Source organism: Pseudoflavonifractor sp., from assembly GCF_050943825.1.
Taxonomy (GTDB): domain Bacteria; phylum Bacillota; class Clostridia; order Oscillospirales; family Oscillospiraceae; genus Pseudoflavonifractor.
This window is the reverse complement of record NZ_JBMNPX010000005.1, coordinates 114980-171941: the sequence shown is the minus strand read 5'-3', so window position 1 is coordinate 171941 and position 56962 is coordinate 114980. Positions and strand designations below refer to the sequence as shown.

Sequence of the window (56962 nt, the reverse complement as noted above, 5' to 3'; positions counted from 1 at the left end):
CCCGCATGTTGATCTCGTCGCCGCCCATGAAGGGGCGCATCTCCTCCCGCACGGCGTCGAAGTCCACGGGGGGCAGCAGCTCGCCGGGCCGGCAGGTGATGGGCTCCTCGCCCTTGAGCACCACCCGCTGCAGGTCCTCGGGGAAGCCCCAGGCAGGCTGACCCATCATGCCCTTGAAGTAGCTCACCACGCTGTCGGGGAAGGTGAGAGCCTCGCCCCGCTCCACAATGTTCTCCGGCGTCAGGTTGTTCTGCACCATGAAGATGGCCAGGTCGCCCACCATCTTGGAGGAGGGGGTCACCTTCACGATGTCGCCCAGCATGTCGTTGACGGTCTTGTACATCTCCTTGACCTCTTCGAACCGGTGGCCAAGGCCCAGGGAGATGACCTGGGGATACAGGTTGGTGTACTGGCCGCCGGGGATCTCGTAGCGGTAGATGTCGGTGGTGGGGTTCTTCAGGCCGTGGTCAAAGCTGTCGTACCGCAGCCGCACGTCGGCCCAGTAGTCGTCCAGCTTCTGCAGCCGCTGCAGGTCCAGGCCGGTGTCCCGCTCCGTGCCCTGGAGGGCGGCTACCACCGCGTTCATGGAGGGCTGGCTGGTCAGGCTGGACATGGAGGCGATGGCGCAGTCCACGATGTCCACGCCAGCCTCGGCGGCCATGAGGTAGGCGGCCACCTGGTTGGCGGTGGTGTCGTGGGTGTGGAGGTGGATGGGCAGGCCCACCTCCTGCTTCAGGATGGACACCAGCTTCTTGGCCGCGTAGGGCTTGAGCAGGCCGGACATGTCCTTGATGGCCAGCAGGTGGGCGCCCCGGCGCTCCAGCTCCTTGGCCAGATTCACATAGTACTGCAGGGTGTATTTGTCCCGCTTAGGGTCCAGAATGTCGCCGGTGTAGCAGATGGAGGCCTCGCAGAGCTTGTTCTCCTTGAGCACCTCCTCCATGGCAACCTCCATGCCGGGCACCCAGTTGAGGGAGTCAAAGATACGGAACACGTCGATGCCGCTGCGGGCGGCCTCCTTCACGAACTCCCGGATCAGGTTGTCGGGGTAGTTGGTGTAGCCCACCGCGTTGGCGCCCCGGAGGAGCATCTGGAAGGGGATGTTGGGGATCTTCTTCCGCAGGGAATCCAGCCGCTCCCAGGGGGACTCGTGGAGGAACCGGTAGGCCACGTCGAAGGTGGCGCCGCCCCACATCTCCAGGGAGAAGCAGTCGGCCAGGATTTCGCTGGTGCCGTCGGCGGCCAGACGCAGGTCACGGGTGCGCACCCGGGTGGACAGCAGAGACTGGTGGGCGTCCCGCATGGTGGTGTCGGTGATGAGCAGCTTCTTCTGTTCCAGCACCCACTTCTTCACCGCCTCGGGGCCCTCCCGGTCCAGCAGCTGCTTGAGGCCCTCGGGCCGGTTGCCGGTGACGGGCGGGAACCGGGGGATGTCGTACTGCTTGCGCTCGGCGGAGGGATTGTCCACCTGAATCTGGGCGATGTACTTGAGCACCTTGGTGGCACGGTCACGGCCGGTGTTGATGTCAAAGAGCTCGGGGGTCTCGTCGATGAACTTGGTGTGGCACTTGCCCGCCTGGAAGGCAGGGTGGGTGAGGATGTTGGTGACAAAGGGAATGTTGGTCTTCACGCCCCGGACGTGCTCCTCGCTGACGGCGCGCACCGCCTTGTGGCAGGTGCCCACAAAGGTGTTGTCCCAGGCGGTGACCTTGACTAGCAGGGAGTCGTAATAGGGGGAGATGACCGCGCCGGTGTAGGCGTTGCCGCCGTCCAGACGGACGCCGAAGCCGCCGCTGGAGCGGTAGGCGGTGATCTTGCCGGTGTCAGGGGCGAAATTGTTGGCCGGGTCCTCGGTGGTGACACGGCACTGGATGGCGTAGCCGCTGATGTGCACATCCTCCTGCTTGGTCAGGCCGATGCGGGGGTCGGACAGGGGGCAGCCCTCGGAGATGAGGATCTGAGCCCGCACCAGGTCCACGCCGGTGACCATCTCGGTGACGGTGTGCTCCACCTGAATCCGGGGGTTCATCTCAATGAAGTAGTGGTTGCCGTCCTTGTCCACCAGGAACTCCACGGTGCCCGCGTTGACGTAGCCCACGTGCTTGGCCACCTTCACCGCGTCGGCGTGGAGCTTGTCCCGGATCTCCTGGGGCACGCTCCAGGCGGGGGCGTACTCCACCACCTTCTGGTAACGGCGCTGGAGGGAGCAGTCGCGCTCACCCAGGTGCATCACGTTGCCATACTGGTCGCCCAGAATCTGCACCTCGATGTGCTTGGGCTCCACCAGATATTTCTCAATAAAGATGTCCTCGCTGCCGAAGGCCTTCCGGGCCTCGTTGCGCACCAGCTCAAAGGCGGGGGCAACCTCCTCCGGCGTGTCGCACCGGCGCATGCCGCGGCCGCCGCCGCCGGCAGCCGCCTTGAGGATGATGGGGAAGCCGTAGGAAATGGCCTTCTCCAGGGCCTCGTCCGCGTCCTTCAGGGGGCGGTCGGAGCCGGGAATGGTGGGCACGCCGCAGGCGATGGCTGTGGCCTTGGCGGCCAGCTTGTCGCCCATGCGGGCCAATACCTCGGAGGAAGGACCGATGAACTTGATGCCCTCCGCCTCACAGGCACGGGCGAAGTCCGGGTTCTCGGACAGGAAGCCGTAGCCCGGATGGATGGCATCCACCTTCCGCCGCTTGGCCAGGTCGATGATGGCGGGAATGTCCAGATAGGCCCCAAGGGGGGACTTGTTGTGGCCGATGAGGTAGGCCTCGTCGGCCCGGGTGCGGAACAGGCTGTTGATGTCCTCGTGGGAGTACATGGCCACGGTGTGGAGCCCCAGGTCGTAGCAGGCGCGGAACACCCGGATGGCGATTTCGCCTCGGTTGGCTACCAGTACCTTGTTGAATACACGCTCTGTCACTTGATTCATCCTTTCTTCCCGCTGCGGCGGATGCGGTCCGGAGGGGACGGGAGCCGTCCTGCTTCCGGTCAAACTGATGTGTTAAAGTACATTATACAGACTGCAATCTGATTTTGCAATAAATTTTATTGGACTCTGCAAAAAAGAGATAAAAATACAAAAGGAATTAGAAAAAGAAGAGGAAAATGAAAGAAAAGGGAAAAGGTTCTGCAAAATAAGTTAAGAAAAACTGTAAATAGAAATGGACAAATGACAAAAAGAGAAGAAGGAACTTAGTAGGGCTGGAAGCGGAAAAGTGGGTGCGAAAGGGGAAGGAGAGGAGCGGAAAAAAGGTTAAGTTGGTTCTTAACACCGGGCGACAGGGAGTGCTTGTTTGCCCGCCGGTTTTATGGTAGACTAGGCCACAAAGACTGCGAAAGGGGGGCGTACCGTGGCACTGACACTGGAGAGCGGCCTGAAAGAGCTGCCGGGGATTGGTGACGCCAGGGCTGCCAAGCTGGCCAAGCTGGGCCTGGGCACTGTGGAGCAGCTGCTGGGGTACTATCCCCGCAGCTACGAGGATCGGAGCAAAATTTCCACCATTGACGGCGCACCGGAGGAACAGCCGGTGTGCGTGGAGGCGTTTGTGGCGGAGACGCCCCGGGTGTCCTATATCCGCAAGGGCCTGGAGCTGGTGAAGGTGAAGGTAGCCGATGACAAGTCGGTGATGACCGTCACCTTTTTCAACCAGGCCTACGTGCGGGACGCCCTGCGCCTGGGGGAGAGCTACATTTTCTATGGTAAAGTGGAGCGGCAGGGCAGGGGGCGGCAGATGACCAACCCGGTGTTCGAGCGGGAGGGCGCTGCCCGGTTCACCGGCTGCATCATGCCGGTCTACCCCCTGACGGCGGGCATCTCCAACAACCTGCTGGCCGGGCTGGCCCGGCGGTGCGTGGACGAGTGCGCCGGGCAGGTGCCCGAGCTGCTGCCCGAGGAGGTGCGCCTGGCCCACAGCCTGGCCCAGGTGGAGTTCTCCTGCCGGAACATCCACTTCCCCGAGAGCTGGGAGGCGCTGGAGATTGCACGGCGGCGGCTGATTTTTGAGGAGTTTTTCCTCCTCTCCTGCGGTATGTCCCTGCTGCGCACGGGACGGGACCGGGGCGCCGGTCCGGGGGTGGAGAGGCGGGATTTGGCGCCGTTTTTGTCCCTGCTGCCCTTCTCCTTCACCGGCGCCCAGCGCCGTACCGTGGACGAGGCGGCGGCGGACATGGCCTCGGGCCGGCCCATGAACCGGCTGGTCCAGGGCGACGTGGGCTCAGGCAAGACGGCGGTGGCCGCCGCCTGTGCCTGGCTGGCCTGGCAGAGCGGCTGGCAGAGCGCCATGATGGCCCCCACCGAGATCCTGGCCGAGCAGCATTTCCGCTCCCTGTCCGCCCTGCTGTCCCCCGCCGGAATGCGGGTGGGGCTGCTCACCGGCAGCATGAAGGCCGCTGAAAAGCGGAAGGCAAAAGCGGCCCTGGCGGAGGGCGAGGTGGACCTGATGGTGGGCACCCACGCCCTGTTGAGCGAGGGCGTGGAATTTCAAAAGCTGGGGCTGGTCATCACCGACGAGCAGCACCGCTTCGGCGTGGCCCAGCGTGCGGCCCTGGCGGCCAAGGCAGACAGGGGAGTGCGTCCCCATGTGCTGGTCATGTCCGCCACCCCCATTCCCCGCACCCTGGCCCTCATCGTGTACGGTGACCTGGATGTGTCGGTCATCGACGAACTGCCCCCCGGCCGCACGCCGGTGGAGACCTTTGTGGTGGGGGAGGACAAGCGGCAGAGGATGTACGGCTTTGTGCGCAAGCTGGTGGCTGAGGGCCGACAGGCCTATATCGTCTGCCCCGCTGTGGAGGAAAACCCGGACGGAGAGGGCGCTTTCGGCGGTTTGGCTGACCTGAAGGCGGTGACCACCTATGCCGAGACCCTGAAAACCCAGGTGTTTCCCGACTTGCGGGTGGCCTTTGTCCACGGCAAGATGAAGCCCAGGGACAAGGACGCGGTCATGTCCGCCTTTTCCGCCGGTGACATTGACGTGCTGGTGTCTACCACCGTCATTGAGGTGGGCGTGGACGTACCCAACGCGGCGCTGATGATTGTGGAGAATGCGGAGCGCTTCGGTCTGAGCCAGCTCCACCAGCTCCGGGGCCGGGTGGGCCGCGGCAAGCACAAGTCCTACTGCGTGCTCATGACCGCCACCCACAGCCAGGACAGCCGGGCACGGCTGAAGGTGCTGGCCTCCACCACCGACGGCTTTAAAATTGCCGAGGAAGACCTGAAGCTCCGGGGTCCCGGCGACTTCTTCGGCTCCCGGCAGCACGGCCTGCCCCAGCTCCACATTGCGGACCTGGCGGGAGATGTGCGGCTGCTCAAGGAGGCCCAGCAGGCCGCCCGTGACCTGTTGGAGGCCGACCCGGGGCTGGAGAAGCGGAAGCACCGCCCCCTGCTGGAGCGGGTGAAGCGGATGTTCAGCGACAACCCGGATATTTTCAATTAATATATATAATGGAAAGGAAGAATAAGATGCTTACAATGAGACCCATGGTGTCCGGAGACCGGGACGCGGTCATGGGCATGGTGACAGACTTCTACCACAGCCCGGCCGTGGAGCATGAGGTGGACTTTTCCACCCTGGAGCAGGCCTTCCGGGACGCGGCAGACCCGGCGCAGCCCCTGATTGAGGGCCTGCTGCTGCTGGAGGACGGCGAGCCGGTGGGATACTGCTACCTGTCCTGGAACTACGCCTCTGAGGTGGGCGGAAAGGTGCTCATTTTCGATGAGCTGTACCTCAAGGACAGCTGCCGGGGCAAGGGCTACGGCAGTCAGGTGTTCAACCAGGTGATGGCGGCCCACCCCGAATGCCGCCGCTTCCGGCTGGAGGTCACCCCGGCCAACGCAAATGCCGCACGGCTCTATGAGCGGCTGGGCTTTCGTTTCCTGCAGTACAACCAGATGGTGCTGGATGCGGAGTAAACCAGAGAGAAAACGAGGAAAAACCAATGACGAAACAGGAACATGTAAACGCCCTTCGGGCAGACACTACGGTACACTACAACTGCTGCCAGTCGGTGCTCATCCCCTTTGCACAGGAGTGCGGCCTGAGCCCCGAGGCGGCCAACGCCCTGGGCAGCAACTTTGGCTCCGGCATGCGCCGGGGCGCCACCTGCGGCGCCGTTACCGGCGCGCTGATGGTGCTGGGCATGACCGGCAAGGACTCTGCCGCCGCCAAGGAGCTGACCGACGCCTTCAAGGAGAAGAACGGCTGTCTGGACTGCGCCCAGCTTCTCGCCGAGGCCGCCAAGCGGGGAGAGGCCCGCAAGCCCCACTGCGACCGCATGGTCCGTGAGGCAGTGGAGCTGCTGGAAAAGCTGCACAAGTAAATTTTGTCCACAAAAATCCCGCCGGGTGTGGAAAACTCCACGCCCGGCGGGATTTTTTGCGTTCTATTTTAGGGTTACGGAGATGGGAGTGTCCAGGTCCTTGCGCTGGGTGAAGTGGAGGGAGAGCTCCACGGTGGGCGCATCGTACCCCACCAGCGGATAGAGCTCCACGAAGTACCCCTCGGGCACGGTGAACGCGGCGTCCGTGCCGTACCACAGCTCACCTACATGCAGGGAGCTGTGGGTGTTGAAATAGCAGGTCTCGCCGCCGGGGGCGCGGTAGCTGCCGCCGCACACCTGATAGCTCACCATGTGATACTCGTCGCTCTCCGGCGGCTCCGGGGCCAGGAAGGCCAGCTCGGTGACGGAGTCCTCTGTCCGGTTCACCGCCAGCTCCACGCCGTCGGGCAGGGGATCCAGGGCCACGCCCTGCTCCAGATCCACCGTCACCCACGCCCTGTCCGGATCCAGCCACTCCAGACGGGTGATGTGGAGCGTCAGGTGGGCGGGATCTGCAAAGAAGGTGGTGTCGCACATGTGGGCGTTGCCCAGAGCGCTTAACGAGCCGGAGGGATTGTCCTCGTACTTGTTGCCTGTCTCATCTTCCAGATAGAAGTCCAGACCGGCCAAAGAGGCGGTATTATCGGGGTGCTCCTCCACGGTCAGGCGGCCGTAAGTGGGGTAACTGTCCAGGGCGAAGCGGAGCAGCTGGCCGTCCACCTCCACCCAGTCCCCCATGGGGATGGACACCACGTCGTTGAGGTGGGAGGCGTCCAGAGGAATCTCGAAGAAGAAATCCCCCTCATAGGCGGGAGTGGTCTCCTCTCCATCGCCCAGCGCGGGTCTGGGAACATCCACGGCGCCGCCGTCCTCGCCCTCCAGATGGAGGGTGAGTCGCAGCACCTCGGGGAAGCGGAAGGTATCGTCCGAGACGTGGACGGACACCGCCCCGGTCAGTTCGCCGGGGTCAAAGGCGGAGGAGGAGATGGCACAGCCCTCCAGAGGGACGCCATCCCCGTCAGCCAGGTCGGCGGAGGCCATGTAGTGGCCATGGGGGCCGTCCACCTTCAGGAAGAAGCGGAGCTGGCCCTGGTCCAGAATCAGGTATTCCAGGCGCAGCTTGACGCCGTTTTGTATTTGTTCCTCGCCGATATACTGGGCGTAATTGTGTTCCACCGCCAGCTTCAGGCTGGGGGAGAAGGCCACGGCAGCCATCAGCTCCCGCAGCACAGGGACAGTGGAACAGGCCTGGGCAAAGGGCATGGAGTAGTTGACCAGCAGCACAAAGGCCGCGGCCACGCCTGCCAGACTGGCAGCCGGAATGCCGCACCAGCGGCCGGCACGCCTGCGGCGGAGCCTGGCTCTGGCCCGGTCCACCGTGCCGTCCAGCGCAGGGGGAACCTGCTCCAGCTCCCGGAGCAGGGCGTTGTATTCCTCATTTCGGTTCATGGTCACACCTCCTCGGTGTCGCTTAATTCCAGTTTCAAAAGGGCCAGTGCCCGGCGCTGCCGGGTGACCACCGTGCCCTGGGGAATGTCCAGAGCCTGGGCGGTCTCGGCCAGGGTCAGACCGGTGAAGTACCGCAGAATGACCACCGCCCGCAGGTCCCTGGGCAGCCGGGCAATGGCCTCCTTCAGGGGCAGGTTGTCGAAGGCCTCGGCCGCCGTCTCAGGCAGCTCGTCCATACCGGTCTCCCGGGCGCGGCGGCGCAGCTCGTCGTTGCAGACGTTGATGAGAATCCGGGTCAGCCAGGTGTGGAAGAACTGGGGCTGGCGCAGCTTGCGGCAGGCGGTCAGACCCTTGTACACAGCCTCGTCCACCGCGTCCAGGGCCATGGACGGACTGTGGAGGTAGAGCAGCGCCGTGCGGTACAGGGCGGTGCGGTATTCATGTGCCTTGTGGGCGTACTCGTTGGCGTCCAGAGGGGATCCCTCCTCTCAGTTGAATTGGAGCTCCTTTTCACCCATTAGACGGACTTGGGCATGGGTTTGATTGGCCTGTTGAAAAAAGTTTTTCTTCATTATATAATGTCTGCTGGACAAGCCGCAACGCGGTTTGTCCGCCCATTTTCTGAGAGAAAATATATCTGCGGAGGTCACCCTTGAGAGAACTGGAACAACTGCCCATCCCCCTGCTGGCCTGGTACCACGAGAACGCCCGGGTGCTGCCCTGGCGGAGCGATCCCACCCCCTATCACGTCTGGGTCAGCGAGATTATGCTCCAGCAGACCCGGGTGGCCGCTGTGATGAGCTACTACAGCCGCTTCATGGCGGCCCTGCCCGACGTGGCAGCCCTGGCGGCAGCGGAGGACGATACCCTGATGAAGCTCTGGCAGGGGCTGGGGTATTACAGTCGTGCCCGCAACCTGAAAAAGGCGGCCGGGCAGGTGATGGAGCGGTACGGCGGGGCCCTGCCCGCCAGCTATGAGGAGCTGCTCACTCTGGCCGGAGTGGGGGAGTACACGGCAGGGGCTATCTCCTCCATCGCCTTCGGCATCCCGGTCCCGGCGGTGGACGGCAACGTGCTCCGGGTGGTGGCCCGTATTGCCGGGGACGAGGGGGACATTACCCTCCCCGCCACCAAGAAGCGGATGGGACAGGCGCTGCAGGAGATCATCCCCACCGCCATGCCGGGCGCCTTCAACCAGGCCATGATGGAGCTGGGGGCAACCGTGTGCCTGCCCAACGGCGCGCCCCTGTGCGACAGGTGCCCGGCGGCGGGCTTCTGCGCCGCCCTGGCTCAGGACAAAATCAATTCCCTCCCCGTCAAGGCCCCCAAGAAGGCCCGCCGGGTGGAGGAGCGGACGGTGTACCTCATCTTCCATGAGGGCCGGGTGGCCCTCCGCCGCAGGCCGGAGAAGGGCCTGCTGGCCGGGCTGTGGGAATATCCCAACGAACCGGCGGAAAAAACGGGCATACTGGAATCGTGGGGCATCGTCCCGGCGTCTCAGCGGTGGGGCGGCGCGGGGAAGCACATCTTCACCCACATTGAATGGCACATGACCGCCCGGCTGGTACAGGCGGAGACGGAGGAGCTGCCCGAGGGCTGGGTGTGGGCCGACGGCCCCGCCCTGCGGCAGATTTACGCTGTGCCCAACGCCTTCCAGTCCTTCACGCCCCTGGTGGAGGAGGGACTGGCCGGAGCGGACAATACACAGGAGGTAATGGATGGAATTTGAGGCCATGGTGTCCCGGCAGCGGGCATTTTGGAATACCGGAGCCACCCGCAGCGTGGAGTGGCGGCTGACTCAGCTGAAAAAGCTGGAACAGGCCCTGGAGGAGCGGGAGGAGGCATTGTGCGCCGCCCTGAAGGCCGACCTGGGCAAGGCGGCCTATGAGTCCTGGCTCAGCGAGATCGGCATGACCCTGGGGGAGCTGCGCTTTGCTCGCAAACACTTGAAGAAGTGGGCAGCAGTCAAACGGCGGCCCTCGGCCATGCCCCTGTTCCCGGCCAGCAGCCGAGTGGTGCCCCAGCCCTACGGCATCGTCCTCATCATGTCCCCCTGGAACTACCCGGTGCAGCTCACCCTGGTGCCCCTTGTCTCCGCCCTGGCAGCGGGCAACTGCGCCGTGGTGAAGCCGTCGGCCTACGCGCCCAATGTGGCCCGGGTGGTGGCGGAGCTGCTGGGGGACATTTTCCCGCCTGAATATGTGTCCGTGGTCCAGGGCGGCAGGGCAGAGAACGCCGCCCTGCTGGAGCAGGACTTTGACTATATCTTCTTTACCGGTTCCCCTGCCGTGGGCAAGACGGTGATGGCCGCGGCGGCACAGCACCTGACCCCCGTCACCCTGGAGCTGGGCGGCAAGTCCCCGGTGATCATCGCCCCCGACGCCAACATCCCCCTGGCCGCCCGGCGCATCGCCTGGGGCAAGTTCCTCAACGCGGGCCAGACCTGCGTGGCTCCCGACCACGTGTATATTCCCCAAAACCTGCGGGACACCTTTGTGAAGGAGCTGGCCGGACAGATCCATCAGCTCTACGGCGCTGACCCTCTGACCGGACCCGACCTGCCCAAAATCATCAACGAAAAACACTTCAACCGGGTTGCCGGTCTGATGGGGAGCGGAAAGACCGCCGTGGGCGGCCGCACTGACCCGGCTGCCCGGCGCATTGAGCCCACGGTGCTGGTGGACGTGGCGGAAAGCGACGCAGTGATGCAGGAGGAGATCTTTGGCCCAGTGCTGCCCGTGCTTACCTACGACAGCCTGGACGACCTCATCGCCCGGCAGCAGAAGAAGGCCCGCCCCCTGGCGCTCTATATCTTTACGGGGGACAGGGCGCTGGAGAAGCGCATCGTCTCCGCCCTGCCCTCGGGCGGCGTGTGCGTCAACGACACGGTGATCCACCTGGCCAATCCCCACGTGCCCTTCGGCGGCGTGGGCAACAGCGGCATGGGTGCCTGCCACGGCAGGACCGGCTTCGACACCTTCACCCACTACCGCACAGTGGTGCGCCGGGGCGCCCTGGACCTGCCCATGCGGTACGCCCCCTACGGGGACAAAAACCTGAATACGGTGAAAAAGCTCATGTAATATGGGTTCAATTGAGAGAGAAAGAGGAGAGACGGATGGCAAAGCTCTATTTCCGATACGGGGTCATGGGCTCCAGCAAGACGGCTAACGCCCTGATGGTGCGCTACAATTACGAGGAGCGGGGCCAGGAGGCCCTGCTGGTGAAGCCCGCCATTGACCAGCGGGACGGTGCCCGTTTTGTGGCCTCCCGGGCTGGGCTGAGCAACCCCTGCATCTACTTTTCCGATTTGCGGGCCATGTCCCCCGAGGAACTGAAGCCCTACGCCTGCGTCATCGTGGACGAAGCCCAGTTCCTCAGCAAGGAGGAGGTACAGTACCTGACCTACCTGGTGGACGACCTGAATCTGCCTGTGATCTGCTACGGCCTGCGCTCCGACTTCCGGGGGGACCTGTTCCCCGGCTCCCAGGAGCTGCTCTCCTGCGCCGACATCATCGAGGAGATCAAGACCATCTGCTGGTGCGGCAAGAAGGCCACCTGCAACGCCCGCTTCGATGCCCAGGGCCACGTCCTCAAGGAGGGTGAGCAGGTGGTGCTGGGTGCCAACGACCAGTATATCGGCCTGTGCCGCAAGCACTGGAAGGAGGGCAACCTGGGACCCGACTGGCGCAAGACCCTGCCCGGTGTGGCGGAGTGAGCGCCATGAAGTGCAGCATCTGTCCACGCAAGTGCGGCGCTGAGCGGACGGAGACTGTTGGTAACGGCGTGTGCGCCATGCCGGAACCGCCGGTGCTGGCCCGTGCCGCCCTCCACATGTGGGAGGAGCCCCCTATCTCGGGTACCCGTGGCTCCGGCACGGTCTTTTTCTCCGGCTGCTCTCTCAAATGTGTGTTCTGCCAGAACGATGAGATTAGCCACGGCAACTTCGGCAAACCCATCACGGTGGAGCGGCTGAGGGAGATCTTCTTCGAGCTCATCGCCCAGGGGGCCCACAACATCAACCTGGTCAACCCCACCCACTTCTCCCACGCCATCGCAAAGGCGCTGGCGGAGCCTCTGCCAGTGCCGGTGGTGTGGAACTCGGGGGGCTACGACGAGGTGAACACCCTCCGTGCTCTGGAGGGCAAGGTACAGATCTACATGCCCGACCTGAAGTACCTGGATTCCGCCGCTGCGGAGCGGTACTCCGGCGCCCCCGACTACCCGGAGAAGGCGGCGGCGGCCATCAAGGAGATGGTGCGCCAGACAGGCCCCTATGAGCTGGACGGGGAGGGGCTGCTGAAGAAGGGGGTGCTCATCCGACACCTGATTCTCCCCGGCCGGGTGAAGGAGGCCAAGGCGGTGATGGACTTTGTGGCGGAGCAGTTCCCGCCCCACACTGTCCTCTTCTCCCTCATGAGCCAGTATGTGCCCTGCGGACGGGCGTCGGAGTACCCGGAGATCAACCGCCGGGCCAGAAACTCGGAGATTCGGGCGGCGGAAGCGTACTTTTCCGCCCTGAACCTGGACGGCTTCACCCAGGAGCTGCTCTCGGCCACCGAGGGCTTTATCCCCGATTTTGACCTGACCGGCGTATAGGCGTGTCCGCCCCGAAGGAAAGGAAGATATCATTGAAATGGAAGCAACGGGCCGGGAGCCACCGCATGGGCACCATGTGGCGGCTGTCCTGGCCCGCGATTATGGAACAGATTCTGGCCACCATGGTCAGCTACGTGGACACCGCCATGGTGGGCGCTCTGGGCGCGGGGGGCACGGCGGCGGTGTCGGTGAACGCGGCGTCCATCTGGCTCATCAACGGCATTCTGGCCGGTGTGGGCGTGGGCTTCTCGGTGCAGATCTCCCACGCGGTGGGCGCACGGGAGGACGGCCAGGTGCGGAAGGTGCTGCGGCAGAGCGTGCTGGGTGCCTTCGCCTGCGGACTCATCGCCCTGGCGGTGTACCAGCTGCTGGCCGGGTTCATCCCTCTGTGGCTGGGAGCCAAGCCCGACGTGTACTCCGCCGCTGTGGCCTACCTGCGGTGCTACACCGCCGCCCTGCCCTTCGCCTCGGCGGGTATCGTGTTCTCCGCTGTGCTGCGGTGCATGGGCAACAGCAAGGCGCCCCTCATCCTCAACACAGCGGCCAACCTGCTCAACATTGTGCTCAACTTCTTCCTCATCTACCCAACCCGCCCGGCAAACATTCTTGGCTGGGCGGTTACCATCCCGGGGGCCGGGCTGGGAGCAGCAGGCGCGGCCATCGCCTCCGCCATCGCCCTCACCTTCTCGGGCGTGGCCATGGTGTGGGTGGCCCTGCGGCAGGGGGACCGGTACCAGGTGAAGCTGCGGGAGGGCCTGCGGCCTGACGGACCCGTTCTCCGCCGGGCGGCCATGCTGGGTCTGCCCTCCGCCGCCGAGCGGGCCACCGTGAACCTGGGCCAGATCGCCATGACCGCCCTGGTGGCACACCTGGGCACCGTGGCCCTGGCGGCCAACCAGATCGCCACCACCGCCGAGGGACTGTGCTACTTACCTGCCTACGGCATCTCCTACGCCGCCACCGCTCTGGTGGGCCAGTCGGTGGGAGAGGGCAGCCGGGAGGACGCCGAGGCCTACGGCACCCTGTCCGGCCTGCTGGGCTTCGGTCTGTGCGTGGGCACCGGCGTGCTCCTCTTCCTGCTGGCTGAGCCGCTGGCCGGGCTGTTCAACACCGACCAGGCCGTGGTGGCCCAGGCCGCCATGGTGCTGCGCATCGTGTCGGTGGCCGAGCCCTTCTTTGCCGCCTCTATCGTGTTCACCGGCGCGCTCCGGGGCGGACAGGACGTCCGTTTCCCCATGGTGGTCAGCCTGGTGTGCATGTGGGGCGTGCGTATCGCTCTGGCGCCCCTGCTGGTGTTCCGGTTCGGCATGGGCCTGGAGGCGGTGTGGATCGCCATGGCCGTGGACCTGATTCTCCGGGGCATCCTGTGTACCTTCCGGTGGCGCAGCGGCCGCTGGCGGAAATACTGCGGACTTGCATAATAAAACGGGTTTTGAACGCACACCTGCGCGTTCAAAACCCGTTTTTTGCTATTCTTCCGGTACCAGAACCGCCATGTCCCGGGGCAGCGGCGCGGTAAAGGACATGGAAGCGCCGGTGATGGGGTGGGTGAACGAGAGCTCCGCCGCATGGAGGGCGGGGCGGGGGATGAGGGCATGGTCCTCGGTGCCGTAGAGAAAATCCCCGGTGAGGGGGTGGCACAGGTGAGCCATGTGGACCCGGATCTGGTGGGTGCGGCCGGTCTCCAGCTCCAGACGCACCAGGGAACGGCCATTCCCGGTGCGCAGGATCCGGTAATGGGTGACGGCACGCTGGCCGTCGGGCCGCACGGTTCGGGCCAGCACGGAGCCATCCAGCCGTCCGATGGGGGCGTCGATAACGCCGGAGGGGGGATTGGGCATACCCTCGCACACCGCCAGATACACCCGGCGGAAGGCGGGGGAATGGAGCTGCTCCTTGAGCACCTCCTGGGCGTGGCCGTGGAGGGCCACCAGCAGCAATCCGGAGGTGCCCCGGTCCAGCCGGTGGACCGGGTGGAAGTCCGCCAAAACCCCCTGTTTTCTGTAATAATCCATCAGGAAATTACCGATTGTATCGGAATAATGGCCTGGGCCGGGGTGGACGGCCACACTGGGCGCCTTGTTGAGCACCAGCACATCCTGGTCCTGATACACGATGTCCAGGGGACCGGGCGCGGGGACAATGGCACCCGACACCTCGGTGTCCCCCACCACCACGGACAGCACCTGCCCGGCCTGGACCCGGTCCCCAACCGTGACCCGGACGCTGTCCAGCAGGATGCCGTCCTCCAGCCACTTCACCCGCCGGATGACCGTCCCCGACAGCCCCAGAGGCCCCCGGAGCAGGGCGTCCACCTTCCAGCCGGACTGGTCAGGGGTGACGGTCAGGTTAAGCCGACGGGGGAAATCCATACCGCCGCTCACAGCTTATGGTTGTAGTAGGCCGTGGAGGCCAGGAACACCGCGAAGAACACCGCGGCGGTGGCGATAAGGGTGAGGAACACGGCGAAATTCACCACGATGGACACCAGCATGGCCACGTAGAGCAGCACGATGAGTACCAGGGAGGTAAAGGAGAGGGCACGGCGGGTCACCTCACGGCCCCGCTCATCGGTCTCCTTGATTTCAGAGGCACGCAGCTTCTTGGGGTCCTTCATGGTGCGGCGGGTGCCGATGAGCCCCGCCACGCCGCAGATGGCGATTCCGGTGCCGAAGCCGCCGTAGAAGCCTATGCCCATGTCGGGCAGGGGGACATCCAGGAAATCCAGCACAAAGCCGGCGCAGGCGGCAGCCAGGCCCAGGACGATGCACAGGATAAAGAGCCAGCAGCGGCGGCGGAGCACCGCAAGATAGTCGCCGTGTCCGGCGGAAAAGAGACGAAGGATCATGGTCAAAACCTCCTTAAAATGTTGTCTTTCCAGGCACGGAGCGGACGGGCCAGGGGAGAGTGCAGGAAAAGACCCCAAAGGCCCAGGGCAGCCCCGGCGCCGCACAGAAAGGCACAGATCCCGCCGGGCAGCAGGGAGAGGTGTCCGGCGGCGGTTCCGACGCAGAACAGCAGAACGCCTAACCGGAACAGGGGGGACAGGGAGTGTATGGGTCGGTTCATGTCTCATCCTCCTCAAACACGAACAGCTCTTCAATGGTCAGGTGGAAATACTGGGCCAGCTTGTGGGCCAGCAGCAGGGAGGCGTTGTACCGCCCGTTCTCCAGGGAGATGATGGTCTGCCGGGTGACCCCCACGGCCTCGGCCAGTTCCTCCTGGGTGATGCGGCCTTCCTTCCTCAGCTGGGCGATGCGGTTCTTCAAGGTATCACGTCCTCGTCGCAAAAGTAAAGCTTGCTTTACAAGGAAAGTATAGCACACTTTACATGGAAGTCAAGAGCAGCTGGAAAAAATTCCGCAGCCCGGAAAATTCACATTTCCAGCCTTGAGTGAGGGGGGCGGAGGGGGTATAATACCTACTTTAGAAACCAAGGAATGAGGTGCCCCTCTATGACGGAAAAGCTGGGTATTTACATCCATATCCCCTTCTGCCGCAGCAAGTGCGACTACTGCGACTTCTACTCCCTGGCGGGACGGGAGGACAGGATGGACGACTATCAGAAGGCCCTGCTGGCCTACATCAAGGAGACGGCGCCCTTTGCCAAGGGATATCAGGTGGACACCATCTACTTCGGCGGCGGCACCCCCAGCTTTTATGGAGAGAAGCGGATCGCCGAGCTGGTGCGGGCGGTGAAGAAGCGGTTTGACGTGAGCCGTGAGGCCGAGGTGACCATGGAGGCCAACCCGGACAGCGTGGACGTGAAGATGCTCCGGCGGCTGCGCCGTGCCGGAGTGAACCGGCTCTCTCTGGGCGCTCAGACCGCCTGCGACCAGGAGCTGCGGGCCATCCACCGGCCCCACACCTTTGCGCAGACCTGCCAGGCGGTGGCCGCCGCCCGGGAGGCCAAGATAAAGAATCTGTCCCTGGACCTGATTTACGGCCTGCCCGGTCAGGACATGGCATCCTGGCAGGAGAGCGTGGAGCAGATTCTGGCCCTGAAGCCGGAGCACCTGTCCTGCTACGGGCTGAAGGTGGAGGAGGGTACCCCCCTCTGGCAGCGGGTGGAGCGCGGCGAGATCCTGCCCGACGATGACGCCCAGGCGGACATGTACCTGTGGATGGTGGACCGGCTGGAGCGGGAAGGGTACCGGCAGTACGAGATCTCCAACTTCGCCAAGTGCGGCTGCCAGTCCCGGCACAATCTGAAGTACTGGATGGGCAAGCCCTATCTGGGCCTGGGCCCCGGCGCACATTCCGACTTCGGCGGCCGGCGCTACTCCTTCATCAAGGACCTGGACGGCTATATCTCAGGCGTGCTGGAGGGCGGCACGGTCATTGACGAGTCTGAGCTCATCCCCAAGCGGGAGCGGGGCGGTGAGTACCTGATGCTCCGCATGCGTACCACCCGGGGCATTGAGGAGTGGGAGTACCGCAGACAGTACTATATGAACTTTGAGCCCATTGAGCAGAAGCTGGCCCAGTTTGAGCACCAGGGCTGGGCCGCCCGGCAGGACACCCGCTGGCATTTCACCCCCCAGGGCTTCCTCATCTCCAACCAGCTCATCGGCGAGCTGCTGGAGGTGCAGGAGAAGTCGGCATTATCCGAGCTGCTTCCCAAGGCAAAGGCGGCATTCGGGAAGAAAAAGCCGGAGGATGAGGGGAAAAAGCCGGAGAACTGACGAAAAAATTCTGGTATTACCAGGAGATAAGCTGTTTACAATGGAGAAGGATTATGTTAACATAATAAAATACAACGCCAACCAAACCACCGCGTATGACAGGAGGAGAGCATGAAGTCAATTCGCAGACGTACCACCGCCCTGATACTGGCCGCTGTGCTGGGGCTTGCCCCTGCGGCGTCGGCCTCCGAGGCGCTGGGACATGATATACAGACCGGGACGGTCAGCCTGGCCGCAGGCACTGAGCTGACACACCAGATTTTCTGGAGTGATACATACTCGGACCTGCGCACCGAGCGGTATTTCACCTATACCCCCAACAGCGACGTGACGCCCGTTGTGGCGTACGGCGACAAGGTCACCAGCCGGGAGACCCTCACCACCATGGCCAAGCGGCTGGAGAGCCAGGGCAAGCGGCTGGTGGGCGGCATCAACGGCGACCTGTACGTGATGGCCACCGGTGAGCCGCTGGGCACTGTCATCACCGACGGCGTGCTCCGCTCCGTGCCCGGCACCAACAACCAGGGCTATTACGCCATCGGCTTCCGGGGAGACGGCACCGCCTTTATCGGCAAGCCCGACCTGACCGTGACCGCCACCTTCCACAACACCACCTTCCAGGTCACCGGCGGCATCAACAAGGTCCGCCTGAGCGACGGCATGGTCCTCTTTACCGATGACTTTGGCGCCACCACCCAGAACACCCAGCCCGGTATCGACGTAATCCTGACCCCGGTGCTGGACGATGTGGGTGAGACCGTCAACGTGGACCTGGACGTGTCGGAGCAGAGCCAGGAGGCGGCGGAGAACAGCGGTTCTGCCACAGCGGAAGAGGATATCATCGGCTCCGAGGACCTGACCAGCAGCGCCCAGACCGGCAGCGAGGCCGACCCGGCCAAGGAGGTCAAGGGCACCCTGACCCAGAGTGATGAGCTGATGATCGGCAGCCGGGTGACCTACAGGGTGGAGCAGGTGCTGGAGTCCACCGGCTCCATCGCCATCCCTGAGGGCAAGGTGGTTCTGTCCATCAACAACAAAGCCAACTCCTACTGGCTGTCCAACGTGAAGAGCCTCAAGGTGGGAGATCTCATTGACATCGACGTGACCACCACCGACGCCATCTGGCAGGAGGCCGACCAGGCCATGGGCGGACTGTACAAGCTGGTCACCGCCGGCAAGGTGGAGAGCGGCCTGCCCACCGAACAGACGGCCTACACTGCTGTTGGCGTCAAGGCCGACGGCACCGTAATCTTCTACACCATTGACGGCAAACAGCCCGGATACAGCGTGGGCGCCAGCCTGACCCAGGTGGCCATGCGCCTGGTGGAGCTGGGGTGCGTGGATGCCATCAGCCTGGACGGCGGCGGTTCCACCACCATCGGCGCCACAGCCCCCGACGGCGATAAGCTGGGGGTGCTCAACAAGCCCTCTGACGGCAGCCAGCGGGCCAACAGCGTGGCCCTCTTCCTGGCCACCGACCTGCAGCCCACCGGTGAGCTGGGCAGCATCTATGTGACCCCCAGTGAGTCTCTGGTGCTCTCCGGAGCCCAGGTGCAGCTCACCGCCACCCCCCTGGACACCTCCTATTACGCCATGGATGGGACGGTCCCCGTCACCTGGTCCATCCGCAACGGGGACGGCTCGGTGGACACCAACGGGCTCTTTACTGCCGGCAGTGAGAGCGGTACCACACAGGTCACCGCCACCAGCGGTACCGCCAGCGGCTATACCACCATGACCGTGGTAAAGAAGCCGGACAAGATCACCATTTCCAGCGAGGCCAGCGGCGCGGCGATCACCTCTCTCAATCTGGAGCCGGGCGGCACCATGGATCTGAAGGCCAATGCGGTATACCGGACTCTGGGGCTGACCTCTCAGGACACCTGCTACACCTGGACGCTGGACCCGGCGGTGGGCACAGTGGACGCAAACGGTGTGATTACCGCCGGTGACAAGACTGCCAGCGGCAACCTGACCGTCTCGGCCGGCGGCACCACCGTCACCATCCCGGTCACCGTGGCCGGCCATGTGAAGACAGTGGAGGACTTTGAGGACGGCATCACCTCCGTGGGCGGCACCGCGGCCGTCCAGCTCAGCCAGGAGACTTCCGCCGACTATGTGCGCTACGGCACCGGCAGTCTCCAGGTGGACTATGACGCCCAGACCGCCGGTACTGCCAGCCTGACCACCACCCTGACCATCGCCGAAGGGGAGAAATGGCTGAACCTTTGGATCTACGGCGACGGCTCGGGCAACAGCCTCACCGCCACCATTGCCGACCTCCAGGGCGCCACCAGCGAGGTGGCTCTCACCAGCCTGAACTTCAACGGCTGGAAGTACGTCTCCGCCAAGCTGCCCGCCAACGCCGCCTCTGTCCGGTCCATCAACTTTATCTATGGCGGCGGCGGCACCACCGGCGGCACGGTTTATCTGGACCAGATCACCACCTCCAACGAGGTCATTCAGGACAGCACCTGTCCAACCGTGTCGGTCAGCCTGTCCGGCGGTATTACCGCCGTGGTGTCCGACGACGTGGATAAGCAGTTTGATAAGAGCCAGATTACCCTGACCTATGACGGCGAGCCCCTGAGCTTTACCTGGGACGCCGCCTCCTCCAAGCTGACCGCCACTCTGCCGGCGGCGGACAGCAAGACCCACCGTGTGACCGTCACTGTGTCCGACGCCTCGGGCAACATCGGCCGGGGCAGCGCCACCCAGAACGCCACCGGGACCACAGCCTCCGCCTTTACCGACACCCAGGGCCACTGGGCCGCCAGCTACGCCGACTACCTCTATCAGCAGGGCATCACCACCGGCGTGCCCAACGAGGCCGACGGCACCCTCCAGTTCCAGCCCGACCGCACCATCACCAGAGGAGAGTTTTTCGCCATGGTGGCCCGCTGGCTGGGGGTGGACATGAACCAGTACAGCAGCGTGGAGCTGCCCTTTGTGGACGCGGACCAGATCCCCGACTGGGCTCTGCCCGGCGTCAAGACCATGTACGCTCTGGGGTACCTGAAGGGGAGCAGCGACGGCGCGGGTAATTTGAGCGCCAATGCCTCTGCCACCATCAGCCGTGCCGAGGCCATGACCATTCTGGGCCGTGTCCAGGCCCAGGGATACGCCCAGGCAGAGCTCACCTTTGACGATGCCGCCAGCGTGCCCGACTGGTCCCTGACCTATGTCAAGACCCTGGTGGCCCAGGGGGTCATCAGCGGCTACGAGAACAAGATCATGCCCTCTGACCCGCTTCGCCGGGGCGAGGTGGCCAAGATGCTCTTCACCATGACCTGAGCGCCACACATATGAAAAAAATCCCTGCCGGATATCCGGCAGGGATTTTTTTACAAGGCGGTTACTTTTTTCGGTTGGAGATGGAGTACTCCGCATCTGCCAGAGCCTGCACCGTTTCCCGACCCCGGCTGTCCAGGGCGCGGTAGCGGGAGAGCAGACGCCGCTCCTCCAGCGTAAAGGAGCTCTGCAGCTCCGGCACATCCGTTCGGTCAAAGAGATAATCCAGACTGACGTGATAGAAATCCGCCAGAATAACCAACGAATCATAGTTGAGCTGACGTTTACCGGCCTCGTAGAGTGCATAGGCTGAGCGAGAAATATTCAGCAGTTCAGCAATTTCGGACTGAGTCTTGCGGCGAGACTGCCGCAGAATACGCAGACGCTGGCCCAGCATGTGCTCACCTCCCGGCTCTCTAAAAAAATTATACCGTCAGACGTGGACAAGACACAATCTAGGTTACAATATGTCGCGAATAGAAACGAAATAAACCTAGAAAAAGTTGACTTAGAAACAAAATGAAACTATAATAGAGCCAAAATCGCGGAGCGGAGGACAGGGCATGGACAGAGTCGGGGTGAAACGGGCAATTGTCTGCGGACTGGGTATGGCAGGCGCATGTATTGCGCTCATGGCAGCATGCCGCCGCTCCGCAGGCGGGACGGACTGGCTCACCGGCGCAGGCGACCGTGCCGCCTTCCGAAACATTCTGAGGAGGAGTGCGCCGGGCGGTATTGTTCTGGCCAGGCTGCGGGGCTTGGGCCACATCAACCGTACCCAGGGCTACCGGGCAGGGGATGAGGCCATCTCCCGGGCGGCGAAGGCCCTGCGCATGGGCAGCGGAACAGGCGGAGCCCTCTACCGGATTGGCGGACGTACCTTCGTTCTGGTGCTGCCCCGGAGGAGCTGGGGAACACCGGAGCTGGCTGCAGCCCGGAGTGTGCGGGCATACGGGCCGGGAAATGCCGGTGAGCGGCTGGACGTGGGCTGGGCGGCCGGACCGGGAACGGTCTCCGAACTGCTCAGCCGGGCGCAGGTCCGGCTGGTGCAGGAGCCCTGACCGGAGAAGCGGGGCAGGCAGAGAGGACATGGTTACACGGCAGGAGGGAAAAGGCCATCCTGCCGTGTTTTTGTGTCGTTTTGGCTTTTTATCGAGTACGAATTATCTTGACAGGAATGGGCAGCGGCACTAAAATAGACTAGGTATAGTTTTTGAAAAGCAGCAGGGGTCGCTTTTCATTTTTGTGCGGAATGGACAAGCAGCGCCAGCTCCGCCAATGCCAAAAAACAAATGACTTTATAAAAATCAAGAAAGTAGGAGGTGTGTTCAGCCCTTATGGTACCCATTTGGATGTTAATTGTGGGAATTATCGTCGCGCTGCTGGTCGGCGTGCTGGTAGGTTTCGCGCTTGGCGTCAAGTGGCGCAAGCAGGTCGCCGAAAAGGAGATCTCCAGCGCCGAGGAAGAGGCCAAGCGTATTATTAACGAGTCCATCAAGAGCGCCGAGAGCAAGAAGCGTGAGGCGCTGGTTGAGGCCAAGGAGGAGATCCTCAAGGCCCGCAACGATTTTGAACGGGATCAGAAGGAGCGCCGGGCCGACCTGCAGAAGCAGGAGCGCCGGCTCCAGCAGAAGGAAGAGACCCTGGACCGCAAGACCGAGAACATGGAGAAGAAGGAAGAGCTTCTCCAGACCAAGCTCACCGAGCTGGAAGAGGCCCGTGAGGAGGTCTCCACCATCAAGAAGACTCAGATGGAGGTCCTGGAGCGGCTCTCCGGCTTTACTGCCGAGGAGGCCAAGGCCTATCTGATCAACCAGCTGGAGGCCGAGGTCACCCACGAGTCTGCCATGAAGATCCGGGAGATCGAGGCCCATTTCAAGGAAGAGGCCGACACCAAGGCCAAGGAAATCCTGTCCCTTGCCATCCAGCGCTGCGCAGCCGACCATGTGGCCGAGGCCACCGTGTCGGTTGTTCCCCTGCCCAATGATGAGATGAAGGGCCGCATCATCGGCCGCGAAGGCCGCAATATCCGCACGCTGGAGACCATGACCGGCGTGGATCTGATCATCGACGACACCCCCGAGGCCATTACGGTCTCCTGTTTTGACCCTGTCCGCCGTGAGATTGCCCGCATCGCCCTGGAGAAGCTGATCCAGGACGGCCGCATCCACCCCGCCCGCATTGAGGAGATGGTGGAGAAGGCCAAGCGGGAGGTGGACGCCACCATCAAGGCCGAGGGTGAGCGGGCCGTGTTTGAGACCAACGTCCACGGCCTCCATCCCGAGCTGGTCAAGCTGCTGGGCCGCATGAAGTACCGCACCAGCTACGGCCAGAACGTGCTCAACCACTCCATCGAGGTCTCCCACCTGGCCGGTCTGCTGGCCGCCGAGATCGGCGCCGACGTGACCCAGGCCAAGCGGGCCGGTCTGCTCCACGACCTGGGCAAGTCCATTGACCACGAGGTGGAGGGTTCCCACGTCCAGATCGGCGTGGAGCTGGCCCGGAAGTACAAGGAGAACGAGGATGTGGTCCACGCCATCGAGGCCCACCACAACGACGTGGAGCCCCGCACCATCGTGGCCTGCTTGGTTCAGGCGGCCGACGCGGTGTCCGCTGCCCGTCCCGGCGCCCGGCGTGAGAACCTGGAGAACTATATCAAGCGCCTGGAGAAGCTGGAGGAGGTCACCTCTTCCTTCCCCGGTGTGGAGAAGTCCTTCGCCATCCAGGCCGGCCGCGAGGTCCGCATCATGGTGGCCCCCGAGAAGGTCAGCGAGGACCAGATGGTGCTCCTGGCCCGGGATATCGCCAAGAAGATCGAGGAAGAGCTGGAGTACCCCGGCCAGATCAAGGTGAATATGATCCGGGAGACCAAGGTTGTGGAGTACGCCAAGTAAGTCCCCCAATCAAACGAAAAACGAGGAGCGCGGCGTCTGCCGCGCTCCTCATTTTTTAAGATTTAAAATACAAACCGTGATTATTTGCGCTTTTTGTCCCGCAGGTATACGTGTTTGGTGGGGTCGTCGGCGCTGGTCTGGCGGGAGACCACTTCAAACCGGTCCAGCGCCTTCACCAGCTGGGTCAGCTTGGAGTAGCCGTAGTTCCGGGGGTCAAAGTCGGGCTGCTTCTTCAGCAGCAGATTGCCCAGCTTGCCCATGAAGCCGTAGCCGTCCTCGTCGGCGATGCTCTCCAGGGAGTCGGCGATGAGGTCCACCACCGCCCGGGGCACACCGGCGATCTCCTCCGGCTCGGGCGGCTGGGGCTGGGCGGGAGCGGTCTTCTTCTTGGCGGCCTTTTTGGCCGACTTCTTGGCCGACTGGACCTGATTCTCCTTCTCCGGCTCGGAGATGGGCTCCGGCTCAGGAGCGCAGGCCGCCAGAGCCTCCTGCCGTGCCTTCTCTCCGGCTGCCCGGATGACCTCAATATAGATGAACTTGTCGCAGGCCACGATAAAGGGCAGGGGAGTCTTCTTCTCTCCCATGCCGTACACCTTCATGCCGGCCTCCCGCAGCCGGGTGGCCAGGCGGGTGAAGTCGCTGTCACTGGACACCAGCACAAACCCGTCGCACCGGCCGGAATAGAGCAGGTCCATGGCATCGATGATCATGGCCGAGTCGGTGGCGTTCTTGCCGGTGGTGTAGCTGTACTGCTGGATGGGGGTAATGGCGTGCTCCAGCAGCAGGGGCTTCCAGGAGGCCATGTTGGGGGTGGTCCAGTCGCCGTAGATGCGCTTGACCGTGGGCGTGCCGTACACCGCCGCTTCGGCCATGATGTCCCGCAGGGCGGAGCGGGGGGCGTTGTCCGCGTCAATGAGCACGGCCAGCCGCAGATCCTGATTGTCCATGTATGATAATCTCCTCATATCAGTGTAAAAAACCCGGAAACCGGGGTATGTCAGCACTAACAACTCCAGTATAGCACAAAGCAGCCGGGGGAGGAACAGAATTCCGGCGGAAAAATGGAGCAGGGGCGCAGCGTTTGGCCGCTCCAAAGCGTATATAGGGTGAAAGGGGGGACGGGAATGAACCCCAACCGGTTGGAAGAGACAGTAAGGAAGTACGAGAACACCCTGTACCGGACGGCGTTGGCTGTCCTGGGCGACGCTCACGAGGCCCAGGACGCGGTACAGGACACATTTGTCCGGTATCTGGAGAAGGCGCCGGAGTTTGACAGCCCGGAGCATGAGAAGGCGTGGCTCATCCGGGTGACGGTGAACGGCTGCAGGAGCCGTCTCCGATCACCCTGGCGGAAGCGGCGCACGGAACTGAGCGAGGGCCTGCCTGCCCCTGAGCCGGAGGAGCGGGCTGTGCTGGAGGCGGTGCTGGCCCTGCCGCCCAGGGACCGGGCAGCGGTCCACCTCTACTACTACGAGGGGTACAGCACGCCGGAGATCGCCACCATGACCGGTCAGAGCGAGGGTACCGTCCGGTCCCGGCTCTCCCGGGCGCGGCAGAAGCTCAAGGTCCTTCTGGCGGATGCCGAGTGAAAGGAGTACAGCATGGAACATTACCGTTCTTATATGAACCGGGTGAAGCTGAGCCCGGAGGAGCACCGGGCCCTGATGGACGCCCTGGAGGGGAATGGGCGGTCTGCCCGGAAAGCCTCTCCCGCCCGGTGGGTGACTGCTGCGGCCTGCCTGGTGCTGGTGTGCGCGGCAGCCTTTGGGGTGTGGCGTCTGGCGGGGCTCCCGGTTGGGGATACCGACCCAGACCGGCTGCTGGAGGACGTCCCCGGTATAACCGGGACCCTGTCCCCTGACATTGGAAGCACAGAATCCATTCCGCCGGAGCTGGGCAGCGAATACGTCCTCTCGCCGGAGGACCCATTTGACGGGCAGCCCCACAGCAGCTTTAACATCCAGGGGGTGGAGTACGGAGATGCTCCTGAGATCTGCGCCTCCATCGCCTACCCGGACGGCTGGTTTGAGGAGCAGCTGACCCGGGCGCAGATGGTGGAGCTGCTGGGTGGTCCCGGGGCGGAGGATGCCCCCTGGTCCCTGTACTGGGTGGGGTACGACATCACCGGAAAGGCCGTCTACGACGGGGAGGGAAACCTGTGGCAGCTCTGGCTCAACGGCGTCAGCCGGAGCAACGAGCACAACGGCTTCACCCTCACGGTCCGGCCGGAGGATTATCCCTTGACCGATATGATTGCCCCCGATCAGACTTCCACCGAGCTCAACGGCGTCATGGTCTACGGCAGCAAGAGCGGCCGGTACGGCTGGGACGACAGCGGGGAGATGGGCTATATCTACGAGATCACCATGATGTCGGGAGAGGCCGGACTGAACTTTGAGGCCCGGCAGCTGGAGGAGGAGTATGCCGAGTACCTGTGCACCCAGGCGGCCAACACCTTTGCGGTGACAAAGCTGTACCTGGACAGCCTGCTGGTCTACGGCGGCGAGATCCCCGACTGGGGCAGCGAGCGGCCCACCTGGGAGGAGGCCATGGCCGACGAGAAATTCGGAGACTATGTCCCCGCGAATGTGCCCGACGGCTTTACCTTTGAAGGGGCCTGGCGGGAGTGGGGCCAGAACCGGAATTACCTGTTCCTGAGATGGATCGGATATTACACCAATATCTCCATCGACATCTGGGATGCCAGCACCGTAGGAGACCTTCCCATCACCGATCCGGCGGATCGGGAGAAATACGACGTGAACCTGTACACCATCCCCTACGCCGACTCGGTGCCCGAGGAATACTGGCAGGAGTTTGGCCGCCCGGTGTTCGCCATTGAGGACGTGACCCCCGAGGTGGTCGCCGCCCGGATGCGCTGGGTGGATGACGACAGCGGCGACGTGGACAGCTGGCGCGGAGACTTCTATGTCTACTACGAGAGCGAAAACGTGCTGGTGCGGTATGACCTGGACGGGGTCACCCCCCAGGAGGCCTATGACCTGATTCTCTACGAGTATGACACCCTGCCCGGCCAGGTGGTGACCTGGGAGGACGTCCTGAAGGGCCGGGGTTCCTTCCGGGATGCCGCCAGCGGTCAGACGCTGGAGCTGTCCACCATCTCCCGGATTTTCACGCCTGACGAGAGCATTCAGGCCCAGCCCACCGCCTTTGCCCTGATGGACCTGGACGGGGACGGCGAGGAGGAGCTGGTTTTGAAGGTGTGGATGGGAGAGGCATATGATGAGTGCACCGTGGTGCTGTTCCGGGAGGAGGACGGGCTCTATGCCCGGGGCTTTGAGCTGCGGAGCATGAGCGATCTGAAGGAAGACGGGACCTTCCACTACTCCAGCGGCGCGTTCGACTGGGGGTATGCCCGCATCACATCGCTGACCTCCGCGGCGTATGAAAAGGAGAATGTCACCTACTGCCTGGGTGAGCGCTATGTAGTGGATGGCGCACCGGCGGACGAGGCAGCCTTCTGGTCTGCGTATGAGACGCAGGAGACCAAGGCCGAGCCGGACTGGCACGGCGTGGATGACGACGGCATTGCCGCCGCCTTTGGCTGAGACAGAAGAAAAAAGAGGCGGCCGCCCGGAAGGGCGGCCGCCTCGCTGTATGCTGTTGTTACGGCTCGTCCACGATGAGGCCGTAGCCGCCGTCGTTGCGCTTGTACACCACGGCGAAGGAGCCGTCGGCGTCGGCATCCCGGAAGGCGAAGAAGGTGTGGTCCACCAGATTCATCTGGAGAATGGCCTCCTCCACACTCATGGGCCGGATGGGGAACTTCTTGGTGCGGACAATGCGGAACTCCTCTTCCTCGGTGTCGGGGACAAAGGAGGAGATCTCTTCCTCGTCCACGGAGCGGACAAAGGCGTCCTGACGCAGGCGCTTCTCCAGGCGGGCTTTATTCTTACGCAGCTGGCGCTCCACAGAGGCCACGGCGGCGTCGATGGTGGCAAACATATCGGAGGTGCTCTCGGCAACGCGGATGATGGTACCGGCGGAGCGAATGGTCAGCTCTACGTTGTTCCGGTCCTTTTCTACACTGAAGACCATGGCGGCCTCCGCGTCCGCCTTAAAATAACGGTCCAGCTTGCCCACCTTCTTCTCGGCATAGGCATGCACCTTGCGGGGCAGGTTGACCTTCTTGTCTGTGAACACGAACTTCATAGTTGTCAGCTCCTTCCGCCCTTTGGGGAGGGCACTCGTTGGAAGCGGAGTGGTCCGGCTTCCTTGTCTTAATTATACCACACTACAGAGAAAAAGCTACAACAATTTGTGAACAACGGACAAAAACAATCAAAGTGTTACGCTGGCGTGCCGGGTGACGTGGCAGCCCAGGTTGACGCAGCAGGGCAGACCGGCGATGTGGGTGGGAGCGGGCAGGATGGCCACCGACAGCGCGGTGGTACGGCCGCCCAGACCCTGTGGGCCGATGCCCAGGGCGTTGATGCGCTCCAGGGCCTCCGCCTCCATGTCTGCGTAGAAAGGGTCGGCGCTGTGTTCCTCCACGCTGCGGAGCAGGGCCTGCTTGGCCAGCAGGGCCGCCCGGTCGGAGGTGCCCCCCAGACCAACGCCCACCACCACCGGCGGGCAGGGGTTGGACCCAGCCAGGGACACCGACTCCACGATAAAGTCCACAATCTCCTGCCGTCCGGCGGCGGGGGTGAACATCTTCAGCCGGGTCATGTTCTCGCTGCCGAAGCCCTTGGGGGCCACGGTGATGGTGAGCTGGTCGCCCTCAGTGAGGCGCAGGTACTGGACGGCGGGGGTGTTGTCTCCGGTGTTCTCTCGGCAGAGGGGGTCCCGCACCACCGAACACCGGAGGGCACCCTCCAGATAGCCCCGGCGGACGCCCTCGTTCACCGCGTCCTCCAGCAGACCGCCGGTGATATGGGCCTCCTGGCCCAGCGCCAGAAAGACCACCGCCATGCCCGTGTCCTGACAGATGGGCAGTCCCCGCTGGGCGGCAAAGGTGAAGTTCTCCTCCAGATCTCCCAGGATGGCACGGCCCACCGGGGACTCCTCGGTCTCTGCAGCGGAGCGGATGGCGGCGCACAGGTCGTCGGGCAGCACGGTGTTGGCCCTGATGCAGGCGTCCCGCACAGCGGTTACAATGTCGTCAAACCGGATTTCACGCATCATATGCCCCTCCTCTTCAGACCACCTGGACGCCGCCGATATACACCTGCTCCACCTTGCTCTTCCAGTCCAGGGGGTGGCCGGTGGAGAGGACGATATCCGCGTCCTTACCGGGGGTCAGGGAACCCACCCGGTCGGCAATCCCGGCGATGACCGCAGGGTTGATGGTGATGGCCGCCAGGGCCTCCTCCTCGTCCATACCGGCGCGCACCGCCATGGCTGCGCAGACGGGCAGGTACTGGATGGGGGTCTCGGGGTGGTCGGTACAGATGGCCACCTTTACCCCGGCCCTGGACAGCAGCACCGGATTCTCCTGGCTCTGGCCTGCCAGCTCCGGCTTGCAGCGGTCGGTGAGACAGGGGCCGGTGATGACCGGGATGTCCTCCTGGGCCAGCAGGTCGGAGATGAGGTAGGCCTCGGTGCCGTGGACCACCACCAGATGCAGGCCGAACTCCTTGGCGATGCGCACGGCGGTGGCGATGTCATCCGCCCGGTGGGCGTGGCAGTGGACGGGCAGCTCGCCCTTCAGTACAGGCACCAGGGCCTCCAGCTTGGCGTCAAAGTCGGGCATGTCGGTGTCCGGGTCCTCGTCGGCCTTGTTCTGCTTGTCCATATACTCCAGGGCCTTGGCTAGGTTCTCACGGATGATGGCGGCGGTGGCCATCCGGGTGACCGGGGTCTCCTTCCGGTCGTTGTACACGGTCTTGGGGTTCTCGCCCAGGGCAAATTTCATGGAGACCGGCGCGGAGACAATCATCTGGTCCACCCAGCGGCCGTCGGTCTTGAGGGCGGCAAACTGACCGGCAATGGGGTTGGCGCTCCCCGGGCCGGTGAGCACACAGGTGACGCCGCCGGCGCGGGCGTCCTCAAAGCAGCGGTCCAGGGCGTTGACTGCGTCGATGGCCCGCAGGTGGGGGGTGCAGGGGTCGGTGGACTCGTTGCCGTCGTCCGACTCAAAGCCCACCGCGTTGCCGAAGAGCCCCAGGTGGCAGTGGGCGTCCACCAGGCCGGGGTAGACGTGGCGGCCCGCGGCGTCCACCACCGGGCCGTCAATCCCGCCGGGCAGGGCGGACATGGGCCCTACCGCCGTAATCTTGTCCCCCTCCACGTGGACAAATCCGCACTCAATCACCGGCCCGTCCATGGTGTGAAGCACTCCGTTGATGATCAGCAAAGAAAACGCCTGCCTTTCGACAAAAGTAGTGTTTGACAAATAAAGGAAAAAGAGTTATATTATGCTTGCAGCTCATCCAATATGCAATCCATCTCAATTCCAGCAAGGGAACTCATTCCATTCTCCCGCGCACCTTGGACGCCCATTACCGGGCGTTCTTTTTTTGCCTTGGGGGAGAAATGGAAGCAGCCTGCCGGACCGAGGGGTCCGGCAGGCTGCGGGGTGATAGAACCTTATTTCCGGCCGCCGCGGCGGTTGCTGCTCCGCTTCTCCGTGTAGTGGAGCTCGGAGAGCTTGCTGTCCGAGGCCTGCATAAACTGCTTGAGCTTGTCCTCAAAGCTGGCGGGCTCGCGGGGAGCCGCGGGACCCCGGCTGAAGCCGCCGGGCCGTCCGCCGCCGGCGGGACGGGCGCCGCCCATGGGCCGGCCCTGGCCGGCGGGGCGGGGGGGAGGATCCATAGCCTTCTTGATGGAGAGGTTGATGCGGCCGTTCTCGTCAATGCCGATGACCTTGACCTTGACCTCCTGACCCTCTTTTAAGTAGTCCTTGACGTCATTCACATAGGAATAGGCGATCTCGGAAATGTGCACGAGGCCGGATTTGCCCTCGGGCAGCGACACAAACGCGCCGAACTTTGTAAGTCCTGTAACCTTACCCTCCAGGATAGAACCAACACCAAACTCCATACTGACCGATATATCCTCCTTAAATTTTCACCCGGAATGGCGCGCTATTCTGTGATCCGCAGGATCTTCTCGCCGGGGAGCACAAGGCCCAGGGAGTCCCGCGCAATGTCCTGCTGCCGCTTGGGGTCATCGCTGTTTTCCACGGCGTCGGACAGGTCGGCGTTGACCTGGGTCTGGGCGTCCACCTGAGCGGTGAGCACGGCCTTCTGAGCCTGGGCATCCTCCAGCTGGCTCCGCAGATCCAGCAGGGCAATGGCCAGACCGATGAGGAGCGCCAGTACGACGATCTTGGTGAGCAGTCCCGCGCGTTTGACCTTCATGTCCGGCTCCTCCTTCTCCGCGCGCCGCCCGCCTGCGGGCAGCTTGCGCCATCTCTTCGGGTATCTGCTTTATTTTATACCATCTCCGCTTATAATGAAAGTGATTTTTTGCAAGTTTTTTAATTTTTTTACCCAGCATACCCATCAGTGTCACCGGCAGAAGGACAAAATGCCAAAAAAGTCCCGCCAGGTCGGCCAGCAGATAGCCCAGCTTCAGGGCCCAGCGGCTGAGCAGGAGGAAGTACCCAACCGCGCCCAGGAAGATGGCGCCGATGTGGAAGAGCCGGACCCGGCCGTCCCCCACAGCGATGGTGAACACGAAGAGGGAGACGGTCACCGCCAGCCAGAACAGCAGGTCCAGCGCGCCCCCCAGCAGGGGCAGGCGCACCCGGACCCGGAGCACCCGGAACAGGTCGTAGAGCACGCCCACCAGTGCCCCCAGCGCCAGGGCGGCCGCCAGGGAGAAGGCCTGCCCGGCCACCGAGATCTCCATGGCCCGCCTCCCTCAGCGGAACAGCCGGGAGAACAGTCCGCCCTTATCCCGGCCGCTGTCCTCATAGGTGAGGGAGTCGATCTCCCCCTCCACCTTCAGGTCGCCGCCGTCCAGGCTCAGCTTCTCAATGTGCAGATCGCCGCCCCGGACAATCAGCGTCCCCTTGGTGGTGTACATGACAATCTGAGTCTCGTCAAAGCTCTCCACTTCCTCCACGCCGGAGACCGAGAGCTGCTCCCGGCCCTCCAGAATCAGGTGGTGGGGCGCGTCGGTACGGATGGATTTTTCATCATAGGGCATGGTACGTCCCTCCCTTTCAGTCTCTGCACTATCTATATGGGGGAGGGGGACAGGATATGCCCGGTCAGGTCCGCTGTCTGGACAGGGCCGGAGAGAGCCGCCGGGAGAGGGCAAAGGCCAGGGCCAGTTTGATAAGGTCGGGCAGGATGAAGGGGAACACGCACCAGCCCAGCACGGTCAGCATGTCCGCCGACCCACCGCCGGCGGAGTAGAGGTACAGGTACCACACTGAGCCGAACAGGTAGCACACCGCCAGACCGATGACGGCGGAGCCCAGGTAGACCATGGGCCCCTTGCCCAGCAGGGCCTCGGCGGCCCACATCACCAGGGCGATGAGCAGGAAGCCCAGCAGATAGCCGCCGGTGGTGCCCACAAGGGCCCCAATGCCGCCGGTGAAGTGGGAGAACACGGGCAGTCCCACCGCTCCCAGCAGCAGGTACACACCCACGGCCAGGGAGCCCAGCTTTCCGCCCAGAATGCCCACCGCCAGGAACACTCCCATGGTCTGGAGGGTAAAGGGCACCGCTGTGGGGATGGAAATCCAGGCACAGATGGCCAGCAGGGCGGCCATGATCCCGGTGAGAACCAGATTTCTTGTCTTCATAATGCGCTCCTCTCTCCCGGCAGAGGTCCGGGATAGTTGTAAACTTCTGAAATAGAATAGTTTACAATTGGAAGATTGTCAACTAATTTTTGAAAGAAGGTTACAATTCCGGTTGACGGGAGGGGGCGGGGGGGATACAATAAAACACAAAACAGAGAAAGGGGAGAGGGCTGTGCTGCGGGATGAGGTGCTGGCACTGCTGAAGCAGGGGGAGGGCCCCCTGTCCGGGGAGGCCATGAGCAGACGGCTGGGGGTATCCCGGGCGGCGGTGTGGAAGGCGGTGGAGAACCTTCGGCAGGAGGGGTATGTCATCTCCTCCGCCACCAACCGGGGCTACCGGCTGGAGGAATCCCCCGATCTGCTCAGCGCCGGAGAGCTGTCCGGCGCGCTGGACGGCTGCCTGGTGGGCCGGGAGCTCCTGTGCCTGCCCACCGTGGACTCCACCAACAGCGAGGTGAAGCGGCAGGCGCTGGCGGGCAGAGCCGAGGGTCTGGCGGTGCTCTCTGACGAGCAGACCGGCGGACGGGGCCGCCGGGGGCGGGAATTTGAGTCTCCGGCAGGAAAGGGGCTGTACTGCTCCGTGCTGCTGCGGCCCGAGTGCACCCTGGACGAGCTGATGTGGCTCACGGCCTGGACGGCGGTGGCGGTGTGCGACGCGGTGGAGGAGGTGTGCAGTGTCCGGCCGGGCATCAAGTGGACCAACGACCTGGTGCTGGAGGGGCGGAAGCTGTGCGGTATCCTCACCGAGCTGGGCATGGAGGGGGAGAGCGCCCGCCTCCAGTACGCGGCGGTGGGTGTCGGCGTCAACGTGAGCCAGCAGGCGGAGGATTTCGGCCCGGTGGCCGCGCCGGTGGCAATCTCCCTGGCCCAGGCCCTGGGGAGGGCGCCCCGCCGCACCGACCTGGCCGCCGCCCTGCTGCGGGCCCTGGACCGCATGTACCGGGAATTTCCCGCAAAGCGGGACAGCTGGTATGAGCGATACCGTAAAGACTGCCTCACCCTGGGAAAGCCCGTACGGGTGCTCCGGGGCAACGAGACCTTCACCGGCGTGGCCGAGGACCTGGCCGACGACTTTTCCCTCATTGTCCGCAGGGAGGACGGTACCCGGGAGACCGTCAACGCCGGAGACGTGTCCGTCCGGGGACTGTTCGGGTACACAGAATAACAAAAAAGCGCGGCCCCGTATGGGGCCGCGCTTTTGCGTGGATAGAGGGGAATTACTCCACCGCCCAGGCCTGGCAGACGGCGTAGAGGATGTTCTTGCTGGCGCGGAACAGATTCTGGGTCATGCCGATCTGGGTGTCAGGATTCTTGGCGGCATCCAGCAGCTGACCGGCGTGGGAATCAAAGGGAGCCCAGGCGCCCACGGCGTCCAGAGACAGGTCGCCGCCGGCGTAGGACATGAGGATGGTGTCCATGTAGGGGTAGACATGGGCATCGGTGATGACCAGACCCTCAAAGCCCCACTCGTCGCGGAGCAGGTCGGTGAGCAGAGTGGAGTTGCCGCCCGCCCACTCGGTGCCGATGTAGTTGAAGGAGGACATGACGCCCAGGGAGCCGCCCTCCTTGATGGCCATCTCAAAGGGCTTCAGGTAGATCTCACGCATGGCCTGCTCGTTGCACCAGGAGAAGAGCTGGTTGCGGTCGTTGGACTCGCGCTCGTTGAGGGCGAAGTGCTTGACGAAGCAGATGACGCCCTTGTCGGTGGCACCACGGACCACGTTGGAGGCGATGGTGCCGGCCAGGAAGCTGTCCTCGGAGTAGTACTCGAAGTTACGGCCGTTGAAGGCGGTGCGGTGGGTGTCCATGGCGGGGGCGTACCAGCCGGCGTAGCCGTTGACCTGGGCCTCGCTGCCCGCGCTGGTGCCCATCATGTAGGCGATATCCTCATTCCAGGAGGAGGCGATGACCACCGGGCAGGGGTAGGTGATGCCGGCGGCGTCGGTGCCCATGATGGCGCCGGAGTAGGTGGAGGCGCCTACGCAGACGGAGCCGTCGGGGGTGCGGGTGAAGGGCACGCCCAGACGCTCCAGGCCCTCGATGTGCCAGGCACCGTTGCCGGAGAGCAGAGCCATCTCGTCCAGGGTCAGCTGGGAGACAAACTCGTCCCACTTGGGGTCGTCCTTGGCCACGCCCTTCATGTCGGAGAGCATGATGGGGGTATCCAGAGTCACGCCCACAGCGGGCATGTCGGCCTCGGTCAGGCCCAGCTCAGCGTCGGTGGGGGCGGAGTAGCCGGAAATGGCGTCCAGAACGGCCTGGGAAGCGGTGAAGTCCTCCTCCTTGGGGCCGGTGAAGGCGCGGCTGTCCTGGTTCCACTCACGGGTCAGGAAGTCGTCGGGACCCATGGCGTCGTCAAACAGGTTGGTGACGGACACCAGATCGCAGGAGCGCTTGCCGTCGTTGGCGTCGTTGTAGATGATGTCGTCGGCCAGGTTCCAGGTCTCCTCGTCCACCACGTCGTGGGCGTTGTTGCGCAGGGAGATGACGTAGTCGCCGGCCTCCAGAGTCCAGGCCTTGTTGGTGGTGTAGTCGTAGGAGGCCATGTCCTCCACGTTGAACTCGATGGAGTAGTACTCGGTGGTGCCGGGCTCAATCAGGTTGGTCTTCTTGAAGGCCACCAGATTCACGGTGGACTTCTCAATGGCGCCGGTGTAGGGGGGATTGTAGTAGATCTCCAGCACGTCCTTGCCGGCCACGTCGCCGGTGTTGGTGACCTCCACCCGGACGGTGATCACGCCGTTCTCCTCGTTGATGGCCATGATATCCTTGTCAAAGGTGGTGTAGGACAGGCCGGAGCCGAAGGGGAACATGACCTCGCTGTCGTAGTCATAGCTCTCGTCGGTGTCGTGGCGGGTCTCAAAGTACTTGTAGCCCACGTAGATGCCCTCGCTGTACTGGGTGAAGTAGCCGGCGTCGTCGGGGGCGTTGGTGTAGTGGTAGCTGTTGGCGTTCCAGGTGCCGTCAGACTCCAGCTGGAGGTAGTTGTTGGCAGCGGGGGTGGCCAGGTTGTCCACAAGCCAGGTGTCAGCCAGACGGCCGGAGGGGTTCACCTCGCCGCTGAGGATGCGCACCAGGGAGTGGATGCCGGCCTCACCGGGGTAGCCAATCCACAGAACGCTCTTGATCTGGGGATAATCCCGCAGGAAGTCCAGCTCCATGGCGTTGGCGGTGTTGAGCACCAGGATGACCTTGTCGAACTTGGAGCACACGGCGTCCACCATGGAGGCCTCGTCCTCGGAGAGCTGGAGCAGGGAGGGAGTGAAGTCGAAAACCTCGCTGCCGCCCCGGCCGATGAAGATCATGGCCACGTCGGAGTAGTCGTAGGCGTGGTCCAGGATGGAGCGGCCGTCGTCATAGAGGGAGGTGTCGGTGAGGATATCGCCGGGCACATCGGGGACGGTGATGTTGCTGGGCTCGGTGATGAACTCGGAGGCGCTGCTGTTGCCGGGGGCCTCGGTGGGAGCGATGGAGGCCTTGCCGGTCTTGTAGTAGTTGTAGTAGAGGTTGAGCAGGTCGGGGTTGAGCTCGTAGTTGCCCTCGGCCATGGCGTCCTCCAGGCGGACGCACTTGTCAACCACGGAGGCGGCGGAGCCGCCGGCGTTGTACACCAGCTGCACGGCACGCATGCCGAACACGTTGATCTTGCTCTTGTTGTCGGCAGAGGTGGCCAGAGGCATCAGGTCCTCATTGTTCTGCATGAGGACAAAGCCCTCGTCGGCGATGGTCTGGGAGGTATCGCTGGCGGAGGTGTAGGACATCTGCTGCTCGGGGGTGTCCGCCTTGAACTTGGACAGGAACCAGTAGCCCGAGTTGGTGATGACAAAGGCGTAGACCAGAACGGCCACCAGCAGCACTACCACGGCAATGGCCACGCCAATGCCAATTTTAGCGCCCTTGCTCAGGGGCTTCTTTGCTTTCGATTGCTCCATTTTCATTTCTCCTTCCTTTTTTCTGCCATGTGTCCGTACACATTGCAGAAAAAGAATACCGACAGAGAAGAAAAATAGATACACGATTTCTACTGTTAATATAAAAAATCTACTTTACAGATGAAAATGTCCATATATAATAAATTTAAGCATACGAAATTGGTGAAAATGGAGGGGAGCCTATGAGCCAGGTACAAAAGAGCCCTATTACGCCGCCGGAAGTGGAGGCCATTATGGACCGGCTGGTGGCACAGCGGCGGGAAAGTCTGGAATTTCATACGGCCTACCAGCAGGAGACGCTGCAGTTCCTCTGTGTAAAGGAGGGGGAGCCGGAAAGGCTGGCCCAGCTTTACAGCGGCCACAGCTACGGGCGCAGCGCCGCCATGGGCATGATGGCACAGAGCGAGCTGGACCAGTGGCGCTGCGCCTTTATTGTGGCGATAACCCTCTATACCCGCTTTGCCATTGAGGGTGGACTGGACCAGGAGATCGCATACAGCCTCTCCGACGCCTACCTCTGCGTGGTCCACCGGATGGACGATCCCAGGGCGGTGTATGAGCTGTTCCACCGGGCCGGGGTGGACTTTGCTGCCCGGGTACGGGACAGCCGGCTGTCCCAGGTCCCGGCGGTGGTGGCCTGCCGGGATTATATCTCCAAGCACCTGCACTTCAAAATCACCGTGGCCGAGCTGGCCCGGCACTGCGGACTGTCTCCCAACTACCTCTCCACACTCTTCCACCGCCAGACAGGCATGACCCTGAAGGAGTACATCCTGCGGGAGAAGCTGCGGGCTGCCCGCTATATGCTGCTGACCACCGATATCACCGTAGCCGAGGCGGCGGTGCAGTTCTCCTTTCCCTCCCACAGCAGCTTTGCCCGGGATTTTCAGAAGCACTACGGCCTGCCGCCGACAAAATACCGCGCCCAGCCCCACAGTGTGGCCTGGGACATCATCGACTGACCTGCAAAAAAGCTCCGGAACGGAACCGCTTCAGGTTCCGTTCCGGAGCTGAATATTTTTCGGCAATCAGCTGTCCTCGGGCAGCACCCGGAGACGGCGGTGGGCCCGCAGCCGGGTCACAAAGGCCTTGTGTACCAGGGCGCACACCTCCATCACCTTGAGCACCGCCTTCTGGCAGGGCACGGCCAGCAGCAGCAGCACGCAGAAGACCAGGCCGGTCTGGAGGGTCAGGGGCTCCAGGGAGAAGAAGGAGCCGAACCACCCCACGCACACCACCATGGACACCGTCATGGCGCCCCACAGCACCCTCCGCTTCCAGTCGAAGGGCTGGCAGACATAGTAGAGGACAATCAGGCCGTTGAAGGCCATCAGCATGGCGGAGATGGTGGACAAAGACTGTGTGGAGAAGGAGAAGGCATAGGCGAAGGCCTCAGCCCCCAGCACCAGGAACAGGTTGGTCAGTCCGCCGGGACAGGCCTGCTTCATCACGTTGGGCAGGAAACGGCCCTTGACAATGGCCCGGTTGGGCTCCAGCGCCAGGAAGAAGGAGGGCACGCCGATGGTGAGGGCGGAGATGAGGGAGAGCTGGAGGGGCACAAAGGGGTAGGGCATGTCGGCAGCGAAGATGGTGATGAGAGACAGCAGGAAGGAGAAGATGTTCTTCACCAGGAACAGGGAGGCGGCCCGCTGGATGTTGTTGATCACACGGCGGCCCTCCAGCACCACCTGGGGCATGGAGGCGAAGTTGGAGTCCAGCAGCACCAGATGGGCGGCCTGACAGGCGGCGTCGGCGCCCGAGGCCATGGCGATGCCGCAGTCGGCGTCCTTCAGGGCCAGCACGTCGTTGACGCCGTCGCCCGTCATGGCCACCGTGTGCCCCGCCTTTTTCAGGGCCTGGACGAACTTCCGCTTCTGGCTGGGGGTCACCCGGCCGAACACGGTGTACTGCTCCACCGCACGGGCGATGTCGGCGTCCGACTTGAGGGTGGCGGCGTCCACATACTGCTCCGCCCCCTGGATACCCGCCCGCAGGGCCACCTGGGAGACGGTGACCGGGTTGTCACCCGAGATGACCTTCACCGCCACGCCCTGTTGGGCGAAGTAGCGGAAGGTGTCGGGGGCCTCGGGGCGGATTTTGTTGGCGATGCGGATGAGGGCCATGGGGGAGAGCTTGCCGGTGAGTTTGCCGCCGGTGATGGGACCCTCGTGTTTGGCCAGCAGGAGCACCCGCTCCCCCTGGCCGGAGTACTCCTCCACCGTCTCCTTCAGGTCGGCGTACCGCTGGCCCATGACGAACTCGGGCGCGCCCACCACATAGGTCCCGTGGCCCACAAAGGTGACGGCACTCCACTTGGTGGCTGAGGTGAAGGGAATCACTTTGTCCGCCTTCCACACCGATTTGCCGGAAAACCGGGCCTTGAGGGCCTTGGCGGTGTCGTTGTCAGCGTCGGCGGCGGCATAGAAGGCATTGAGGGTGGCCTCCACCGTCCGGACGGGGAAGAGCTCCTCATCCAGAGGCACCAGGCCGGCCACCGCCATGCCCGGCTCGGTGATGGTGCCCGTCTTGTCCACGCAGAGCACGTCCACCCGGGCCAGGGTCTCAATGGAGCTCATGTCGTGGACCAGGGTCCGCTTCCGGGCCAGACGGAGCACGGACACCGCCAGAGCCACGCTGGTGAGCAGGTAGAGCCCCTCGGGGATCATGCCGATGAGGGCGGCCACCGTGGAGGTCATGGCGTGGCGGATGCCGGTCTCCAGGAAGAAGTACTGCTTGACGAACAGGGCTACCCCCATGGGGATGAGGGCGATGCCGATGATCCGGATGAGCTTGTCCAGGGAGTTCATCATCTCGGACTGCCGGGGGGCGTGGCCCTTTTTGGCCTCCAGGGTGAGGCGGGAGGCGTAGGACTCGGCGCCCACCCGGGTGAGCACCGCCCGGCCGCTGCCCGCTACCACAAAGCTGCCCGACAGCAGCTCGTCCCCCGCCGCCTTGGGGATGGCGTCCGGCTCGCCGGTGATGAGTGCCTCGTTGACCTGGAGGGAGCCGGAGACCATCACCGCGTCCGCCGGGATCTGACTGCCCGCCGAGAAAACCACCACGTCGTCCCGCACCAGCTTGGCCACCGGCAGGGTAATCACCTTGCCGTCCCGTACCGCCGTGGCCTTGGGGGCGGAGAGCAGGGTGAGCTTGTCGATGGTGTGCTTGGAGCGGATCTCCTGGACAATGCCGATGAGGGTGTTGGCGATGGCGATAATGAGAAAGAGCATGTCCCGGAAATCGCCCACCAGGGCCAGGCACACGGCCAGCACCACGAAGATCAGGTTGAAGAAGGTAAAGACGTTCTCCCGGATGATCTGCTTCTCCGTCTTGGTGGGGGCCTCCACGGGGGTGTTGGCGTACCCTGCCGCGGCCCGCTCCGCCGCCTGGGCGGAGGTGAGTCCCTGCTCCGGGTCGGTACGCACAGGGGGGATGGGCCGTCTGCTCTGAGGGGGCGGGGCCTGGACAGCGGCGCCCCCGGTCTGCTGTTTCTTCATTTCCTCAAACGCCTCACTGAGCTCCCCGACGGGCCGGGGAGAAGATTGGAAATTCAGGTCGATTTGCTTACAGCGTATATTCTAAAGGGCAAAGCGGTGGAAATCCAGTAAGAAATTTTAAACGATTTATAAAAATAGGGGAGTCTGACTGTAAAAAAGCGGCCTGCCGGAAAGCGGCAGGCCGACTATCAGTGTAAGGAACCGGGCGTGTCAGGGGAGCTGTCCGGGGGTGTCGTCAAAGCGGTACCCCACGCCCCGCAGAGTGACAATCTGAACGGCGTAGGGGCCGATGGCCCGGCGGACCTGCTTGATATGGGTGTCCAGCGTGCGCTCGCCCTTGGGGCGGTCGGGGCCCCACACCGCCTCCAGCAGGACCTGGCGGGTCATGGCGGTGCCCGGATGGGAGACCAGCTGGAGCAGCAGATCAAACTCCTTGGGTGAGAGCTCGGCGGTCCGGCCGTCCACCGAAACCCGGCGGGCCGCCGGGTCCACCACCAGCCCGCCGATGCCCAGGGTGGGGGCGTCCGGCGCGGGCGCGGGGCGCCTGCGCTTGAGAATGGCGGCTACGCGGTACATCAGCTCCCGTGGGGAGAAGGGCTTGACCATGAAATCGTCCACGCCCAGCTTGAAGCCGCGGACCTTGTCCTGCTCTTCTCCGTGGACGGAGAGCATGAGCACCGGTACATCGGAGAAGGTGCGTATGGCCCGAAGCACCTCATAGCCGTCCAGGCCGGGGAGCATGATATCCAGAATCACCAGATCAATGCCGCCCTCCCGGCAGCGCTCCACCGCGGCGCGCCCGTCGGCGCACTCGGCGATCTCATAGCCTGCATGGCGGGCGTGCTTTGCCACCAGCGCCCGCAGCTTTGCCTCATCGTCCACAATCAAAATCCGTTCTGCCATGGTGAGGTCTCCTTTCCTTGAGAAGTCGCCGGGGACAGGACAGAAAGGTAAGGTTATTGACTGCTGGCAGGGGGCGGTGCGGACAGGCAGCCCTCCACCGCCTGCAGCTGAGCCCGGAAGGCCTCCACCGCCCAGGCGGGGCCCAGCAGCTCCGCCCCGGAGCCCAGGCCGAAGAGCCAGCCTAGGAACTGGGGGCTCACCACCGCCCGTACCGTGACTGTAAAGTGATTGGCGCCGTCGGGCACCAGAATCACATCCTGCCCGAACCGGTCCAGCACCACACCCACCAGCTGGCTGCTGCAGCGCAGTGCCACCTGGGCTTCCCGGCCGCTGAACATGCCGAAATGCTTCTGGGCGTAGGTGGACAGGTCGAAGTCACGGCAGCTCTCGTCCCCCAGGCGGGGCAGGCAGGTCACCGCCAGCTCGGCCATCTTGTCCACCCGGTAGTGCCGCATCTCCCGGTGCAGGTGATCGTATCCGGCCAGATAGTAATTCTCGTTGTCCCAGATCAGCCCGTAGGGGCTGACCTGATAGCGCTTGCCCTCCCGGCGGAAGACCTTCTCCTTCTTCACATTGTACTCAAAGTACCGGAAGGTGACTGATTTGCCGGTGGCAATGGCGCTGTGGAGCTTGTCGATGTTGTAATACACGCTCTCATTCATGGCCTTGACCCGGCCGGACACATAGACCTGCCGCTGCAGCGAGCGGGCGTGGTGGCGGCTGGTGAGGGTCTCCAGCTTGTGGATCAGCGCGTCCGACTTGCGGCGGGTGATGAATTTGCAGGACTGCACCGCATCCACCAGCAGCTTCAGCTCGGCCAGCTCGAATTCCCGCCCGCCGATAAACCAGCCCGGGGACTTTCCCTTCCTGCTCTGTACGTCCAGGCCCAACTCCCGCAGCGCGTCCATGTCATCATAGATGCTCTTCCGCTCCGCCCCTATCTCATGGGCCTCCAGGGTGCTGATCAGCTGCTGGACCGTCATAGGGTGCTCCTCATCGGTCTCCCGGAGCAGGGTCCGCTCCAGCAGCGGCAGCTTGAGCTTCTGATTGGCGCCTCTCGCCATGGCGCATCCCCCCTTTCCACTCCATCATAACGAAAAATATGTACGATAAAACGGACTTTTAAAAAGCATACCATATTTTTGCTGTTCTGCCAAGTGACCCAGGATAAGAAAAAGGCAGAAATTTGAAAATCAAAGGGTCTTTTTGCGGTCGCTTTACAAGGGCAGAAAACTATGCTACCCTCGTAATCAGAAAGGGCGGAACTGAGAGAGGAGGGCGGAAGATGAGAGCGGTTGTGACATCCTCTATTTGCCCACTGATGAGCGGGCCGTCGCACCGGTGTGAGCGGGCGGACGAGGCCCTGGGGGGCATGATTGTGGAGGTGCTGGAGGACACTGGCACCGGCTGGCGGCTGGTGCGCACCCACTACGGCTACACCGGCTACGCGCCGGAGGAGTGTCTCCTCTTCGGCGGGGAGACGGCGGCGCGCTGGGCAAGCCGGGAGAAGAAGGTGGTGCTCCAGGGGACCTGCGACGTGCTGGCCTCTCCCAATGTGGCCGCCTGGCAGGTGGCCACATTGGTCCGCGGGGACCTGGTGGCCCCCAGAGGGGAAGCGCAGGAGGGCTGGCAGCGGGTGCTGCTCCCCGGCGGACAGGAGGGGTACCTCCGCAGCAGCTTTCTGGGGCAGTACCACACCTCGCCCGTCTATGAGGACGAGGAGGGCATGCGCTCGGCCCTGGTGGATGCCGCTCTGGCCTACCGGGGGACCCACTACCGCTGGGGCGGCAAAAGCCCCATGGGAATCGACTGCTCCGGGCTGTGCTCCATGGCCTACCTGCTCTGCGGGGTGATCATCTGGCGGGACGCGGCCATCAGGGAGGGCTACCCCATCCGGCCCATTCCCAGGGAGAACATGCGCCCCGGCGATCTGCTCTTCTTCCCCGGCCATGTAGCAATGTACTTGGGGGACGGGCGGTACATCCACGCCACCGCCCGTGGGGGGGACGACGGCGTTGTCATCAACAGCCTCCGAGCCGGCCACGCGGGCTATCGGGCCGATCTGGCCGGAAGCCTGACGGCGGTTGGCTCCATATTCTAAGCAGACAGTGCGCCCTGGAAACGCTGTTCCCAGGGCGCATATTTGCTGTTTATTGGGCGGACTGGAGGTAGCGGCCGGCCTGGGAGGCGGCGGAAGCGCCGTCCGCCGCAGCGGTGACCAGCTGGCGCAGGTCCTTCACACGGGTGTCACCGGCGGCAAAGATGCCGGGCACATTGGTGCGGGTGTCCTCACCGGCGATGATATAACCAGCCTGGTCCAACTCCAGAGGCGGGGAGAAGACCTGGTTGTCCGGGGCCAGGCCCACGGCGGCGAACACACCCGCCACGGGCAGGGAACGCCTGCCGTCGGGACCCTCCACCAGCAGGGAGGTGACGGACTGCTCGCCCTGGATTTCCACCACCTTGTGGGAGAGGAGCACATGGATGTTGGGCGCGGCGGCCAGGGCGTCAATCAGATGCCGCTCCGCCCTGAAGGTATCCCGGCGGTGGACCAGGTACACGTTGGGGCAGATGTTGGCCAGGAACAGGGCGTCCTCCAGGGCGGTGTTGCCGCCGCCCACCACCGCCGTATCCCTGCCACGGAAGAAGTTGCCGTCGCAGGTGGCGCAGTAGCTGACGCCCCGGCCCGCCAGCCGCTCCTCGCCGGGTACCTCCAGCTTCCGCCGGCGCACGCCGTTGGCGATGATGACCGTCCGGCCCTCATAGGTGCTGCCGCCGGTGGTCACAGTCTTGTATGTGCCGTTGTCGGACAGAGAGGCCACCCGCTCAAAGCGGATGTCAGTGCCCAGAGCCTGGGCCTGCTCGTAGAGGTTCATGGCAAAATCCGGCCCGGAGACCTGCTTGCTGCCCGGCCAGTTCTCAATGTCCGGCGTGGTGGCCGCCTGGCCGCCGGGGGTGCCCCCCTCCAGCAGCAGGGCAGAGTATCCGGCCCGCTTGGCATAGATGGCGGCGGTCAGGCCCGCAGGACCGGCGCCGATGATGATGATGTCGTACATATGCTCACCCCATTAACGAGAATTATTCTTATTAAAATCATACCATATAACAGGAGATTTGAAAAGAGAAAAATGCCCAAAAAGCAAAAAAATTTCCGGCACGGGATATTGTCCCGTGCCGGAGATAATTTATGCGCTGTGGTCCAGGGAATCAGGGCTGTTTTCCGGTTCAGAGGACAGACCGGGGGTGGGCTCGGGCAGAGCCACCGCCTCGGGGAAGGAGACGGCGGCCTTGAACAGGTCTCCGTCGATGTCCAGCCGGAAGGTGCCGCCCTGGAGCTCGGTCAGGCTGCGGGCGATGGACAGACCCAGGCCGGAGCCCTCGGTGGTGCGGGACTCCTCGCCCCGGACAAACCGCCCCATCAGCCGCTCCGGGGGAATGTTGAGCTGCTGGCGGGAGATGTTCTTCACCGACAGGGTCACCATGCCCTCCCAACGGGTCACGTCCAGGTAGATGCGGGTGCCCTCCAGGGCGTACTTGCAGCAGTTGGAGAACAGGTTGTCGATGACCCGCCACAGGTGGCGGCCGTCGGCCCAGATGAACAGCTCATCCTGGGGCAGGGTGGGCACCGCCGTCAGATTGTGGGCCTGGAACCGCTCCTCGTACTCGCCCAATGCCTGGCCCACGAACTGGACGATACCCAGCCGCTCCAGGCTGACGGGCAGGCTGCCCGTGGAGGCCTTGCTGGCCTCCACCAGGTCCTCGGTCAGCTTTTTCAGCCGCTGGCTCTTCCGGTCCAGTACCTCCAGGTACTCCAGAGCCTTAGGATTGTCCAGAGGCTCCTTTTTCAGCAGATCCACATAGTTGATGATGGAGGTGAGGGGGGTCTTCAGGTCGTGGGACACATTGGTGATAAGCTCGGCCTTGAACCGCTCGGACTGCATCCGCTGGTCCACCGCTGCGCTCACCGCCGCGCCCAGGTCGTTGAGCTGCTCGGCGTGCTCCCGCAGGTCCCGGTACATGCCGGTGGTGTCGATCTTGGTCTCCGGGCTGCCGCCCACAATCTCCGCCGTGCCCGCACGGATAGCCTTCCACTGGCGGCTCCACCGGCACAGGCACCAGAGCACAAAGCCCTGATAGACCGGGATGAGCACCACGGTCAGGCCGGTGAGCAGGCTGCCCAGCAGGTAGAGCAGGAAGAGGGTAACAATCCGGCGGCTCATGGTCCAGCCGTGGACCATCCGGGACAGGAAGTGGACTGTGGCCCTGAGCATCCGCCACACCAGCATGGAGCGCAGCAGATTGTGGTTTTTCAGGCGGATGGCGGTGGTCATCAGCAGGCCCAGGGTGAGGGCGGCTCCCGCCATGGCGAACACAGCCAGGCCCACCAGCACAAAAAGACGGGTGTTGCCCTGGTTATACACATAGGACACCTGGTCCCCCGCGGAGAGCAGGGCGGCGCCCAGGAAAAAGTCCGCCGTCAGGTACACGTCATAGGGCACCCGTTCCTGCCAGGTGAGGGGTACGGAGCCGTTCTCCCGGCGGCGGCAGCAGTCCATCAGCAGACTGCGGATACCCGCCAGGCTCAGCAGGCAGGTGATCAGGGCCACAAGGGCCACATAGGGCAGACGGCCCTGGAGCTCGGCATAGGAAACGCGGCTCTGGGAGTAGCTGTCCGAAATGGGCATGGGGTTGGCGATACCCGCCTGGATGACCACCTCTTCCCGCTTGATGCGGGTGTCAAAGCTCTCGTCGTAGCCGTCAAAGACGTCACCGTCAGAGTAGTAGCCGTAGGCGTTGAAATGTTCCACGCTGTCCGCCGGGTCGCAGGTGACAAAGCCGTCCTCCGTGCGCACCATGCGGACATACCGCTCCAGATCCTCATCGTAATAGGTGTAGTCGTCATAGGCCAGGTCGCTGCCGTAGGTGATGGTGGCGGCATTGGTTATCTGGGTGCCGGTGGTATCCACCAGGGATGCGCCGTTCAGGTTGGAGGCCAGAAGAGCCCCGGACTGGTCGTGGACCTGGTAGCGGAAGTTGGTGTTTTCAGGGGAAAGCCGATCCTGAAGGCCGCTGAGCTGCTGCTCCTCCAGGTAGGACAGGTCTCCGGTCCAGCGCTCCCGCAGCAGGAGATCCACCAGCTGCTCCACCTGGCTCAGGTCGGAGAACATATCCATCCGTGCGGTGTTGCTGTTGTAGTAGTCGCCGCCGGTCCACAGGTCATCCCAGTTGGCGGCGGTGAGCAGGCTTGAGAGAAAGGCCGCCGCCAGCACCGCCATGGTCAGGAGAAAGACCCCCGCCCGGGACACCGGATTGAAATTGAGGCTTCTCACAGAAATCAGCTCCTGTCAGTTGATTTGCCGGAGAAGCGGGGATTTACAGCTTCTCCATCTTATAACCCAGGCCCCACACCACCTTGATGTACCGGGGGTTGGCCGGGTCAATCTCGATTTTCTCCCGCAGGTGGCGGATGTGCACCGCCACCGTGTTCTCCGAGCCCAGAGAGGGGTCGTTCCACACCTGCTCATAGATCTGGCTGGTGGAGTACACCCGGCCCGGACTCTTGAGCAGCAGCTTGAGAATATTGTACTCAATGGGAGTGAGGGACACGCTCTCGCCGTCCACGGTTACCGACTTGGCGCCGTCGTCCATGGCGATGCCGCCGTTGCGGATCACGTTGTCCTCGGTTCGCTCACGGCCGCCCAGGGTGGTGTACCGCCGCAGCTGGCTCTTCACCCGGGCGATGACCTCAATGGGGTTAAAGGGCTTGGTGATATAGTCGTCGGCGCCGATGTTCAGACCCAGAATCTTGTCCGAGTCCTCGCTCTTGGCGGTGAGCAGGATTATGGGGATGTTCTTGCTCTCCCGCAGCTTGGCGGTGGTGCGGATGCCGTCCAGTCCGGGCATCATCACGTCCAGCAGCACCAGCTGGATGTCCTCCCGGTCCACTATTTTCAGCGCCTCCAGACCGTCGTAGGCCTTGAAGGTCTTGTACCCCTCGCTGGTGAGGTAGATGTCCAGAGCGGAGACAATGTCCTTGTCGTCGTCACAGATGAGAATGTTGTACAACTCGTTCACCTCATGTCTGAAATAATCCTAGCACGGAAACTTTAAGCCGCAAGAACGGAAAGGTTTAAGAACTTTTTAAGAAGCGGGGCCCGGGGCCCAGAGTACCTCACATTGTACTCCATTTTGCCCCCACAGGCAAATGAAAAACGCCGCCCCCAACAGAAAGCACATTGCCCTGGCTGGAAAAATCGCATATAATATAAGTCTCACCTCTCCATGTGGGAGAGGCGGGCGGAAGGGAGGCCTGTCTATGAAAACCCACTGCTTCCGGCTCCGGCGGGGAGACGACCTGCTGGAAAAGCTGGAGGAATTCGCCAGGGAGCACCATATCCCGGCGGCCGCGGTGGTCTCCGGTGTGGGCTGCGTCAGCCGGGCCCGTGTGCGGGACGCCTCGGGCGTCACGGTGCGCACCCTGGACGAGCCGCTGGAGATCGTCTCCCTGATGGGTACCCTGTCAGAGAAGCGGACCCACCTGCACATCTCCCTGTCCCGGGAGGACCTCACCACCCTGGGAGGCCACCTGATGGCGGGGTGCATTGTCAACACAACGGCGGAAATCGTGGTGCTGGAGCTGCCCGGCGTCCGCTTCGACACGGAATTTGACCCGGAGACCGGCTATGACGAGCTGGTCATCCGGCAGGAGGAACAGCCATGATACTCAATCTGCTGGCCGTGGGCGATGTTGCGTCCGACGACGGCCTGAACTACCTCTCCAGACACCTGCGCCAGGTCAAACGCCTCCACGACGTCCACTTCACCGTGGTCAACGGGGAGAATGCCTCCGGCGTGGGCATCCTGCCCCGGCAGGCCCAGGACATCTTTGACGCCGGAGCCGACGTCATCACCCTGGGCAACCACACCTGGAACCGCATCCAGATCGCCCCCTTCCTGGACGAGAACCGGTACATTCTCCGCCCCGCCAACTACACCAGCCGGGTGCCCGGCCGTGGCTGGGGCGTGTTTGAGGGCCCCCGGGGCATCCGCATCGGGGTGATGAACCTCATCGGCCGGTGCGAGATGGACTCCAATTTCGACAACCCCTTCACCGTGGCCGACCGCATCCTGAAGGAGGGAGGCGCCGACATCGCGGTGGTGGACTTCCACGCCGAGGCCACCAGTGAGAAGGGCGCCATGGGCTACTATCTGGACGGCCGGGTCCAGGCGGTGTGGGGCACCCACACCCACGTGCCCACTGCTGACACCCAGATTCTGCCCAAGGGCACCGGCTTTGTCACCGACCTGGGCATGACCGGCCCGGCCCGCTCCGTGCTGGGCATCCGCCCCGAGCAGTCCATCAACCGCTTCCTGGGCGGACTGCCCCAGCGGTACGAGTCGGCGGGAGGGGAGTGCAAGCTGGAGAGCGTGCTCTTCTCCATCGACACGGAGACCAGGCGGTGCGTGGCGGTGGAGCGGGTGGACATCCGGGGCTGACCGGAAAAAAGACCGGAGGAAAGAACCATGCTGAAGCTGATACATGCCGCTGATTTTCATCTGGACGCGCCCTTTGCCGCCCTGCCTCCCGAGCGGGCGGCAGAGCGGCGGGAGGAGCAGCGGCAGCTCCTCACCCGTCTGGCCGAGCTGGCCGAGGCGGAGCGGGCCGATCTGGTGCTGCTGTCCGGCGACCTGCTGGACAGCGACCAGGCCCGCTATGAGACCGTTCAGGCCCTGGCCCGGGCACTAGGGGAGATCAAGGTCCCCGTGTTCATCGCCCCGGGCAACCATGACTTCTGGTCGGCCCGCTCCCCCTGGAGCGCCGGAGCCTGGCCGGAGAACGTACATATCTTTTCCCGCTCCACTCTGGAGACGGTGGAGCTGCCGGAGCTGAACTGCGCCGTCCACGGCGCGGCCTTCATCGCCCCTTCCTGCGACCAGTCCCCCCTGAAGGGCTTTTCCGCCCCGGAGGACGGCAAAATCCACCTGATGGCCCTCCACGGCGACGTGGACGGCAGGGGGCGGTACGGCTCTATTGACCGGGCGGACATCGCCGCAAGCGGCCTGGACTACCTGGCTCTGGGCCATATCCACGCCTGTTCCGGTCTCCAGAAGGAGGGGAACACCTGGTGGGCCTACCCCGGCTGCCCCGAGGGCCGGGGCTTTGACGAGCTGGGGGACAAGGGTGTGCTGGTGGTGGAGGCGGAGAAGGGGAATGTCTCCGCCCGCTTCGTGCCCTTGTGCCGCCGACGCTATGAGATCCTCACCGTGGACCTGTCCGGCGGGGAAAATCCGGCGGAGACCCTGGCCGCTGCCCTGCCCAGAGACGGGGAGAACGACATCTGCCGCATCATCCTCACCGGAGAGAGCGGCGTGGAGGGTCTGGACCTGGAGGCGCTGGAGGCGGTGGCCCAGCCCTATTTTTACAGCGTCACCCTCCGGGACCGGACCCGGGTCCGCCGGGACCTGTGGAGCCGGGCGGAGGAGGACACCCTCACCGGGCTGTTTTTGCGGCAGATGCAGGCCAGACTGGCTCAGGCGGAGACCGACGAGGATAGGGCGCTGGTGGAAAAAGCCGTCCGCTTCGGTCTGGCGGCGCTGGAGAACGGGGAGGACTGCTGCCCATGAGAATCATCAAGATGACGGCCACCTTCGGCCGCCTGAATCACGCCGTGCTGGAGCCCGGACCCGGCCTGAACCTGATTGTAGCCCCCAACGAGAGCGGAAAGTCCACCTGGTGCGCCTTCCTGCGCTCCATGCTCTACGGCATCCCCACCCGGGAGCGGGACCGGCAGGACTATATTGCCGAGAAGAACCGCTACCAGCCCTGGTCGGGCAGCGCCATGGAGGGCGCTCTGGAGCTGGAGTGGCAGGGGAGACAGATCACCATCCGGCGGGGCCCCAGGGGCACCACACCCTTCGGCGCCTTCTCCGCCGTGTACAGCGACACGGGAGAGCCCGTCCCCGGTCTCACCGCGTCCAACTGCGGAGAGACCATTCTGGGCGTGTCCCGGTCCGTATTTGAGAAGTCCGCCTTTGTGGGCCAGGATGGTACGGCCATCTCCGCCGACGGAGAGCTGGAGCGGCGCATTGCCGCCCTGGTGTCCTCGGGGGAGGAGGATGTGTCCTACTCCCAGGTGGAGGACACCCTGAAGGAGTGGCTCCGGCGGAGAAAGTACAACAGGAGCGGCCAGATTCCCCGGCTGGAGAGCGAGCTGGCCGTGCTGGACGATACCCTGGCCCGGCAGGACCAGGCCGCCCGGCAGGCGGAGGACGCCCGCCGGGATCTGGAGCAGCTGACCGCCTGGCGGGACAGCCTGAAAAATGCCCTGGCCACCTGGCAGAGCCGGGAGAACCGGGAGCGGCGGCGCATGTGGGAGGAGGCCGCCGCTGCGCTGGAGAAGGCCAGGGCGGAGGTGGCCGCCCTGGAGGCGGACCAGAACCGCCACGGCGCACCCCCGGACAGGGAGACTCTCCGCCAGGCCCAGGAGGACCTGGCCTACCTCAAGACGGTGAATGCCAACCTGAAGCTGGCCGAGAGCCAGGTCCAGGAGGCGGAGGAGCGGGCTCAGGCGGCCCAGGCGGAGACGGAGGATGCCCTCTTCCCCGACATGACCGCCGACCAGGCCTGGCAGCAGGCCGCAGGCCACAGCGCGCGGGTCACCGAGTGCCGGGCCCGGGCCGCCCGGGCCTCCCGGATCGGATGGGCGGGGGCCGCGGCGTCCGTGGCGGCGGGCGCGGCAATCGCCGCCGCCGGCTGGTTCCTGCTGCCCCAGACCGGGTATATTCTGCCCATCGCAGGCGCGGCGGTGCTGGTCATCGGCGCGGCGGTGTCCCTGGCGGTGAGCCGGGGCAAGGCGGGCAGGCTGACCGCGGAGGCGGAGGAGCTGCTGGGGCGGTACTCCGCCGAGTATCCCGACGACATCATCGCCCGGGCAAACGCCTTCCGGGAGAAGTGGGTGGCCGCCCAGGAGGCCCGCCGGAACGCCGAAGCGGTGGCCGGCTCCCGCCGCCGGCTGATTGCCCAGCGGGAGGAGCTGACGGCAGGGCTGATGGACCTGGTCCACACCTTTGAGCCTGCGGTGCGGGACTTTTTTGGTGTGTCCGCCGCCATCTCCCGGGCGCTGAACCTGGAGGAGCGGCTGTCTACCGCCCGGGTGCGGCTGGACGGAGCGGAAAAGCTGGCCGCCAGTCTGCCCAAGCCCCAGGCCATTGCGGTGGAGGGGGACCCGGACGGCGCTCTCCCCGAGCACTTTGACCCTCAGGAGGCCGCCGCCGCCCTCTCCTCCGCCGAGGGGGAGATGAGCCGTCTGCGCAGCCTCCAGGCCATGGCCCAGGGAGAGCTGAACACCCTGGGGGACCCGGTGCTGTTCCAGTCCCGGCGGGAGGAGCTGACCGAGGAGCTGTCCCGCCGCCGGGAGGAGTACGCCGCCCTTACCCTGGCCCTGGAGGGGCTGGAGGAGGCCAACAGCCAGCTCCGGTCCCGGTTCTCCCCGGCCCTCAACGCCAGGGCGGGAGAGCTGCTTGCCCGGCTCACCGGCGGCAAGTACAGCCGGGTGACCCTGACCCGGGAGCTGGAGGCCTCTGCCGAGGAGGCGGACAGCCCCCTGCCCCGGCGGACTCTGCTGCTGTCCCAGGGCACGGCGGAGCAGGTCTATCTGGCGGTACGGCTGGCGGTGTGCCGCCTGGCCCTGCCCAAGGAGGACCCGGCGCCCATCGTGCTGGACGATGCCCTGGACGCCTTTGACGACAGCCGCATGGATCTGGCCCTGGACCTGCTGCGTGAACTGGGCGAGGAGCGGCAGATTCTCCTCTTTACCTGCCACAGCCGGGAGGCGGAGTGCCTCAAGGGCGCGGAGGACGTGAAGGTGCTCAGTCTTTCTTAACCAAAAACAGACGACAGCCTGCCGAAATCACTTTTTCGGCAGGCTGTTTCTTGCAATGGAGGATGGGGCGCGGTATAATAAACTATCTATGGAATGGGAGATGAGGGCATGGCCCGGGGAAAGCGTGAGCTGAGACCCGAAATGGAGCAGCTGAAGGGAAAGGACGCCGTGAAGGCGGACCTGTACCTGTGGCTGCAGGCCTTTGTGCTTATCTCGGTGGCGGTGGTGCTGTGCTTCGTCTATCTGGGGCGGGTGGTCACCGTTTCGGGCAGTTCCATGGAGCCCACCCTTCACAACGGGGACATACTGCTCCTGCACAGCGACAGGGGCAGCGTGGAGCAGGGAGACATTGTGGTACTGACCCAGACGTCCTTTCTCTCTGAGCCCATTGTGAAGCGGGTCATTGCCACGGAGGGACAGACCGTGGTCATCGACTATACGGAAAACAGCGTCAGCGTGGACGGAGAACGGCTGGATGAGCCCTACGTGGCGGAGATTATGACCCAGCCCGCCTTTTCCTCCTCGTCTGTGGAGACGGTGACGGTGCCCGAGGGCGAGATTTTCGTCATGGGCGACAACCGGAATCACTCCTCGGACAGCCGCCATCCCGACCTGGGCACGGTGGACCTGCGCTGCGTGCTGGGAAAGGCCCAGGCGGTGCTGTTTCCCCTGTCACATCTGCAAACAATCCACTAGGAGGCATAACCAATGGCGGAAGAAAAGCAACCTGAAACCGAGGAGGAGCAGGGCCCTGCTCTGCCCCAGGCGCTGTATGACTGGCTCCAGGCGCTGGTCATGGCCCTGGTGTGCATCATCCTCATCTTTACCTTTGTGGGCCGGTTCATCTATGTGTCGGGCCACTCCATGGAGCCCACCCTCTATGACAAGGACATGATGATCATCCAGGAGCTGGGCTACACACCCAAGCAGGGGGATGTGGTGGTGCTCACCAAGCCCTCTGAGATTGCCGAAGGCCCCATCGTGAAGCGGGTTATTGCCACCGAGGGCCAGACCGTGGAGATCGACTATGAGGCCTCCTGCGTCTATGTGGACGGGGAGAAGATAGACGACAGCTATCTGGGCGAGTCCATGCGCCAGCCCAGCGACCCCAATATGAGCATCACGTCGGTGACGGTGCCCGAGGGCTGCATTTTTGTCATGGGCGACAACCGCAACCACTCCAACGACAGCCGGGACGTGCGGCTGGGGGTCATTGACGAGCGGTATGTCATCGGCCGGGCGGTCTTTGTGGTGCTGCCCTTTGAGAATTTCGGGGCCATCGAGTAAATCAGAAAACAAAAAAGAGCCGTGTGCACCTGGTCGTGCACACGGCTCTTTTCGTTATGCCAGCTCCCGGTACATGGCGGGGGCGTCGTTCTTCTTCACAGCCTCGGAGACAGCCAGTACCTCCACCCGCACGGCCTTCTCGCCGAAGCGGATTTCCAGCACGTCCCCCTCCTTCACGTCGTAGGAGGCCTTGACGGGGCGGCCGTTGGCGGTGACCCGGGCGTTATCGCAGGCCTCATTGGCCACGGTGCGCCGCTTGATGAGGCGGGAGACCTTGAGCCATTTGTCAAGTCGCATGGGAAAACTCCTCTCTGAAAAAGAGCGGCTCCGGGTGTCCGGAGCCGCTCAGCAGAACCATTTTACTGGGCCACGGCGTCCTTCAGGGCCTTGCCGGGCTTGAACACAGGCACCTTGGAGGCGGGGATGGTGATCTCCTCCTTGGTCTTGGGGTTGCGGCCGATGCGGGCGGCGCGGCTCTTCACTTCGAAGGAACCAAAGCCAACCAGCTGGATCTTGTCGCTGTCAGCCAGAGCGGCGGCGATCACGTCAAGGGCGGCGTTGAGGGCGCTCTCGGTGTCCTTCTTGGAAAGGCCGGCCTTCTCGGCAGCGGCATTAATGAGTTCAGCTTTATTCATGGTAAAAATTCCTCCTACATTCTGGCAGCGGTTCTCCGCCGCGTTTATCACTTAAAGCGTACTCGCTGTTAAGCCTCGTGCTTAGCCTGCTCCCATAGCTTGTCCAGTTCTTCCAGAGTCATGTCCTCCATGGGGCGATCTCCCGCCAGCTCCTCCACCCGGCGGAACCGGGCGATGAACTTCTCCGTGGCCTTCTGGAGGGCGGCCTCCGGGTCCACCTTCACAAAGCGGGCGGCGTTGACGGCGGAGAAGAGCAGGTCACCCAGCTCCTCCTCCACATTGCTGTTCTCCGCCACGGCGGCCTTGAACTCTGTCAGCTCCTCGGACAGCTTGTCCACCGCACCGGACACGTCCGGCCAGTCGAAGCCGGCCTTTTTCGCCTTTTTCTGCACCTTCTCGGCCCGCCACAGGGCAGGCAGGGAGCGGGCAACGGAATTGAGGGCGTCGGTGTGGGTGGCCTGGTGCTTCTCCTTGCGCTTGAGAGCCTCCCAGTTGGTGAGCACCTCCCCGGTGCCCGAGACGGACACGTCGCCAAACACGTGGGGATGGCGGTAGATGAGCTTCCTGCACACTCCGTCGGCCACGTCGTCCAGGTTGAAGGTACCCTGTTCCTCCTCAATCCGGGTGTGGAGCGCCACCTGGAGGAGTACGTCACCCAGCTCCTCCTTCAGGTGCTCGGTGCTGCCCTCGTCGATGGCCTCGGCCACCTCATAGGACTCTTCAAGGAAATCCCGCCGGATGCTCTCATGGGTCTGCTCAGCGTCCCAGGGGCAGCCGCCGGGGGAGCGGAGAATCCGGACAATTTCCACCAAATCGTTCACATCATAGGAATCCTTGTACTGAAAATCTACCATACTTTGTATTCTCCTGCAAGCTGTTTTTGTCTTTTTTTTGTACAATTGACTGGTAAAATATTGTAAAATGTCAGCCGTCCCGCCATACTGCGGGGCGGCTGACAAAAAGGGGCACACTGTATCCGGTTATTTAATATGCAGAATTTTGGCGATCTTGTCGCCCTTGGGCATGAGCTCCAGATCCTCACGGGAGAGCACCCGCAGGGCCAGCACCAGCACCAGATATACCACCACGCCAACGCCGATGCCGCCGATGGTGGCAAGGGAGTTGCCCATGTGGAGGAAGTTGGTCAGCAGGCCGTAGGTAGCCCAGGCGGCGGCGGCCATGATGACCGAGGGCACAAAGGGCTTGAGGAAGGCCCGCAGGAAGCTGGGGGGGGCGGGGATGGAGCGGCGGATGATGAAGATCTCCAGGGCGCTGATGACGATGAAGCAGCACAGGGTGCCCACCGGAGCGCCGTTGATGCGGATGTTGGGGTTGCCCACCAGGATGAAGTTGACCACAACCTTCACCACACCGCCGATAATCACCGCCAAGATGGGCAGATTGACCATGCCGTTTGCCTGGAGGATGGAGTTGCACAGCAGCTGGAGGGCCACGAAGATGGAAGCCAGACCCAGCACGGACAGCAGAGGACCGGCCACGGACACGTCAATGGCGGGGAAGAGCAGGCCCATAATGGGGCCGCCCAGGGCGAACAGGCCCATGCCCATGGGCAGGGCCAGCAGCAGGCCGATGCGCAGGGCGGACTCGCTGACCTTCTGGGCGCCCAGGTGGTCACGCCGGGCCAGACTGGCGGACACGGCGGGGATAATGCAGGCGGTGAGGGGCACCATCATGGAGAAGGGCAGGTTGTAGATGGACATGGTCTTGGAGTAGATACCGTAGAGGTCGCGGGCGGCATCCAGGGCGGGACCGGTGCCCTTGGGGTCAAGGAACAGGCCGTCCACATTGTGGAAGATGTTGGTCAGCTGGCTCATGACCAGCTTGGTGTCGATGAGGGTGACCAGAGAGGTGGCGGCGGAGCCCAGGGTGATGGGGATGGCCAGCTTCAGCAGGTTGCTGAGGATACGCAGGGAGCTGTCGGGCCTGTCGGTGGCATGGATACGCTGGCGGCGCTTCCGGTCCCGGAAGAAGAGGAACAGGATATACAGCAGAGCCACCACGCTGCCGCAGGACACGCCGATGATGGCGCCCACACTGCCCAACTGGGGCTTCTGAAGCACGGTGACCAGGAACAGGGCCAGGGCCAGGCCCACCACCAGCTTGAAGAAGGCCTCGATGACCTGGGAGATGCCGGTGGGCATCATGTTAAAGTGGCCCTGAAAATAGCCGCGGAAGGCGGATATGATGCACACGCACAGCACCGACGGGGCAAGGGCCATGACGCAGTATACCGCCTTGGGGTTGCTGATGACGATCTTGGCCATGGGTGCGGCCAGTACGGTCATACAGAAGAAGCTGAGCAGGCCCAGAATGAGGAAGGTGATAAAGGCCACCCGGAAGGTGCGCTGGACCTGGTTGTGGCGGCCCAGGGCGTTGGCCTCCGAGATGGTCTTGGACAGAGCCACGGGCAGGCCGGCGGTGGAGATGGTGAGGAAGAAGTTATAGATGTTGTAGGCGCTGTTGTAGTCACCCATCACCCCGTCGGGGAGGATATTCCCCAGAGGGATGCGATAGATGGCGCCGATGACCTTCACCAGAATGGCGCTGACGGCCAGAATGGCGGCGCCGCCGAAGAAGGTGCTTTTCTTTTCTGCGTTTGACAAGGGCTACATTCCTTTCACGGGACAGCCGCCGGGCGGCTGTGTTGGTTGGCGGCTCAGCCGAAGAGCAGGGGAAGGGCGTACTCCTTCACCTCGCGCTTGACCCGGTCGATGTCGATGGTGAGGAACTCCCCATCCTTGTATATGACCTTGCCGCGGCACATATTCATGGCCACGTCGCAGCCGTGGGCGGCATAGACCAGGTTGGAGATCACGTCATGCCGGGGCATCAGGTTGATGTGGTCAAAGTCCACCAGGATGAGGTCGGCGTCGCAGCCCACGGCGATACGGCCGGTGTTCCGGCCCAGAGCCCTGGCGCCGTTGACAGTGGCCATGCGCAGGGCGTCGGAGGGCAGCAGGGCTAGGGGATCGTGCTCCACGCCGTTCTGGAGCATGGCGGCGATCTTCATATCCTCAAAGAGGTCGGTGGTGTTGTTGGAGGACACGCCGTCGGAACCCAGGGCCACGTTGACCCCGGCCTTCCGCATGCCGATGACAGGGGCCACGCCGCTGCCCAGCTTCAGGTTGGAGCAGGGGTTGTGGATGGCGGACACGCCGTGCTCGGCCATGATGGCCCAGTCGTCCTGGGTGGTCCACACGCAGTGGGCGGCGATGGCCCGCACGTCCCACAGGCCGTGCTTCTCCATCACCTGCACCGGGGTCATACCCCAGCGGCTCACGCACTCCTCGTGCTCGGTTTTGGTCTCGGAGATGTGGATGTGCATGCCCAGGTCCTTCTCCCTGGCGTACTGGGCCACGCTGTCCCAGATGTGGGGCGCGGAGAAGGAGGTATACTCGCCGTGGAGACAGGCGTCAATGCGGATCTGGCCGTTGTTGTAGCCATGCCACTTGTCCACCAGCTCCCGGGTCTCCACGCAGGAGGTCCAGGTGGAGAAGTCGGCGGCGGGATCAAAGGCGGTGACGCCACGGGCAATGTTGGCGTTGATGCCGGCAGCGGCCACCTCCTGGCAGATCTCGTCGCAGAACATGTACATGTCGGCCAGGCAGGTGGTGCCCGACATGATCATCTCGGCCAGGCCCAGGGCGGCGGCGGAGCGGATGGCCCGGCCGTCCCACTTGTCCTCCACCGGGAAAATGAACTTGGTCAGCCAGTCCTGGAGGTTGTTGCCGTCGCCATAGCCCCGCATGAGGGTCATGGGCACGTGGGTGTGGGCGTTGACCAGGCCGGGCATGAGCACCTTTCCGGCGGCGTCAATGACCTCGTCAAAGGTTCCCTGGGGGCGGTCGGTGCCCACGT

The 56962-nt window shown here is 63.6% G+C and carries 51 protein-coding genes and 1 pseudogene (2 of these 52 cut by a window edge); 23 read left to right on the top strand and 29 right to left on the bottom strand.

Features of this window, described 5'->3' with window-relative positions; all coding sequences use genetic code 11:
* Positions 1 to 2917: the 5' portion of a pyruvate carboxylase gene (locus ACOX7T_RS07190; protein ID WP_433441290.1), read on the bottom strand. Its footprint begins 527 nt before the window's first position; only the first 2917 of its 3444 coding nucleotides appear in the window; its start codon is at positions 2915 to 2917; the stop codon falls past the left edge of the window.
* 421 nt (positions 2918 to 3338) lie between these two features.
* Between ACOX7T_RS07190 and recG the strand changes: the two genes are divergently transcribed.
* The 3 genes from recG to ACOX7T_RS07175 are packed head-to-tail and all read left to right on the top strand — an operon-like array spanning position 3339 to position 6306.
* Positions 3339 to 5423, top strand: coding sequence for an ATP-dependent DNA helicase RecG (gene recG / locus ACOX7T_RS07185; RefSeq protein ID WP_433441287.1), 2085 nt, complete (start codon positions 3339 to 3341; stop codon positions 5421 to 5423).
* Positions 5424 to 5449: 26 nt separating this feature from the next.
* Complete coding sequence (locus ACOX7T_RS07180; protein WP_294552963.1) at positions 5450 to 5899, top strand: GNAT family N-acetyltransferase; 450 nt, start codon at positions 5450 to 5452, stop codon at positions 5897 to 5899.
* Positions 5900 to 5925: 26 nt separating this feature from the next.
* Complete coding sequence (locus tag ACOX7T_RS07175; RefSeq protein ID WP_433441285.1) at positions 5926 to 6306, top strand: C-GCAxxG-C-C family protein; 381 nt, start codon at positions 5926 to 5928, stop codon at positions 6304 to 6306.
* Positions 6307 to 6369: 63 nt separating this feature from the next.
* Here the strand turns inward: ACOX7T_RS07175 and ACOX7T_RS07170 are convergent, their stop codons facing one another.
* Together ACOX7T_RS07170 and ACOX7T_RS07165 are read right to left on the bottom strand one after the other, a co-directional pair.
* A complete protein-coding gene (locus ACOX7T_RS07170; RefSeq protein ID WP_433441283.1) occupies positions 6370 to 7755 on the bottom strand; it encodes a DUF4179 domain-containing protein in 1386 nt (461 codons plus the stop codon).
* Between the two features lie 2 nt (positions 7756 to 7757).
* On the bottom strand, positions 7758 to 8228 hold the full coding sequence (locus ACOX7T_RS07165; RefSeq protein ID WP_433441333.1) for a sigma-70 family RNA polymerase sigma factor: 471 nt from the start codon (positions 8226 to 8228) through the stop codon (positions 7758 to 7760).
* Between the two features lie 179 nt (positions 8229 to 8407).
* On the opposite strand from ACOX7T_RS07165, the gene mutY reads away from it, so the two are divergent.
* Genes mutY through ACOX7T_RS07140 form a run of 5 tightly spaced genes read left to right on the top strand, consistent with a single transcriptional unit; the run spans position 8408 to position 13775 of the window.
* Positions 8408 to 9484, top strand: a complete 1077-nt coding sequence (gene mutY / locus ACOX7T_RS07160; RefSeq protein ID WP_433441280.1) for an A/G-specific adenine glycosylase — start codon at positions 8408 to 8410, stop codon at positions 9482 to 9484.
* Positions 9474 to 10838, top strand: coding sequence for an aldehyde dehydrogenase (locus ACOX7T_RS07155; RefSeq protein ID WP_433441278.1), 1365 nt, complete (start codon positions 9474 to 9476; stop codon positions 10836 to 10838). The genes mutY and ACOX7T_RS07155 overlap by 11 nt, the downstream gene beginning before the upstream one ends.
* A gap of 35 nt (positions 10839 to 10873) precedes the next feature.
* Positions 10874 to 11473 carry a thymidine kinase gene (locus ACOX7T_RS07150; RefSeq protein ID WP_433441276.1) on the top strand — a complete coding sequence of 200 codons (600 nt, stop codon included), beginning with the start codon at positions 10874 to 10876 and terminating at the stop codon, positions 11471 to 11473.
* A gap of 5 nt (positions 11474 to 11478) precedes the next feature.
* A complete protein-coding gene (locus tag ACOX7T_RS07145) occupies positions 11479 to 12354 on the top strand; it encodes a 4Fe-4S cluster-binding domain-containing protein (protein ID WP_433441274.1) in 876 nt (291 codons plus the stop codon).
* 32 nt (positions 12355 to 12386) lie between these two features.
* Positions 12387 to 13775: an MATE family efflux transporter gene (locus ACOX7T_RS07140; protein ID WP_433441272.1), complete on the top strand. Its 1389-nt coding sequence runs from the start codon at positions 12387 to 12389 to the stop codon at positions 13773 to 13775.
* Positions 13776 to 13823: 48 nt separating this feature from the next.
* On the opposite strand, the gene ACOX7T_RS07135 is transcribed toward ACOX7T_RS07140, so the two are convergent.
* From ACOX7T_RS07135 to ACOX7T_RS07120, 4 genes are read right to left on the bottom strand one after another with little or no spacing between them, the layout of a single operon-like run.
* Entirely contained in the window at positions 13824 to 14726 is a 903-nt protein-coding gene (locus ACOX7T_RS07135) for an RluA family pseudouridine synthase (protein WP_433441270.1), read from the bottom strand.
* 8 nt (positions 14727 to 14734) lie between these two features.
* Complete coding sequence (locus ACOX7T_RS07130) at positions 14735 to 15202, bottom strand: hypothetical protein (RefSeq protein ID WP_433441268.1); 468 nt, start codon at positions 15200 to 15202, stop codon at positions 14735 to 14737.
* Positions 15203 to 15204: 2 nt separating this feature from the next.
* Complete coding sequence (locus ACOX7T_RS07125) at positions 15205 to 15423, bottom strand: hypothetical protein (RefSeq protein WP_433441266.1); 219 nt, start codon at positions 15421 to 15423, stop codon at positions 15205 to 15207.
* Positions 15420 to 15623 carry a helix-turn-helix transcriptional regulator gene (locus tag ACOX7T_RS07120; protein ID WP_148319760.1) on the bottom strand — a complete coding sequence of 68 codons (204 nt, stop codon included), beginning with the start codon at positions 15621 to 15623 and terminating at the stop codon, positions 15420 to 15422. Before ACOX7T_RS07120 ends, ACOX7T_RS07125 begins: the two co-directional genes overlap by 4 nt.
* A gap of 186 nt (positions 15624 to 15809) precedes the next feature.
* On the opposite strand from ACOX7T_RS07120, the gene hemW reads away from it, so the two are divergent.
* A complete protein-coding gene (gene hemW, locus ACOX7T_RS07115; RefSeq protein WP_433441263.1) occupies positions 15810 to 17039 on the top strand; it encodes a radical SAM family heme chaperone HemW in 1230 nt (409 codons plus the stop codon).
* Between the two features lie 111 nt (positions 17040 to 17150).
* Positions 17151 to 20333, top strand: a complete 3183-nt coding sequence (locus ACOX7T_RS07110) for a phosphodiester glycosidase family protein (RefSeq protein WP_433441261.1) — start codon at positions 17151 to 17153, stop codon at positions 20331 to 20333.
* A gap of 61 nt (positions 20334 to 20394) precedes the next feature.
* Here the strand turns inward: ACOX7T_RS07110 and ACOX7T_RS07105 are convergent, their stop codons facing one another.
* The gene (locus ACOX7T_RS07105; RefSeq protein ID WP_433441259.1) at positions 20395 to 20727 is read right to left on the bottom strand and encodes a helix-turn-helix domain-containing protein; all 333 of its coding nucleotides are present in this window, start codon (positions 20725 to 20727) and stop codon (positions 20395 to 20397) included.
* A gap of 166 nt (positions 20728 to 20893) precedes the next feature.
* Between ACOX7T_RS07105 and ACOX7T_RS07100 the strand changes: the two genes are divergently transcribed.
* A complete protein-coding gene (locus tag ACOX7T_RS07100) occupies positions 20894 to 21391 on the top strand; it encodes a GGDEF domain-containing protein (protein WP_433441257.1) in 498 nt (165 codons plus the stop codon).
* Positions 21392 to 21667: 276 nt separating this feature from the next.
* The gene (rny, locus tag ACOX7T_RS07095; protein ID WP_433441255.1) at positions 21668 to 23224 is read left to right on the top strand and encodes a ribonuclease Y; all 1557 of its coding nucleotides are present in this window, start codon (positions 21668 to 21670) and stop codon (positions 23222 to 23224) included.
* A gap of 80 nt (positions 23225 to 23304) precedes the next feature.
* Here the strand turns inward: rny and ACOX7T_RS07090 are convergent, their stop codons facing one another.
* The gene (locus ACOX7T_RS07090; protein WP_433441253.1) at positions 23305 to 24171 is read right to left on the bottom strand and encodes an NYN domain-containing protein; all 867 of its coding nucleotides are present in this window, start codon (positions 24169 to 24171) and stop codon (positions 23305 to 23307) included.
* A 177-nt stretch (positions 24172 to 24348) separates the two neighbouring features.
* Here ACOX7T_RS07090 and ACOX7T_RS07085 point away from each other — a divergent pair, with 177 nt between their 5' ends.
* Together ACOX7T_RS07085 and ACOX7T_RS07080 are read left to right on the top strand one after the other, a co-directional pair.
* The gene (locus ACOX7T_RS07085; RefSeq protein ID WP_433441251.1) at positions 24349 to 24813 is read left to right on the top strand and encodes an RNA polymerase sigma factor; all 465 of its coding nucleotides are present in this window, start codon (positions 24349 to 24351) and stop codon (positions 24811 to 24813) included.
* Between the two features lie 12 nt (positions 24814 to 24825).
* The gene (locus ACOX7T_RS07080; RefSeq protein ID WP_433441249.1) at positions 24826 to 26793 is read left to right on the top strand and encodes a hypothetical protein; all 1968 of its coding nucleotides are present in this window, start codon (positions 24826 to 24828) and stop codon (positions 26791 to 26793) included.
* Positions 26794 to 26851: 58 nt separating this feature from the next.
* On the opposite strand, the gene hpf is transcribed toward ACOX7T_RS07080, so the two are convergent.
* From hpf to ACOX7T_RS07040, 8 genes and pseudogenes are all read right to left on the bottom strand, one after another.
* Positions 26852 to 27397: a ribosome hibernation-promoting factor, HPF/YfiA family gene (hpf, locus tag ACOX7T_RS07075; protein WP_433441247.1), complete on the bottom strand. Its 546-nt coding sequence runs from the start codon at positions 27395 to 27397 to the stop codon at positions 26852 to 26854.
* A gap of 129 nt (positions 27398 to 27526) precedes the next feature.
* A complete protein-coding gene (locus tag ACOX7T_RS07070; protein ID WP_433441331.1) occupies positions 27527 to 28369 on the bottom strand; it encodes a fumarate hydratase in 843 nt (280 codons plus the stop codon).
* Positions 28370 to 28385: 16 nt separating this feature from the next.
* Positions 28386 to 29543: an amidohydrolase gene (locus ACOX7T_RS07065; protein WP_433441245.1), complete on the bottom strand. Its 1158-nt coding sequence runs from the start codon at positions 29541 to 29543 to the stop codon at positions 28386 to 28388.
* A 233-nt stretch (positions 29544 to 29776) separates the two neighbouring features.
* Positions 29777 to 30229 (bottom strand): S1 RNA-binding domain-containing protein, encoded by a 453-nt coding sequence (locus ACOX7T_RS07060; RefSeq protein WP_006571068.1) that lies wholly within the window; start codon positions 30227 to 30229, stop codon positions 29777 to 29779.
* 44 nt (positions 30230 to 30273) lie between these two features.
* Positions 30274 to 30549, bottom strand: a complete 276-nt coding sequence (locus ACOX7T_RS07055) for a septum formation initiator family protein (RefSeq protein ID WP_433441243.1) — start codon at positions 30547 to 30549, stop codon at positions 30274 to 30276.
* Positions 30550 to 30781: 232 nt separating this feature from the next.
* Positions 30782 to 31042: pseudogene (yabQ, locus tag ACOX7T_RS07050) on the bottom strand (spore cortex biosynthesis protein YabQ); the annotation flags it as partial.
* A gap of 12 nt (positions 31043 to 31054) precedes the next feature.
* Positions 31055 to 31342: a sporulation protein YabP gene (gene yabP, locus ACOX7T_RS07045; protein WP_148319769.1), complete on the bottom strand. Its 288-nt coding sequence runs from the start codon at positions 31340 to 31342 to the stop codon at positions 31055 to 31057.
* Between the two features lie 64 nt (positions 31343 to 31406).
* A complete protein-coding gene (locus tag ACOX7T_RS07040) occupies positions 31407 to 31946 on the bottom strand; it encodes a biotin transporter BioY (protein WP_433441241.1) in 540 nt (179 codons plus the stop codon).
* A 172-nt stretch (positions 31947 to 32118) separates the two neighbouring features.
* Between ACOX7T_RS07040 and ACOX7T_RS07035 the strand changes: the two genes are divergently transcribed.
* Positions 32119 to 33111: a biotin--[acetyl-CoA-carboxylase] ligase gene (locus ACOX7T_RS07035; RefSeq protein ID WP_433441239.1), complete on the top strand. Its 993-nt coding sequence runs from the start codon at positions 32119 to 32121 to the stop codon at positions 33109 to 33111.
* Positions 33112 to 33163: 52 nt separating this feature from the next.
* Here ACOX7T_RS07035 and ACOX7T_RS07030 read toward each other — a convergent pair whose 3' ends face one another.
* On the bottom strand, positions 33164 to 35878 hold the full coding sequence (locus tag ACOX7T_RS07030) for a glycoside hydrolase family 3 C-terminal domain-containing protein (protein WP_433441237.1): 2715 nt from the start codon (positions 35876 to 35878) through the stop codon (positions 33164 to 33166).
* Between the two features lie 182 nt (positions 35879 to 36060).
* On the opposite strand from ACOX7T_RS07030, the gene ACOX7T_RS07025 reads away from it, so the two are divergent.
* Positions 36061 to 36840, top strand: a complete 780-nt coding sequence (locus ACOX7T_RS07025; RefSeq protein WP_433441235.1) for a helix-turn-helix transcriptional regulator — start codon at positions 36061 to 36063, stop codon at positions 36838 to 36840.
* Between the two features lie 66 nt (positions 36841 to 36906).
* Here ACOX7T_RS07025 and ACOX7T_RS07020 read toward each other — a convergent pair whose 3' ends face one another.
* From ACOX7T_RS07020 to ACOX7T_RS07010, 3 genes are all read right to left on the bottom strand, one after another.
* Entirely contained in the window at positions 36907 to 39375 is a 2469-nt protein-coding gene (locus ACOX7T_RS07020; RefSeq protein WP_433441232.1) for an HAD-IC family P-type ATPase, read from the bottom strand.
* A gap of 210 nt (positions 39376 to 39585) precedes the next feature.
* Positions 39586 to 40278, bottom strand: coding sequence for a response regulator transcription factor (locus ACOX7T_RS07015; RefSeq protein WP_433441229.1), 693 nt, complete (start codon positions 40276 to 40278; stop codon positions 39586 to 39588).
* Positions 40279 to 40331: 53 nt separating this feature from the next.
* Positions 40332 to 41342 (bottom strand): helix-turn-helix transcriptional regulator, encoded by a 1011-nt coding sequence (locus ACOX7T_RS07010; RefSeq protein WP_433441227.1) that lies wholly within the window; start codon positions 41340 to 41342, stop codon positions 40332 to 40334.
* A gap of 221 nt (positions 41343 to 41563) precedes the next feature.
* Here ACOX7T_RS07010 and ACOX7T_RS07005 point away from each other — a divergent pair, with 221 nt between their 5' ends.
* Positions 41564 to 42379 (top strand): C40 family peptidase, encoded by an 816-nt coding sequence (locus ACOX7T_RS07005; RefSeq protein ID WP_433441225.1) that lies wholly within the window; start codon positions 41564 to 41566, stop codon positions 42377 to 42379.
* A 49-nt stretch (positions 42380 to 42428) separates the two neighbouring features.
* On the opposite strand, the gene trxB is transcribed toward ACOX7T_RS07005, so the two are convergent.
* The 3 genes from trxB to ACOX7T_RS06990 form a co-directional block, all read right to left on the bottom strand.
* Positions 42429 to 43334, bottom strand: a complete 906-nt coding sequence (gene trxB, locus ACOX7T_RS07000; protein ID WP_433441223.1) for a thioredoxin-disulfide reductase — start codon at positions 43332 to 43334, stop codon at positions 42429 to 42431.
* A 129-nt stretch (positions 43335 to 43463) separates the two neighbouring features.
* A complete protein-coding gene (locus ACOX7T_RS06995) occupies positions 43464 to 45608 on the bottom strand; it encodes a sensor histidine kinase (protein ID WP_433441221.1) in 2145 nt (714 codons plus the stop codon).
* A 43-nt stretch (positions 45609 to 45651) separates the two neighbouring features.
* On the bottom strand, positions 45652 to 46344 hold the full coding sequence (locus ACOX7T_RS06990) for a response regulator transcription factor (protein ID WP_433441219.1): 693 nt from the start codon (positions 46342 to 46344) through the stop codon (positions 45652 to 45654).
* Between the two features lie 250 nt (positions 46345 to 46594).
* Between ACOX7T_RS06990 and ACOX7T_RS06985 the strand changes: the two genes are divergently transcribed.
* The 6 genes from ACOX7T_RS06985 to lepB (ACOX7T_RS06960) all read left to right on the top strand — a co-directional run bounded on the left by ACOX7T_RS06985 (position 46595) and on the right by lepB (ACOX7T_RS06960) (position 52448).
* The gene (locus ACOX7T_RS06985) at positions 46595 to 46999 is read left to right on the top strand and encodes a PPC domain-containing DNA-binding protein (RefSeq protein ID WP_433441217.1); all 405 of its coding nucleotides are present in this window, start codon (positions 46595 to 46597) and stop codon (positions 46997 to 46999) included.
* Positions 46996 to 47775 (top strand): TIGR00282 family metallophosphoesterase, encoded by a 780-nt coding sequence (locus ACOX7T_RS06980; protein ID WP_433441215.1) that lies wholly within the window; start codon positions 46996 to 46998, stop codon positions 47773 to 47775. The genes ACOX7T_RS06985 and ACOX7T_RS06980 overlap by 4 nt, the downstream gene beginning before the upstream one ends.
* 27 nt (positions 47776 to 47802) lie before the next feature.
* Positions 47803 to 48903 carry a metallophosphoesterase family protein gene (locus tag ACOX7T_RS06975; protein WP_433441213.1) on the top strand — a complete coding sequence of 367 codons (1101 nt, stop codon included), beginning with the start codon at positions 47803 to 47805 and terminating at the stop codon, positions 48901 to 48903.
* The gene (locus ACOX7T_RS06970; protein ID WP_433441211.1) at positions 48900 to 51161 is read left to right on the top strand and encodes an ATP-binding protein; all 2262 of its coding nucleotides are present in this window, start codon (positions 48900 to 48902) and stop codon (positions 51159 to 51161) included. Before ACOX7T_RS06975 ends, ACOX7T_RS06970 begins: the two co-directional genes overlap by 4 nt.
* Positions 51162 to 51269: 108 nt before the next feature.
* The gene (gene lepB, locus ACOX7T_RS06965; protein WP_433441209.1) at positions 51270 to 51857 is read left to right on the top strand and encodes a signal peptidase I; all 588 of its coding nucleotides are present in this window, start codon (positions 51270 to 51272) and stop codon (positions 51855 to 51857) included.
* 12 nt (positions 51858 to 51869) lie between these two features.
* On the top strand, positions 51870 to 52448 hold the full coding sequence (gene lepB / locus ACOX7T_RS06960; protein WP_433441207.1) for a signal peptidase I: 579 nt from the start codon (positions 51870 to 51872) through the stop codon (positions 52446 to 52448).
* A gap of 54 nt (positions 52449 to 52502) precedes the next feature.
* Here the strand turns inward: lepB (ACOX7T_RS06960) and ACOX7T_RS06955 are convergent, their stop codons facing one another.
* The 5 genes from ACOX7T_RS06955 to ACOX7T_RS06935 form a co-directional block, all read right to left on the bottom strand.
* Positions 52503 to 52745: an RNA-binding S4 domain-containing protein gene (locus tag ACOX7T_RS06955; RefSeq protein WP_006573264.1), complete on the bottom strand. Its 243-nt coding sequence runs from the start codon at positions 52743 to 52745 to the stop codon at positions 52503 to 52505.
* Between the two features lie 62 nt (positions 52746 to 52807).
* Entirely contained in the window at positions 52808 to 53083 is a 276-nt protein-coding gene (locus ACOX7T_RS06950; RefSeq protein ID WP_433441205.1) for an HU family DNA-binding protein, read from the bottom strand.
* A gap of 68 nt (positions 53084 to 53151) precedes the next feature.
* On the bottom strand, positions 53152 to 53937 hold the full coding sequence (gene mazG, locus ACOX7T_RS06945) for a nucleoside triphosphate pyrophosphohydrolase (protein ID WP_433441203.1): 786 nt from the start codon (positions 53935 to 53937) through the stop codon (positions 53152 to 53154).
* A gap of 126 nt (positions 53938 to 54063) precedes the next feature.
* Positions 54064 to 55707, bottom strand: a complete 1644-nt coding sequence (locus ACOX7T_RS06940; RefSeq protein WP_433441201.1) for a putative polysaccharide biosynthesis protein — start codon at positions 55705 to 55707, stop codon at positions 54064 to 54066.
* Between the two features lie 53 nt (positions 55708 to 55760).
* On the bottom strand, positions 55761 to 56962 hold the 3' portion of the coding sequence (locus ACOX7T_RS06935; protein WP_433441199.1) for an amidohydrolase family protein. It continues 100 nt past the right edge of the window; only the last 1202 of its 1302 coding nucleotides appear in the window; the start codon falls outside the window, past its right edge; the stop codon is at positions 55761 to 55763.

Bases quoted from the DNA above. Each gene is read 5' to 3' on its own strand.
- hpf (WP_433441247.1), bottom strand. From the start codon at position 27,397: ATGAAGTTCGTGTTCACAGACAAGAAGGTCAACCTGCCCCGCAAGGTG.
- ACOX7T_RS07175 (WP_433441285.1), top strand. From the start codon at position 5,926: ATGACGAAACAGGAACATGTAAACGCCCTTCGGGCAGACACTACGGTA.
- ACOX7T_RS07150 (WP_433441276.1), top strand. From the start codon at position 10,874: ATGGCAAAGCTCTATTTCCGATACGGGGTCATGGGCTCCAGCAAGACG.
- ACOX7T_RS07135 (WP_433441270.1), bottom strand. From the start codon at position 14,726: ATGGATTTCCCCCGTCGGCTTAACCTGACCGTCACCCCTGACCAGTCC.
- ACOX7T_RS07100 (WP_433441257.1), top strand. From the start codon at position 20,894: ATGGACAGAGTCGGGGTGAAACGGGCAATTGTCTGCGGACTGGGTATG.
- ACOX7T_RS06975 (WP_433441213.1), top strand. From the start codon at position 47,803: ATGCTGAAGCTGATACATGCCGCTGATTTTCATCTGGACGCGCCCTTT.
- ACOX7T_RS07010 (WP_433441227.1), bottom strand. From the start codon at position 41,342: ATGGCGAGAGGCGCCAATCAGAAGCTCAAGCTGCCGCTGCTGGAGCGG.
- ACOX7T_RS07090 (WP_433441253.1), bottom strand. From the start codon at position 24,171: ATGGACAATCAGGATCTGCGGCTGGCCGTGCTCATTGACGCGGACAAC.
- ACOX7T_RS07070 (WP_433441331.1), bottom strand. From the start codon at position 28,369: ATGCGTGAAATCCGGTTTGACGACATTGTAACCGCTGTGCGGGACGCC.
- ACOX7T_RS07155 (WP_433441278.1), top strand. From the start codon at position 9,474: ATGGAATTTGAGGCCATGGTGTCCCGGCAGCGGGCATTTTGGAATACC.
- ACOX7T_RS07055 (WP_433441243.1), bottom strand. From the start codon at position 30,549: ATGAAGGTCAAACGCGCGGGACTGCTCACCAAGATCGTCGTACTGGCG.
- ACOX7T_RS06985 (WP_433441217.1), top strand. From the start codon at position 46,595: ATGAAAACCCACTGCTTCCGGCTCCGGCGGGGAGACGACCTGCTGGAA.
- ACOX7T_RS06980 (WP_433441215.1), top strand. From the start codon at position 46,996: ATGATACTCAATCTGCTGGCCGTGGGCGATGTTGCGTCCGACGACGGC.
- lepB (WP_433441209.1), top strand. From the start codon at position 51,270: ATGGCCCGGGGAAAGCGTGAGCTGAGACCCGAAATGGAGCAGCTGAAG.
- ACOX7T_RS07015 (WP_433441229.1), bottom strand. From the start codon at position 40,278: ATGGCAGAACGGATTTTGATTGTGGACGATGAGGCAAAGCTGCGGGCG.
- ACOX7T_RS07080 (WP_433441249.1), top strand. From the start codon at position 24,826: ATGGAACATTACCGTTCTTATATGAACCGGGTGAAGCTGAGCCCGGAG.
- hemW (WP_433441263.1), top strand. From the start codon at position 15,810: ATGACGGAAAAGCTGGGTATTTACATCCATATCCCCTTCTGCCGCAGC.
- ACOX7T_RS07130 (WP_433441268.1), bottom strand. From the start codon at position 15,202: ATGATCCTTCGTCTCTTTTCCGCCGGACACGGCGACTATCTTGCGGTG.
- ACOX7T_RS07020 (WP_433441232.1), bottom strand. From the start codon at position 39,375: ATGAAGAAACAGCAGACCGGGGGCGCCGCTGTCCAGGCCCCGCCCCCT.
- ACOX7T_RS07170 (WP_433441283.1), bottom strand. From the start codon at position 7,755: ATGAACCGAAATGAGGAATACAACGCCCTGCTCCGGGAGCTGGAGCAG.
- ACOX7T_RS07040 (WP_433441241.1), bottom strand. From the start codon at position 31,946: ATGAAGACAAGAAATCTGGTTCTCACCGGGATCATGGCCGCCCTGCTG.
- ACOX7T_RS07005 (WP_433441225.1), top strand. From the start codon at position 41,564: ATGAGAGCGGTTGTGACATCCTCTATTTGCCCACTGATGAGCGGGCCG.
- yabP (WP_148319769.1), bottom strand. From the start codon at position 31,342: ATGCCCTATGATGAAAAATCCATCCGTACCGACGCGCCCCACCACCTG.
- lepB (WP_433441207.1), top strand. From the start codon at position 51,870: ATGGCGGAAGAAAAGCAACCTGAAACCGAGGAGGAGCAGGGCCCTGCT.
- ACOX7T_RS07030 (WP_433441237.1), bottom strand. From the start codon at position 35,878: ATGGAGCAATCGAAAGCAAAGAAGCCCCTGAGCAAGGGCGCTAAAATT.
- ACOX7T_RS07025 (WP_433441235.1), top strand. From the start codon at position 36,061: ATGAGCCAGGTACAAAAGAGCCCTATTACGCCGCCGGAAGTGGAGGCC.
- rny (WP_433441255.1), top strand. From the start codon at position 21,668: ATGGTACCCATTTGGATGTTAATTGTGGGAATTATCGTCGCGCTGCTG.
- ACOX7T_RS07180 (WP_294552963.1), top strand. From the start codon at position 5,450: ATGCTTACAATGAGACCCATGGTGTCCGGAGACCGGGACGCGGTCATG.
- ACOX7T_RS07145 (WP_433441274.1), top strand. From the start codon at position 11,479: ATGAAGTGCAGCATCTGTCCACGCAAGTGCGGCGCTGAGCGGACGGAG.
- ACOX7T_RS07110 (WP_433441261.1), top strand. From the start codon at position 17,151: ATGAAGTCAATTCGCAGACGTACCACCGCCCTGATACTGGCCGCTGTG.
- ACOX7T_RS06955 (WP_006573264.1), bottom strand. From the start codon at position 52,745: ATGCGACTTGACAAATGGCTCAAGGTCTCCCGCCTCATCAAGCGGCGC.
- trxB (WP_433441223.1), bottom strand. From the start codon at position 43,334: ATGTACGACATCATCATCATCGGCGCCGGTCCTGCGGGCCTGACCGCC.
- ACOX7T_RS07085 (WP_433441251.1), top strand. From the start codon at position 24,349: ATGAACCCCAACCGGTTGGAAGAGACAGTAAGGAAGTACGAGAACACC.
- ACOX7T_RS07125 (WP_433441266.1), bottom strand. From the start codon at position 15,423: ATGAACCGACCCATACACTCCCTGTCCCCCCTGTTCCGGTTAGGCGTT.
- ACOX7T_RS07105 (WP_433441259.1), bottom strand. From the start codon at position 20,727: ATGCTGGGCCAGCGTCTGCGTATTCTGCGGCAGTCTCGCCGCAAGACT.
- mazG (WP_433441203.1), bottom strand. From the start codon at position 53,937: ATGGTAGATTTTCAGTACAAGGATTCCTATGATGTGAACGATTTGGTG.
- ACOX7T_RS06970 (WP_433441211.1), top strand. From the start codon at position 48,900: ATGAGAATCATCAAGATGACGGCCACCTTCGGCCGCCTGAATCACGCC.
- ACOX7T_RS07060 (WP_006571068.1), bottom strand. From the start codon at position 30,229: ATGGAGTTTGGTGTTGGTTCTATCCTGGAGGGTAAGGTTACAGGACTT.
- ACOX7T_RS06950 (WP_433441205.1), bottom strand. From the start codon at position 53,083: ATGAATAAAGCTGAACTCATTAATGCCGCTGCCGAGAAGGCCGGCCTT.